Below are 49,874 nucleotides of genomic sequence, written 5' to 3'. Positions count from 1 at the left end.
CCCGCCGCACGCCCGCCTCCAGTCGCCGTGTGGTGCAGACGTACCGCCGCTCCCCCCGGTACATGACGCTGACCCGGCGCTCCTGGCACTGCTCGGTGAACAGGAGCTCGGCCCACCGCTCGGGCGTCGCCGTCCCCTCGTGCAGGACCACCCGCGTCGCCGTCCCGGGCAGGACCGAGCCCAGCGAACGCTCGTAGCCGATCACCGCGTCGAGGGCGGCCTGCCCGACGGCGTCGTGGAAGTGTCCCGCGACCAGGAGGTCGGTCACCTCCAGCGCGGAGGCGGCCAGGGCGCGCACCAGCGGAGCCAGGTCCGCGAGCACGCGGAGCACGGTGTCGCCGCCGTACTCCAGGGGCCACAGGTAGTGGATCGCACCGACGGCACCGTGCTCCTCGGCGACCGCGTCGAGTGTCCGACGCAGGCCCGCCTCGTCACGGGAGCCCACGCGGTACACGCCGTCGGAGGGGGTGGCCGACGTCTCCGCGTCCCCCCGCCCGGCCCTCTCGACGAACACCAGACGCGCGTTCCCGGCGTGCTCGGGCACCGACCGTCGGAAGGCGTCGCGTTCCTCCTCTCCGGTGAGGAAGCACACCACCACTCCCCGTGCCTCAGCGACCCCGGCGGCCGGCTCCGGTGACCAGTACTCCTCGAAGTACCGGAGTTCCACCTCGTCGGAGCCGCGCCCGTCACCGCCGGGAGCGTCGGCGACCCGCCGTGCCGGGCGTTCGGGCAACCAGTGGTACTCCTCGCTGAAGGGGTAGGTCGGGAGGGGCACGCGTCGGGGGCGGTGCGCCCCGACGCGGAGATCCCGCCAGTCCACGTGTCCGCCCTCGACCCACAGCCGGGCCACCTCGTCCAGCCGCTCCTCGGCCATCCACCGGCGTGCCAGGTCGCGTTGGTCGTCCCCGTTCGACGGGGAGGGGAGATCGGCCGATCCGGGCCGGAAGCACCGCTCCCCTCCCCCGCCGTCGGCGAAGTCGTCCAAGGCGTGCACGAGTTCGTCCACGCCGTCCACCACGAAGGCCACCCGCTCGGCCATCGGAGTCCGCCCCACCCGCAGGGTGTGGGCGACGTCGGCGATCCGGAGCGCCCGGCCGCGCGACCGGTCCTCCCCGGAGATCCGGCGGGCGAGGTCGCGTGCGTAGCGCCTCAGGTTCGGCAGTCCCCGGGCCGACAGCGGCACCAGGTGCGGACCGGACGGCTCCCCGTCGTCCGCCCCCTCGGGTGCCGGCGGCTCCTCCAGGAGGGCGTGAACGTTGGTTCCTCCGATACCGAAGGAGCTCACCCCCGCTCGCAGCGGCCCCGACGATGGCGCCAACTCGGTCAGCTCGGTCACCACGTAGAACGGCGAACCCTCGAAGTCGATCTGCGGGTTCGGCTCCCGGTGGTTGATGGTCGGGGGGACACGGCGCTCACCCAGGGCCAGGGCCGCCTTGAGGCACCCGGCGAGACCCGCTGCGGCGTCCAGGTGGCCCAGGTTGGACTTCACCGACCCGATCCCGCAGAACCCGCGTGCGTCCGTGTACCGGCGGAACGCCGCGGACAGCGCGCCCACCTCGATCGGGTCACCGATCCTGGTGCCGGTACCGTGGGCCTCCACGTACCGGATCGTCTCGGGGTCCACGCCGGTGCGTTCCAGGACCGAGGAGATGACCTCCGTCTGGCCCGTGGCGCCGGGCGCGTAGTAGCCCGCTTTCTCCGCGCCGTCGTTGTTCATGCCGACTCCGCGGATCACCGCGTAGACGTGGTCGCCGTCGCGTACGGCCGCCCGGGCGTCCTTGAGGAGGAACACGACGACGCCCTCTCCCCCGACCATGCCGGTGGCGTCGTCGGAGAAGGGGCCGCAGTGTCCGTCCGAGGACAGCGTCATGCCCTCCTCGTACACGTAGCCCACGGGCCGTTCGCCGTACATGCCCGCCCCGCCGACCAGGGCGTGGGTCGTCTGGCCGGACCGGATGGCCTGGAAGGCCAGCGCCAGACCCGCGAGGGAGGACGAGCAGTTGCTGTGCACGAAGAGGCTGGGGCCGTGCAGCCCGAGCTTGTGCGAGATCGTCGTCGGGATGGTCCCCGGCTGCGCGTGCAGGAAGCCCACCAGCGCCTCCGAGTCACGCGCGGCGCCGTCGGTCCGCAGCGGCGCCTGGTAGAGCATGTTGCTGGTCGACACGTACACCGCGGCGTCGGCGACGTCCTCGGGCAGGTACGCGGCGTCCTCCACCGCCTTCCACGAGTGCTGGAGCAGCAGGCGCGACTGCGGGTCCATCAGTTCGGCGTCGCGCGCCGAGATCCGGAAGAAGTCGGCGTCGAAGTCGCCCTTGCCGCGCATGCTGGCCCTGACCGGGACGAAGGCCGGGTCCTCGGCCAGGCGCCCGTCGACTCCCGCCCGACGGAGTTCGTCGCGGGAGAGGACCTCCACGCTCTCCTCGCCGGTGAGCAGGCGGGCCCAGAACTCCTGGTGGTCCTCGGCTCCCGGCAGTCGGCAGGACACGCCGACGATGGCGACGCCGTCGACCGAGGACCCGGGGAGGCCCCCGGCGGTGTCGTCCCCGCTCCCCTCGTGATCCCGCCCGGACCCGTCCACCCGCGCGCGTTCCGCGCGCAGGCGCTCCGCCATGCCCCGGGCGTTGACCCCGGTGAAGACCTCCGCCGACGTGAACGGCGTGCCGTACCTTTCACTGACCCGTTCGGCGAGGACGGCGGCCAGGACCGAGCTTCCCCCCGCGTCCAGGAACGCGTCCGTGGGCGTGAGGTCGTCCGCGCCCAGGACCTCGCGCCACAGCGCGAGCACGTCCCCCTCCTCCGGTGCGGCGTCCTCCCGCTCAGGAGCGGGCTCCGGCCGCCGGGTGCGCTCCGGCGTTCCCGCGTGCCGGATCACGCCGAGTTCGGCCAGCGCCTCCCTGTCCACCTTCCCGTTCGGGGTGCGGGGCATCCGCTCCACCGGGACGAGGAAGGCGGGGACCATGTAGTCCGGCAGCCGACCGGCCAGGTACCGGCGCAGTTCACCGGTGTCGGCGCCGTGCCCGTCCACGGGCGCGTAGTGGACGACGAGCTGTTGGGTGCCCGACTGCCCCCGTGCCTGGGCCACGCACTCCGCCACCGCCGGGTGCGTGGCCAGGACGTGCTCGATCTCGCCGAGCTCGACACGGAACCCGCGGATCTTGACCTGGGAGTCGATGCGGCCCAGGCACTCGATCGACCCGTCACCGCGCCACCGCGCCAGGTCGCCCGTCCGGTACAGCTTGCCGCCGGGCGGGAAGGGGTTGTCGCGGAACCGCTCCGCCGTGAGCTCCGGCTTGTTGAGGTAGCCCAGTGCGACCCCCTCACCGGCGATGCACAGTTCACCCGGAGCGCCCGTGGGCACCAGTTCGCCCCGCTCGTCGAGGATGTGGACCTGGGTGTTGTCGATGGGCCGGCCGATGGTGACCCCCCTGTGGGCCTCGACCCGTTCGACGGTGGACCACACGGTCGTCTCCGTCGGTCCGAACATGTTCCAGACCTCGGCCCCCGAGGCGACCAGGCGGTCCTTCAGGGTCTCGGGCATCGGTTCCCCGCCGCACAGGACCGTCATCCGTTCGTCGTTGGTCCAGCCCGCGTGGAGCAGCATCGTCCACGTGGAGGGGGTCGCCTGCATCAGGGAGGGCCGGACCGCGCCGATCATCCGCCGGAGGCGGTCCGGGTCACGCGCGGTGTCGCCGTCGCACAGGTGGCACAGGGCCCCGGTGACGAGCGGCAGGTAGATCTCCAGGGCGGCGATGTCGAAGCTGTGCGTGGTCACCGCAAGCACGCGGTCGCTCGGCCGCAGCCCCGGGCGCCTGGCCATCGAGCACAGGAAGTTCGTGAGCGCCCGGTGGGGCACCACCACGCCCTTGGGCGCGCCCGTGCTCCCCGACGTGTAGATGACGTAGGCGGGGTCGTTGCCGGTGACGCGGTCGGTCACGTCCCGGTGCGCGCCCGCCGTGTCCGCGATCTCGGACCAGTCCTCGTCCACGAGGACCACGCGGGGTGTCCCTGAGGCGGTGCCCCCCGGTGTCAGGGCGGCCACCCGGTCCCGCAGGTCGGCCTGGCTCAGCACCACCCCGGCCGCGGCGTCGTCCAGGATGTGGGCGATTCGCGACCTCGGATGGGAGGGGTCCAGCGGAACGTACGCGCAGCCGGCCCTCATCGTCGCCAGCAGCGCCACCACCAGGTCGAACGACCGTTCCATGTACACCGCGACCCGTGCTCCCGGGCGCACGCCCAGGGTCTCCAGGTACACGGCGAGCCGCCTGGCCCGGTCGTCCAGCTCGCGGTAGGTGAGGGAGTCGCCGCCGAACACGAGGGCGGTCGCCTCCGGGACCCGCGCGGCCTGTTCGGAGACCAGTTCGTGCACGTGGAGCGAGGGATGGGACGCGGCGGTGTCGTTCCACTCCACCGTCAGGGTCCGCCGCTCCTCGTCGGAGATCAGCGGGGCCTCGCCGACGGCCAGGCGAGGCCGCGCCAGGACCTCCTCCAGGAGGCGGAGGTACTGGCGTCCCAGGTTCCTGACCGTCTCCCCGTCGAACAGGTCCGGCCGGTACTTCCACCTGACCGAGTACGTGGTGAGGTCGTCGGCGGGCTCGACGACCTCCAACACGAGTTCGTACTCGCCCTCCTGGTGGATGCCCTCGACGTACTCGAACTCCCGGGTTCCCCCGGTCACGTCCTCGTACCAGTCCTGGTACATGAAGGCGTTGCCGAACACCGGCGATCCGCCGTCGGCCGTGGAGAGCCCCAGTTCACGCACCAGCGCCGTGAACGGGTAGGCGCGGGCCACGCCGCTGGTCAGGGCCGCCTGGACCTCCCGGCACAGTTCGAGGAACGGAGCCTCCCGCCGCACACGGCTGCGGACCGGGACCATGTCGACGAAGTGGCCGACCGTCCCGTCGAACCGCCGGTCGGGCCGGGTGTTCACGGCCGTTCCGACGATGACGTCGTCCTGCTGCGTGTGCCGGTGGAGCAGGGTCTTGAACGCCGCGAGGAACACCGCCGACGCGTAGACGCCGTGGTCGTGGGTGAACCGGTCGATCCGCACGCCCAGTTCCTCCGTGAGCCGCCACGTCTCGGTGGCGCCGCGCGCGTCACGGTCGGCGAGGGACCGGGGCCGGTCCGTGGGGAGGGCCAGGGCCGGGAGCGGGGAGGACAGCCGGTTCCGCCAGTACTCCAGCCTGGCGGTTCCCTCCTCACCCCGCATGCCGGACTCCTCGGCGGTGACGAATTCCGCGTACGTCGCCTCGGGAGCGGCCGCGTCGGGGACCCCGCCGCCGGTGAGGGCACGGTAGTGCGCCAGGAGCTCCTTGAGGAGCACCATCGCGGACACGCCGTCGAGGACGAGGTGGTGTGCGTTCACCAGCACCCAGGCCGTGCCGTCCGACAGGTGGAACACGCTGATCCGGCACAGCGGCCCGTGTTCCGGGTCGAAGGGTTCCTTGGCGTGCTCGCGGACGAGCCCGAACACCTCGTCGCGCGTCATCGGGGGCAGGTGTCGCTCCTCCAGCGCCGGTTCCGCCCCCGGCGAGTGCCGGAGCACGGGCGCGCCCCGCTCCACGCGGACGACTCCGGAGAGGACGCCGTGCCTGGCCCGCACCGCCGTGAACGCCTCGGACAGCGCGCGGACGTCCAGGTCGGTCGCCCTGAAGCACAGGGGCACGTTGTAGGCACTACTGCCCGGGGCCTCGCGTTGCAGTGCCCACAACCCCTGCTGTGCCTGGGACAGCGTGTGGGAGGCCGGTTCCGCGCCCCGGCGTTCCCCGGCGGCGTCCGCCCGCTCCCCGCGGTCGGCGACCACGGCACCGCGTTCCGCCAGGTGGTCCGCGAGGAGGTCGACGGTGTCGTACTCGAACAGCGACGCGGCGTCGAAGTCGGGATCGGGGCCGCTCTGGATCTCCCTGGCCACCCGGACCAGGGACCGGGAGGACAGTCCCAGCGCGGGGAGGCTCTCGGTGGTGTCCAGGTCCCGCGGATCGGCGGCCAACTCGGCGGCGAGAACGTCCCGAAGCCAGTCGCGCAGACGCGTCTCCGGGACCGCCTCCCCCCGGTGGGAGGGAGCCTGGACCCCACGCGTGCGCGGTTCGGGGTCCGGGGCGACGGCGGCGGCCTCCCCCGAGCGGTACCAGTGCTCCGTCCGCGTGAAGGGGTAGGTCGGAAGGCTGGTCCGCCGGGGCCGCGAGGTGCGCCAGAGCTCCTGCCAGTCGACGCTCCCGCCGTCCAGCCACCGCAGGGCGGGGTCGCGCACCTCCCCGTCGGGCTCCGTCCGCGCGTCGGCCTCACCCGAGGCGGCGAACCTCCGCAGCTCCGAGGCGAGCTGACCCGTGGAGGACACGGTGAGGAGCATCCGGTGGGGCAGGGCGTCCCGCCCCACCTGCAGGGTGTAGGCCACGTCCCGGAGCGGCGCCTCGTGCGGCGTACCCGCCACGCGGTCGAGGTGGTCCGCCAGGAGCAGCGCCGACTCCCTCAGCTGTTCCGGCGTCCTCGCCGACAGCGGTACCAGGTGCGGACCCCCGTGCCGTTCCTCCTCGGAGCCCGGTGTCCCCGTGTACTCCTCGACGACCAGGTGCGCGTTCGAACCCCCCGCGCCGAAACAGGAGACCCCGGCACGTCTGGGCACCGGTCGGCCCCGGTCGTCCACCGGTTCCCACCGTACGAGCTCCCGCCGCACCGAGAACGGCGTCCTCCGGAACACGATGCCGCTGTTGAGCTCCTCGGCGTTGATGGACGGGGCGATCCGGCCGTACCGGAACTGCATGAGAACCTTCGTGAGCCCCACGACGCCGGAGGCGCTCTCGCAGTGGCCCAGGTTGGACTTGACCGAGCCGACGGAGCAGTTCCCCCCGGTGCGCGGCCCCTCCTCCCCGAAAGCCTGGGCGAGCGCCGAGATCTCGATCGAGTCGCCGAGCTGGGTCGCCGTGCCGTGCGTCTCCACGTAGCTGATCGTGCTGGGTGGGGTGCCCGCCTTCTCCAGCGCGCGTGCGACGACGTCCCGCTGCGCCCGCAGGCTGGGTGTGCCGTACCTGCCGCTCCTGCCGCCGGCGTTGACCGCGCTCCCCCTGATCACGGCGTGGACATGGTCGCCGGAGGCCAGCGCGTCCTCCAGGGGACGCAGGACGACGGCGCCGACGGCCTCCGCGGCGAGGAAACCGTCCGCGTGCTCGGAGAAGGGACGGCACCTCCCGCTCCGCGACAGGAGTCCGTGCTCCTCCAGGACGCGGAAGTGGTCCTGGTCGAGCAGCAGGTTGACGCCTCCCGCGACCACGCAGTCGTTGTCACCGCTGTAGAGACTCTCCAGGGCCATGTGCACGGCGGTCAGGGAGGACGAGCAGGCGGTGTCGACCGCGACGCTGCTCCCCTGGAAGTCGAAGAGGTGGGAGGTGCGGTTGGCGATCGAGGAGTGGGCGGTGCGCCCGTTGTACGTCGAGTTCATGACGCCCACGAACACCCCGACGCGCCCCTGTTCGTTGAGGCCGGCGGTCGTGTGGCCGCTGTCCTGGACGGCGCTGTGCACCGTCTCGACGAACAGGCGCTCCTGCGGGTCCATGGCCGCCGCCTCGTCCCCCGTGAGGCCGAAGTACTCGGCGTCGAAGCACGCGGCGTCGCGGACGAACCCTCCCGTCGGGCGCGTGTCCTCGTCCCACCGGCACCACCAGCGGTCCTCCGGGTAGGGCGCGGTGGAGTCCGTGCCCCGGCACAGGTTGTCCCACAGCTCCCGGGGGTTCTCCGCCCCCGGGTACCGGCCCGCCACGCCCACGACGGCGATNCCGCCGTGGCCGGTCCGCCGGAGGGGGCGGGTTCGGGTTCCGGCCGAGGCCGTACCTCCGGCCTCCGCTCCGGGGCCGGTGGCGGCGTCCGCTCCGCGGCGGAGCGGTCCCGGGGAGACCCCCCGCCGAGGACCTCCTCCAGCCGTTCCCGGCGCGTCGCCACGAAGTGGTCGACGAGCTCCCCCACGGTCGGGTGGTCGAAGAACAGGGAGTTGTCGAGGTCGTCGAAGACCCGGCCCAGCTCGTTGTTCATCTGGACGACGAGGATCGAGTCCAGGCCCTGGTCGAACAGGTTGGTGTCCGGCGCGAGTCCGTCGGGAGCCAGCCGCAGCGTGGCGGCGGCCAGGTCCGTGAAATAGGCGGTGGCGCGGGCGCGGAGGGTGGGCCGGTCCGTCCGGGGCCCGTCGAGCCCGAACAGGCGCGCCAGTTCGGGGCGCCGCGTCCGCACGAAGTGGTCGACGAGCTCCCCGAGGGAGCGGAGCTCGAAGAAGAGCGTGCTGCCGACCTCGTCGAAGTCGGCGGCGAGGGCGTTGTTCATCCCCGAGACCAGGATGGAGTCGAGCCCGCGGTCGTGCAGGTCCTCGTCCAGGTCGATCAGGTCCGCGTCCAGCCGCAGGGTGCGGCCCACGAGGTCCCTGAAGTACGCCTCGGTCCGTTCCCTCAACTCCGTGTCGGTCCCCGTTCCACCGTCCCGCTCCTCCTCCGGCGCGGTTCCGTGTCCTCCTCGTCCCACGGGAGCCCCGGAGCGCTCGTTCCGGACGCGTTCCCCGGTCGGGGCACCGGTGTCCAGCGGGGTGCGGACGGCACCGTCGCTCTCGGCGATGACGAGCTGCTGGCCCAGGTCGTGCGCTTCGACGCCGGGCTGACGGACACGGCCGAAGCCCTCGTCGGACAGGACCTCCCTCCATCCGTCCGGCCCGAGGACGGGGCTGCCCTCGATCCGCAGGGCGTCGTCCTCGTGGGCCCACCAGCCGTCGAGGAGCCCGACCGTCAGGTGGGCCAGGACCGTGTTCCCGCTCATCTCGTTCACGAACAGCAGACCGTTGGCGCGCATCGCCGCCTTGACGTTGCGCAGCGTCCGGGACACGTCGCTGGTGGCGTGGAGCACGTTGGTGGCCACGACGACGTCGAAGGCGCCGGGATCCACCCCCTGCGGCCCCGGCGGGTGCTCGACGTCGAACAGGCGTGTGGTCAGGTACGGGTGCCGATCGCCCAGCCGTTCCTCGGCACGGAACAGGAACGCCTTGGACACGTCGGTGTAGCAGTACTCCTCGACGGGGGACCCCAGGGCGTCGAGCGCCGCCAGGACCTTGGTGGTGGTCGCCCCGGTCCCGGCCCCGACCTCGAGGACGCGGACGCGTCTCGTCGGATCGTCCCGGAGCCACGCGCGGACGGCGGAACCCACCAGGGCGGCCAGCTGGTCGTTGAAGTGCTCCGCGACGGGGTCGTCCCGGTAGACCCCCTCCACCAGGGACGTCGAGGAGTCCGGGAACAGGACCTCGGTCGCCTGCCGGCCTCCGGTCAGGACGTCGGGCAGGGCGAGCAGGCACGACTCGACCAGGTCGACCCGCGCCGCCTGGCTCGTGCTCGTCCGCCACCGCTCGCGTTCGGCGTGCCACCGCCGCCACAGTTCCTCGTGCGGGGCGCCCCGCTCCAGGAGCACCCTTCGGCCGTCGACCACCTCCACGAGCCCGGACCGGGCGAGCAGGCGGTCGCTCTCCTCCAGCCACCGGTGGAGTCGGGCGGGCACACGCCGCTCCAGGTCGTCCGGGCCGAGGTCACGCAAAGTCGCGAACAGGAGCTGGACGGCCAGGTCGCACATGCGCTCGTCCGGAAGGTGCCGCCGGAGGCGCTCCAGGTCGCCGGGGGAGGCACCGTACCCGCGTTCGGCCTCGTCGATGACGGAGGGGAGGCGGGCCGGTTCCCGGTGCAGCCGCTCGTCCAGAGCGAGGCCGCGCAGCGCCCGGTCGCCGAAGGTCCGCATGAGCACGGCCTGGTCGTGGTCGTCGGAGAGGAAGGCGGCGAGGTGGCGGAAAGCCTCCTCGGGATCGAGCGAGTCGACACCGGCCTCGGCCAGACGCTCACGGTAGAAGGAGTCACTGACCACACCGGCCGCACCCCAGTAGCCCCAGTTGATCGTCTTGACCACGGGCGGGGTCCGCTCCGGACCGGCGGACGCGTCCCGCCACCGCTGACGCAGCTCCCTCGCCAGGGCGTCCTTGAAGGTGCAGCCCGCCGCGTAGTTGGCCTGCCCCGCCTCCCTGGCGAAGCTCTCCACCGACGAGAAGAACAGGACGAGGTCCGGGTCGTCGGCACCGAACACCTCGGCGAGGTTGACGCCGACGTCGGTCTTGGAGGTGAGCGCCGCACGGAACTCGTCCTCGTCCATGTTCCCCAGGACACGGTCGGCGAGGACGATCGCGGAGTGCACCACACCGTCGATCCGGGGGTGGTGTTCCCTGATCCGCCGACGGGCGGCACGCAGGCTCCCGAGGTCGCTCGCGTCCGCGGAGAGGTAGAGCGGCGGTCGTGCGCCGCGGCTCTCGGCCAGCTCGGCGAGCCCGGCCAGTCGCCGTTCGACCGCTCCCGCGAGGGGGCGGCGGCCGATCCACACGATCGACGCCTGGTACCGCTCGACCATGTGCCGGCTCCACAGCTCCCCGATACCGCCGGCGCCGCCGACGACCACGTAGACGCCGCGGTGGCGGTAGGGCGCGGTGCCCGGCCGCGCGTGCGGCACGCGCAGGAGCTCCTGGGAGAACCACCGGCCGTTCCGCAGGGCCAGTGTGGCGCCCGGCCTCGGGGGCGTGGGCGGGGTCCCCGCCCCGGACGGTCCGGGCTCCCCGTCACGGGGCAGGTCGACGGCGCGCACCGTCCACCGGGTGTGCTCCTTGGCCAGGCTGCCCATCAGCCCGTGCACACTCGCGTGGGTGGCCGCCACGCGCTCCCCCTCGCGCACCCGCTGGGTACCGAAGGTCACGGCCGTCCACTCCAGGGCCCTGGTCCCGTACCCGAGCCCGAGCAGCGCCTTGACGATCCGGAAGACCTCGATGACGCCCCGTTCCTGACCGGACGACGCGCCCGTGGACCCCTCGGACGGCGGAGCCTCCTCCGGGGCCACCCAGATCACGTGTGCGAGCGGTTCGGTGTTCGAGGGCGCGCCGATCAGCTCGGCGATCTCCTCCACCGTGGCCCCCGGCCGCAGCCGGACCTCGCGGTACCCGGGGGGCGGATCACCGATCCCGCCGCGCAGGCGCTCGGCGGCGCCGAAGACGAGGACCCGGCCCTCGGCCGCGCGCGCGTCGGCGGCCGGGGCGAGCACACCCGCGCTCCGCCGTCGGCCGGTGTTCCTCGGCTCCCACACCGGTACCAGCGTGTGCAGTCGGGAGTCGCGGTCGGCCCCCTCGGCCGTCGGTCGCGTCCCGACCCTCCGGTAGGCGAGTCCGCGCATCGCGACGCGGACCCGTCCCCGCCCGTCGACGAGGTCGACGTTCAGCACCGTGCCGTCTCCCCCTCGGCCGGCCGCCGGACGCACCCATGAGTACATGACCTCCTCGACGGGCCCGTGGGCCGTGAGCTCGTCCAGGGCGAACGGCACCGCCGTGGCCGCCTCCCCGTCGGCGGACGCGGCGGAGGTGTCCAGCGACGGGTCCAGGCCGAGTGACGCGTGGATCGCGGCGTCCAGGACGCTCGGGTGCAGCGTGTGCTCCTCCAGGGAGCCGCGGAGGTCCTCGGGCAGCCGCAACTCGGCGAGCACCTCCCGACGCCCCTCGCGCACCCCGCGGAGGAGCGTGTGGACCAGGCGGAAGCCCGGACCGTAGCGCACCCCCATGCGGGCGATGCGTCCGTAGCACTCCTCCCCGGTCACCGGACGTGCTCCCAGTACCGAGCGCAACCGCTCCAGGTCGACGTCCGGTGCGGCGGGGGCGGGCCCGGTCTCGACCCGTCCCTGGACGTGGACCCGGTCGCCGCCCTCCTCCCGGGAGGCCAGCGTGAAGGTCAGGGGTCCCGACGGGACGTCCGTGCCGTCCCCGGCCGCCGGGGCCAGGGTCAGCTCCACCTCCCGGCCGCCGGGACCGACCTCCAGCGGGCGCAGCCAGGCGACGTTCCTCAGGGTCACGCGCCCGTACGCCCCGGGCACGGTCCGGCTGACCCGGGTGTGGACCATGTCCAGACAGGCCGTGGCGGGGAGGATCGCGCGACCGTCGACGACGTGGTCGCGCAGCAGGTACTCGTCGCCCGTGAAACGCGTGCGGTGGACCCGCTCCCCGTTCCCCGGCAGGGACGCCCGGCCCGGTGGACGAGCGTGGGCGCCCACCGCGGCCTCCCTCGGATGGCCGGACCCGGGCCAGGGGTGGCGCACGTCGCTGAAGGGGTAGGACGGCAGGCTGGTCCGGCGGCACTCCTGGGTCCTCGGAAGTGCGCGCCAGACGACCTCGTCCCCCCGGACCCAGGCCCGGGCGAGCTCCTCGGCTCCACCGTCCTCCGTCCGGCGGACGGGCGGAGCGCTCCCCCCGCTCCGATCGGTCGCGGGGACCCGTCCGGCGTGCCGCCGCGCGGACGCGTCCCCCCGGACGAACAGCGAGAGTTCGGCCTCCAGTTCGTCGAGGTCGCGCACGACGAACGCCACCCGGTGCTCCATCGGCACCCTCCCCACCTGGAGTGTGTACGCCAGGTCGCGGAGTCGGAGGGGTGTGGGCGCGCTCCGGGTGTCCCGGTCGCCCAGGTGGTCGAGCAGATCACGCGCGTACTGCGTGAGGTTGTCCCGTCCCCGTGCCGACAGCGGCACCACGTGTTCGCAGCCGTCGTCCTCGACGTCCCGCACCGCGTCCCCCTCGTACTCCTCGAAGACGGCATGGGCGTTGCTTCCGCCCAGGCCGATGGAGCTCTGCGCCGCCCGTCGCGGCGTCCGCCCCGCGGACCAGTCGGTCAGGCGGTCGACCACGCGGAAGGGCGACCCGTCCAGACGCAGCTGGGGGTTGGGGGCGGTGTGGTTGATGGTCGGAGGCAGTTGACGGTGGTGGAGGCTGAGCACCACCTTGAGGCTGCCCGCCAGGCCCGCGGCCGTGTCGAGGTGCCCCAGGTTCGACTTGACCGACCCGATCCCGCAGTAGCCGACCTCCTCCGTGAAGGTCCGGTAGGCGTCGGTCAGGGCCGTCAGTTCGACGGGGTCCCCCAGCTTCGTACCGGTGCCGTGCGCCTCCACGTAGCCGATGGAGGCGGGGTCGACACCCGTGCGTTCCAGGGCCTCCCGGATCACGCGGCTCTGCCCCTCGACGCTCGGGGTGTAGAACCCGGTGGCCTGACCGCCGTCGTTGTTCGTGGCCGCGCCGCGCACCAGCGCGTAGACGTGGTCCCCGTCGGCCACGGCGTCGCGCGCACGGCGAACCAGGAACGCGACCACGCCCTCTCCGGCCACCATCCCGTCGGCGTCGGCGTCGAACGCCTTGAGGCGGCCGTCACCGGAGAAGTTGAGCCCCGGCTGGTACACGTACCCGAGGCCGTCGTGCCGAGACACCGAGGCGGCGGCGACCAGCGCCTGGTCGGTCTCGCCGGACCGGATCGCCCGAACCGCCAGGGACAGCGCGCTCAGCGACGACGAGCAGTTGGAGTGCACGGACATGCTCGGTCCACCGAACCCGAGCTGGTGGGAGATCATCGAGGCGATCGTGCCGCCCTGGCACATCACCCACGACAGGTACTGCTCCGGGTCCTCGATCACACCGCGGGGGGTTCCGTCGCCGTCCGAGGGCGCCCCGTAGAAGTGGTTCCCGCTGCTGACGTAGACACCGGTGCCGGGCAGGTCCCGGTGGTCGTACCCGGCGTCCTCCACCGCCTTCCAGGCGTGCACGAGCAGCTCACGGAACTGCGGGTCCATCAGGGCCACGTGCCGGGGCGACAGGCGGAAGAACTCACCGTCGAAGGAGTCCTTGCGGTCCAGACAGGACCGGAGCGGAACGAAGGACGGGTTCTCCAGCAACCGCTCGGGAACCCCGGCGCCGCGCAGCTCGTCCTCCGTCCACAGCCCCGTGGCCCGCTTGCCCCGCGTGAGGTTCCGCCAGAACTCCCGGTGGTCCTCGGCGTCCGGGAACCGGCAGGAGACACCCACGACCGCGATCGCGNNGGTCGGCCGCCGCGGCTCCCGCGGTGTCGCGGCCCCGCTCCCCGTGGCGGGCTCGGTGCCACCGGAGGGAGCGGGCCCCTCCGCCGCCCCCCGCGAACGCGCGTCGTGTGCGTACCGGGCGACGGCACGGGCGGTGGTGTACCTGAACAGGTCGGGGGCCGCGAACGGCACGTCCAGGCGCTGGCTGATCCGCTCGGCGAGCATGACCGCCGACAGCGAACTCCCCCCGAGGTCGAAGAACGACGCGGTGGGGCTGGCGCCGCTGACACCCAGCACGTCACGCCAGCACCCGAGGACCTCCGCCTCCACGTCCGCGAGGGTCCCGGTCCCGGGTGCCGCGCCGGTGTCCGCCACGACGATCTCCCGCCGTGTCAGCGCGCCGCGGTCCACCTTGCCGCTCCCGGTCAGCGGGATCGTGTCGATCGGAACGAAGTGGGCCGGAACCATGTACTCGGGCAGCTTGTCCCGCAGGAAGTCCCGGAACCAGCGCGCCCCCCGCCCGGCCCCTCCCGGGCGCTCCGGCGTGTAGTAGGCGACGAGCTGCCTGGCGGTGTCCTCCCCCCGGGCGACGACGACGCACGCGGCGACGTCCTCGTGCCGTCCCAGGTGGTACTCGATGTCGCCCAGTTCGACACGGTGGCCCCGGATCTTCACCTGGAAGTCCATCCGGCCCAGGTAGTCGATCTCCCCGTCCTCGTTCCAGCGGGCCAGGTCCCCGGTCCGGTACATCCTCCCCTCCGGCGCGAAGGGGTCCCGCACGAACCGCTCGGCCGTCAGCTCGGGCCGGTTCAGGTAGCCCGCCGCGACCCCGGGACCGGCGATGCAGAGTTCGCCCGTCTCGCCCGGGGGCACGGGACGCAGCCGCTCGTCGAGGATGTGGACTCGGGCGTCGGCGACCGGGGTGCCGATCGTGATCGGCGCGTCCCTCCGGACCAGCGTGCCGGTGGCGTAGACGGTCGCCTCCGTCGGCCCGTACAGGTTCCACACCTCGGTGCCGGAGTCGAGGAAGTGCTCCTTGAGCGTCCTGGAGAGCGCCTCCCCTCCGGTGAAGGCGCGCAGGCACTCGGCGTTGCGCCAACCCGAGTGGAACAGCATGCTCCACAGTGCCGGTGTGGCCTGCATGACGGTCGGGCGGACGGCGCTGATCCGGTCCTTGAGCAGCTCGACGTCCCTGATCGTGGCGCTGTCGCACACATGGCAGTGCGCCCCCGTCACCAGGGGGAGGAACAGCTCGACCTGCGCCATGTCGAAACTGGTGGTGGTGACGGCGAAGAGGGTGTCGTCCGCGCTCATTCCCGGGCGTTCGGCCATCGAGCGAAGCAGGTTGCCCAGCCCCCGGTGGGGAACCATCACGCCCTTGGGACGGCCGGTACTCCCCGAGGTGTAGATGACGTAGGCGAGGTCGTCGCCGGTCACCTCCACCTCCGGCGTCCCGGCCCCGTCCCCGACCGGATCCGTCCATCCCCCGTCGAGTACCACGACCTCGGCCCTGGGCGCGTCGGACGTGCCGTCGGGAAGGCGGTCGAGCAGCTCACGGGCGGACGCCTCCGACGGCCGCTGGGTGAGGACCAGGCGCGCACGGCTGTCCTCCAGGATGTCGGCCAGGCGCTCGGCGGGCAGTTCGGGGTCGAGCGGCAGGAAGGCCGCGCCCGCCCTGAGCACGCCCAGGAAGGTGACGACCACGTCGGAGGAACGCTCCATGAGCACGGCGACGAGGTCGCCCGGGCCGACGCCCCTCTCACTCAGGCGGGCCGCGAGCCCCCGGCTCCGGAGGTCGAGTTCGCGGTAGGTCAGGGATCCGCGCGCGTCGGACACGGCGACCGCCTCGGGGCGGCGCCGGGCCGTATCCCGGATCATCTCGTGGACGCGGGGGGCCTCCCCACCACCGCCGAAGCGCTGGCGCAGCTCGCCGACGGTGGTCTCCGGCCTGGTGGTCACGTGGTCGAGGAGTCGCAGGAACCGCTCGCCCAACCGGGTGACGAAGTCCCGGGAGAAGAGTTCCGGGTGGTACTTCCAGTGCAGTCGGAAGCCCGCGCCCCGCCTCCACACCTCGAGGGAGAGCTCGTACTCCCCCTCCTGGTGGGGTTCGTCGAGGTACTGGTACGGGCGGTCGGGTCCGCCGATCCCGTCGAGCACGTCCTGGTAGACGAACGCCGTCTGGAAGACGGGGGACCGGTGCTCCCTCCGCTCGGCGCCCAGCTCCCGGACCAGTGCCGGGAGCGGGTAGCCGTGGAGCATTCCGTCGAGGACCTCGCGCTGGGTACGGTCCACGAGGGCCTGGAACGGCGTGTCCTCGGCGAGGCCGATCAGGACCGGCATCATGGTGATCATGAGCCCCACGGCCCGGTCGGACTCCGCGCCGTCCCGCTCGTCCACCGGCATGCCCACGACGATCCCCGGCTCCCGGGAGTAGGTCGCCAGCGTCGCGGCGAAGGNAGCTGTAGCCGTGGCGGGCGTCCGCGAGACCGGCGACCCTCGCGGCCAGTTCCTCGGGCAGATCGTTGGAGTGGGTCGCTCCGGCGAACGGGTTCCGGACCCGCGAGTGCGGCCGCTCCGTGGGAAGGGCCAGGAACGGCAGCGGACCGTCGAGCCTGTCGCGCCAGTGGGCGAGCGCGGAGGAGCGCGTCTCCGCGAGCCTGCGCCGTTCCCGCCGCACGAAGTCGTGGAACGCCACCTCTGCGCGCTCCGGTCCGGGGGCGTCCCTTCCCTCCAGCAGAGCCTGGTAGGCGTCGAACAGCGAGTCCGCCAGGATCCGGGCCGAGCTGCCGTCGAAGACGATGTGGTGGACGACCACCAGGACGACGGCCTCGTCCCCGGCGCGTTCGAGGACACGCACCCGGAGAAGGGAGCCCCCCTCGATCTCGAAGGGCAGCTCCTTCTCCCGTCGGAGCGCGTCCCGCATCTCCTCGTCCCCGGCCAGGTACCGGTGGGAGAAGTCGAGCGGCCGCTCCGGGTCGACGGACTGGTACGGAACACCCTCGGAGCTGTGGATCACGGTGCTGAGCACCGGATGCTCCCGCACCACCGCCCGGCAGGCCTCGCGCAGGACGGCCGTGTCCAGACCGCTGACGCGGAAGCACATCGGAACGTTGTAGGCGGAGGTTCCCGGATAGGACCTCTGGAGCGCCCAGAGGCCACGCTGCCCCTCCGAGAGCTCCTGGGGCCGCTCCCCCCGCCTCGTCCGTTCCAGCAGGTCCCTGACCGTGTCGCCGCTGATCCTGCCGGCCTTGTAGTCGGCGATGAGGGCGCTGAACTCGTCCTGCAACTTCCTACCCTCTCTCAGCCAGAAGAGCGATGACCTCGTCCAGGTCGGTGCCGTCGTCACGCAGCCGTTCCAGCGCGTCCAGCACCGGGTCGTCGGGGGTGCTCCCCCCGCCGGGCGGCGGCGGTTCCGGGTCACCGTCGCGCCGTTCCCCCCTTCGCCGGGCGACCAGACGGGCCAGCTCCCCCGGACGCCGGGCCACGAGGTACGCCGACAGGTCGGCGACGGTGTCGTGTTCGAAGAGTGCGCTGGGCAGGAACCCGGGGTCGACCGTCCGCACGAGCTCCCGGGCCAGGCCGACGGCCGCGACCGACGTCAGGCCCAGGTCGAGCAGGGGTGTGTGGGGGGCGATCTCGGTGGCGGACCGTCCAAGCCGCACGGCCACGAGGTCGCGCAGGAACCCCCTGGCCCGCTCGTCGAGGTCGGCGCTGAGCGCGACGGCGTCGGGCGGTGCGGGTTCGCCCTCGGGAAGGACGTCCCAGAGGAGCCCGCCGGGGGACGCGGGGGTCGGCCCGGACTGGTGCGGCTCCGACCGCTCGGACCGTGCCTCCCCAGCCGTGTCGGGCGCGCCCGCTCCGGCGTCCGACCGGACCCAGTGCCGGTCTCCGGCGAAGGGGTAGGTCGGCAGGTGGAGGCGGCGCGGAGCGGAGTCGTGCAGCGCGGTCCAGTCGAGCTCGTACCCCTGGAGCCAGAGTTCGGCGACCTTGTTCCACGCGCCCTGACCGGACCACCGCCGCACCAGGTCCCGCCGGAGGTCGTCCTCGTCCAGCAGGGCGGGGCGCGTGCGCGGATCCCCGACCCGGCCCCTCCAGAGGTTCGGGACCGACCGGCCCTCGGCCAACGCGTCGAGGGCGTCCCTCGCGTCATCGACGCCGTGGGCCAGAAGGACGGCCCGCTCCTCCAGGGCGACGCGGCCCGTCTGGAGGGTGAAGGCCAGGGAGCGCAGGTCCACGCGCTCGCGTGCCTCCAGGAAACGCAGGAGCCGGCGGGCGTAGGCGCGCAGCCGGTCGTCGTTCCTGGCCGAGATCGGGACCAGGACCCCGTGGGGGACCGTGTCACTGACCGGATCCTCCCCCGTGGGGGCCTCCTCCAGGATGACGTGTGCGTTGGCCCCGGTGGCCCCGAAGGCGCTCACTCCGGCACGGCGGGGGCCGTCGACGGTCCACTCATCGAGCCGTGTCTGGAGGCGGAACGGTGAGTCCTCGAAGTCGACGTACGGGTTGGGTCGGCCCGTCTCGGGCTGCGGGGTCAGCGTGGCGTGGTGCAGTTGGAGGACGGTCTTGGTCAGGGCGCTGATCCCGGCCGCCGATTCGGCGTGCCCGATCCCCGCCTTGACCGACCCCAGGGCACAGAACCCCCGCTCCTCGGTGTGTCCGCCGAACACCCTGCTCAGTGCCTGGAACTCGATCAGGTCGCCCAGTTCCGTCCCCGTCGCGTGCGTCTCGACGTAGGAGACGGTCCTGGGGTCGACGCCCGCCCTGTCCAGGCACTCGGTGACGAGCGCCTCCTGGGCGGCCACCGACGGGACCCGGAACCCGGACGTCCGCCCGGAGTGGCTGACGGCGCTGCCCCTGATGACGGCGTAGACGCCGTCCCCGTCCGCGAGTGCCCTGTCCAGCGGCTTCAGCAGCACCGCGCCCACGCCCTCCGAGGAGACGAACCCGTCCCCGCCCGCTCCGAACGGCCGCCCCGGTTCCCCGCTGGCGTGGAGGTCCTGCAACCCGTAGGTCTGGTACTTACTGGGGTGCAGGGAGAGGTTGACCCCTCCGACGATGGCCACCCGGCACTCGCCGCGTCGGATGTCCTCCGCCGCCAGGTGCACCGCGCTCAGCGACGACGCGCACACCGTGTCGATCACCATGGACGGGCCGTGGAAGTCGCAGAGGTGGGACACGCGGTTGGCGATCGGTGCGTGGTTGAGGGCGAGGGGGATCGTGTGCCCCGCGGCGTCCCGCTGCACCAGGGCGTAGTCCTTGTGCATGACCCCGGCGTAGACGCCGACCGGGCGGCGACGGCTCACGCCCTCCGCCTCGACGAGGTTGTCCGGCGTGTACCCCGCGTCCTCCATCACCTCCCAGCACGTCTCCAGGAACAGGCGCTCCTGTGGGTCGAGAAGGGCCGCCTCCTCGTCCGGTATCCCGAAGAAACGGGCGTCGAACCGGGCGACGTCGTCCAGGAACCCGCCCCACCGGGACATCTCCCGTCCGGAGGGGGAGCGCACACCGGCGAGGTGGTCGCGGGACCACCGCTCCTCGGGGACCTCGGTGACGCAGTTCCGGCCCGCCTTCAGGTTCTCCCAGAACTCGGCGAGGTCGGCGGCCTTCGGGTACCTGCCCGCGATCCCGATGATCGCGATGTCCCGCCGTTCCGGTTCGGTCACGCCCGCGTGGGGCGCGGGACGGCCCTGGACGGCGGCGGCCTCCGTGACGACGGACCGGGGATCGTGCGCGGCCGAGGGGGCGGGGGCCGGGGAGTCCGGGGCCCCGGGAGCGAGGTCCGCGAGGTGTTCCGCGAGGGAGGAGACCGTCGGGTACTCGAAGAACAGGGTCGGGGGGAGCCTGGTTCCGAGGGCGCTCTCCAGCTCCCTCGTCAGCTGCAACAGCTGGACCGAGACCAGTCCCAGCTCGTAGTATCCGGCGGTCGTGCTGACCGAACCCTCCGGTACTCCCAGGTGGGAGGCGATGAGCGAGGCCAGGAGCGTTTCGTGCGCCCCCGGATCCACGGAGGTCCGCCGCGGCACCGTGCCGCCGTCCGGCCCCACCGGTTCGCGGCTGACCGTCCGGCCCCCCGTCCCGGTGTGCGGGCCGAGGAGTTCGGGGTCCCGCACGGCCTTGCACGTGAAGTCGGTCAGCTCGCCGATCCTGCGTCCACCGGCGTCGAAGAACTCCATCGTGAAGCTGAGCAGGTCCGCGCCCAGGACGACGGTGTCCCGCCGGACGCGCGTGTAGCACGTGGTCCGCAGGGGCGCGCTCGCGTGGAACGACCCGTGGAACAGGGGGAGGAAGAGGTGGCCGGCGCCGCCCGCGGCGCTCTCCACCGCCTCGATGGCCGCCACTGCGCTGGCGTCGATCAACGCCGGGTGGAACAGGTGCTCCCCGGCGCCGACCGGCGCCCGGTCGTCCACCGCCACGTGGACCCAGACGTCCCGTGGACCCGTGTAGGAGGCGCCGACGGCACGCATCGGCCCGTCGTGCACCAGCTCCCTGTCACGGAAACCGCCGTAGACGTCCCGGAGGTCCTTCACCCTGGAACCCTCCGCGTGGATCGTGTCCGGGCGCACCCGCACGTCATCGGCCCCGGTGGAGCGCTCACGCATCTCGGCCGTGACGTACGGCGGTTCCGCGGTCCCGTCGTCGGAACCCGCCTCCCGCACCTCGACGCGCCAACCGTCGGCACCGTCGGGATGCGCGGTGATCCTCAAACGCGCGTCCTCCCCCTCGGCCACGGCCAGCGGGCGGTGGATCGTGAGATCCCGCAAGGCGAACCCGGCGAAGTCCGCACCGGCCTCGGCGAACCACTGGTACAGCAGGTCGATCCAGGCGACGCCGGGCATGAGCCGTCGGCCGTGGACCCGGTGGTTGGCCAGGATGGGATGGGCCGCGTCCAGCCGCGCGGTCCACGTTCCGGACGGGTCGTGCGCGAGGACCCCGGCCGACGCGTCGGGAGCCGGTCGGGGATCGCGAGTCGCCGACGCTTCCCCGAACCGCACGTCGGACCGGTCGAGGACCGGGGGCTCCAGCGGTCGGCGCGGCACCCGCGTGGATTCCCGCTCGTGGTGCCGGAGGACGACGTGGCCGTTGGTTCCACCATCGGCGAAGCTGCTGACCGCCGCGTAGGGAATCCGCGTACCCGCCAGCTCTCGGGGGAGGACGAACCCGGCCGCGTCCATGTCGAAGTGTTCTGGGGGTTCCTGGCCGGACAGGAAGGGCACCAGGCTTTGGTGGCGCAACGTGAGTACGGCGCTGATGAACCCCGCGATGCCCTCAGCGCACAGCGGATGGCCGATGTTGGGTTTGACCGATCCCAGGTGGAGCGGGGCCGGGCGGGACCCTCCGTAGACGGCCTTCACGGCCTTGAGTTCGAGGAGGTCGGTCATCTCGGAGCCGGAACCGTTGACGTGGAGGTAACGGACCTGATCCGGCGTGCAACCCGCCTGTTCCAGGGCCTGGCGCATGACCCGCTCCTGGGCCCGCGGGTTGGGCGTGGCCGGGCCCGCCGTCCTTCCGTCGTTGTTGACGGCGACACCCTCGATGACCGCGTGGATCGTGTCCCCTTCGGCCTCCGCGCGCGCGAGTGGTTTGAGCAGGACCACGCCGACGCCCTCACCCAGCACGACGCCGGAGGCGCGCCGGTCGAAGACGTGGAACACCCCGTCCTCCTGGAGCAGACCGCGTCGGCGGAACAGTTCGTGGGACGAGGGGTCGGCCAGCAGGCTGACCCCCGCTACCAGTGCCTGGTCGACCGATCCGCTGGCCAGCGCGTCCGCAGCGACCCTCATCGCCGTCAGCGCGGAGGAGCAGGCGGTGTCCACGACCATGGCCGGGCCCTCCCAGTTGAACGTCTGGGAGACGTTGGCCGCCAGGTAGTTCTGTCCGACGGCCATGATCGGGTTGCGCGCCCGGCCCACCACGCCGGGGTCCGTGTTCGGCCGGCTCCTGGCGCCGACGTACACACCCGTCCCGGAGCCGTCGAGCTCGTCCGGGCGGTACCCGGCGTGGTGGACGGCCTTGAGGCTCTCCTCCAGCAGGACCAGGGCCTGGGGGTCCATCGCCCGCGCGTCCTCCGGTGACAGCGCGAACCGGGCGGCGTCGAACAGATGGGCGTCGTCGATGAGCCCGGCGTGGAGCCCGACCGGTTCCGCCCAGCGGCTCTCCGGGACCCGGCGGATACCGGAACGTCCGCGGGACAGCAGGTCCCAGTAGGAGTCGAGGTCGGGGGCGCCCGGCATACGGCACGCCATACCGATCACCGCGACGGACACGCCCCGTCCATGCGGCGCGGCGGCGCTCCGCCGGACGTTCGCGACCGGACGGGCGTCGTCGACCCGTGACGGTCCGGGGTTCCGCCCGTCCTCCCCCCGCTGTTCCTCCGGAGCGTTCCGACCGCCGAGGGCCGCGGCCACCTCCTCTCCGTGGGCGTCGAGCAGCCACTCCGACAGCTCCCGCACACTCGAGTACTCGAGCAGGGCCGAGGGCTCCAGGTCGGTTCCCAGGCGCCCGCGGAGCTTCTGGAGGACCTGGGCGAGCAGGATGGAGTCCGCCCCGTACTCCGCGTACGACGTCTCCTCGTCGAGCTGCCCCGGCCGGAGCCGCAGCTCCTCCTCGAACACCTCGGTCAGGTAGGCGGCCAGCGCTCGTGCGGTGTCGTCGCCCGGCGGCACCGGAGCCTCCGTGCTTTCCCTCCGGTCGCTCTCCCGGCGGCCTGTGACCGCCCCGCCCCGCGAGCCCGGCGATCCGGTCCCGGAGGTCCCCTCCCGGGGGAAGGCCAGGGCCTCCGCGTCGAAGCGGTCGGGATCCACCACCACGGGCATGACCACGGGCCCTCGGTCGGACCGGAGGACCTCGTCGAGCAGGGCGAGCCCCTCCTCGTCGGTGATACTCAGCAGCCCCGTGTCCGTGTACGCCCGGGCCGTCACCTCCCCGAACCCGGTCTCGCGCCAGCTCGGCCACTGAACGCTCGTCACGGGCGGGGACCCCGCGTGTGCCCGGGCGAGGTGGTCCATGAAGGCGTTGCCCATCGCGTAGTCGCTCTGCCCCGCGCCCAGGGCGGGAACCGCCGAGGAGACCGACGAGAAGAGGAGGACGAAACGGAGCGCACGGTGGTCGAGGCTCCGCAGGAGGTTCCGGCTCCCCTCCACCTTCGGCGAGACGACCCTGGCGATGCCCTCGGGCGTCTTGCGGACGAACGCCGGGTCCTCGGTGTCCACGAGCCCCGCCGCGTGGACGACGCCGGCGATCACGCCCATCTCCTCCTGGACCGACCGGACCATGGCGTCGACCTCGTCGGCCCGGTCCAGAGCCGTCGCCAGGACGCGGACCTCCACGCCCGCCGCCTCCAGGTCGAGGACGGCCCGGATCTTGTCGCGCACCGAGGACGGGTGTCCGTCGGCCGTGTCCCACAGACGGCGCGGTGGCAGCGCCTCCCGGCCGGTCAGTACCAGCCGTCTGACCCCGCACCGTTCGACGAGGTGTCTGGCGCACAGTAGGCCCAGGCCCCGGGTGCCACCGGTGACGAGCAGTACCTCGTCCTCGGCGAAGGCCGGGGCGCCGACGGGGGCTCCGGGCGCGGTCTCCTCCAGCACGGCGACGTACCGGCGGCCTCCCCGGAGGCACACCGCGGTCTCGGCCCCGGTGTCGGCGACCTCCTCCCGAACGGCGGCCGCGACCTCGTCGGGCCGTCCCGCTCCGGGATCCAGGTCGAGGTGGCGCGAGGTCAGGGCGGAGTACTCGCTGCCCAGCGTCCGGTAGAGCCCGACCCGGGACGCCCCGGCCAGGTCGACACGAGTGTTCTCCAGGTCCTCGAGCCCCCGGGTCACGAAGAGCAGGCGGAGTTCCCGCGAGGGCCGGGACGCCAGCGCCCGTTGCAGGAGGAGCACCGGTTCCGAGGCAGGCCCGTGCTCGCTCATGCCGGTGAGGTCGATCAGGGTCGAACAGTTCTCGATCCGGGATCCGAACCTCTCCCACGTGTCCGGGGCGACCCCGACCGCCGTCGCTCCGTCGAGGAGCGCGACGACCGCGTCCGCCAGCGGCCCGGTCGCGGGGTCGTGGAGGACGACGGCGTCCGCGGGTACCGCCGGCCCCCTCCTGACCGGGGTCTCACGCCACGACCTGCCCAGGAACCGTGTCGTACGACGCGCGGTCCCGGTCCGCTCGGTGTCCCCCGAGGTCACGGCGGCCTCGTCCCGGGGGACCCAGTGCCGCTCGCGGGCGAAGGGGTAGGTCGGCGCGCTGGTCCTCCTGGGCGTGCGGTCACCGTGGAGCCGGTACCAGTCGGGCACCGCGCCCTTCACCCAGAACCTCAGGACGTCGGTCAGCTCGCCCCGCTCCAGCAGACCGCCGACGATCCGGTCGAGGTCCTCCTCGGGGATGAGCGCCAAGGCCTCCCTGCCGTCCCGGACGTCTCCGCTGAGCACCCCTTCGGCGGAGGTGTCCCCCGCCAGGTACCGCTCCAATCCGTCCGCCAGGGAGTCCAGCGAGTCGGCGAGGACGCCGAGTCGCACGTCCATGGCCTCGCGTCCGACCTGGAGCGTGAACGCCAGGTCCTCCAGGGGTGTGCCGTCCGCACGGCCCCGCTCCTCCCGCACGAACCGCAGCAGGTCGTCGGCGTAGGCGCGCAGGCGCTCACCGTCCCTGGCGGACAGGGGGACGAGGACAGGCCGTCCCGGTTCCGCCTTCGGCCGCCTGTCGACGTGTTCCTCGACCACCAGGTGCGCGTTGGAACCGCCGGCCCCGAAGGACGAGACCCCCGCGACACGCGGCCAGGACCGTCCCCCGAAGACGGGACGCTCCCACTCGCACAACTCCTGGTTGACCTCGAACGGCGTGTTCGCGAAGTCGATGTCGGGATTCAGGGTGCGGGAGTGGAGGGAGGGAGCGATCTGGCCGTGCTTCAACTGTAGGAGCACCTTGCTCAGGCCCGCGATGCCCGCGGCGCTCTCACAGTGACCGATGTTGGACTTGGCCGAGCCGATCCGGCAGTACCCCGTGTCCTCGTGGTCGCCGAACGCCTGGCTCAGGCCGCCGATCTCGATGGGGTCGCCCAGCTTGGTTCCCGTGCCGTGCGCCTCCACGTAGCTGACCGCCCTGGGGGGCACCCCCGCCTCGTCCAGCGCGGCGCGGACGGCCGCTCCCTGTGCCCTCGGGTTGGGCACCGTGTAGCCGTTGGTCCGCCCTCCGTGCGTGACCGCGCTGCCCTTGATGACCCCGTAGACGTGGTCACCGTCGCGCTCGGCGTCGGCGAGCGGCTTCAACAGCACGACACCGACCCCCTCGCCCGGGACGTAGCCGTCCCCGCCCTCGCCGAAGCTCTCGCAGTGGCCCTGGCTCGAGATGAACCGACTGTTGCTCAGGCTCAGGTACTTGTTCGGGTGGACGGTCACGTTCACCCCTCCCGCGAAGGCCATTCCCGCGCGTCCCTGGCTGAGGTCCCGGCAGGCCAGCTCCACCGCCGTCAGGGAACTGGAGCACATGGTGTCCACGGTCATGCTGGGGCCGTGGAGGTTCATGACGAACGAAACGCGGTTGGCGACACTGGCGTAACTGGCGCCGATCGCGTTCGGGTTGCCCTGGACGCCGTTCCCGTTCCGGAACAGCAACTGGTACTGCCCCCACATCACACCCGCGTACACGCCGACGCGGCCCCCGAGGGGTTCTCCCCCGACGCGTCCGAGGGCCTCCCTCGTGTAGCCCGCGTCCTCCATCGCCGCCCAGGCGTGTTCCAGGAACAGGCGCTCCTGGGGGTCCAGGTAGTCGGCCTCACGGGGGGAGATGTTGAAGAACAGGGGGTCGAAGCGGTCCACCTCCGGGATGAAACCGCCCCACTTGCTGTGGTGGCGGTCCGGCACCGTACGGTCCTCGGTGTAGTGGTCGCGCCAGTCCCAGCGCCCGGCCGGAACCTCGACCACACAGTCGCGTCCGTCCCTCAGGTTGCGCCAGTACTCTCCGAGGTCACGGGCCTCCGGATAGCGTCCGGAGAGCCCGATCACCGCGATGTCCAGTGCCGACGACCCGCGGTGCGCGGGGGCGGACGGCCGGGTGCCGTCCCCGGCCGGCTCCGCCGCGGCCCGTCCCGCCTTGGTCGGGGCGTCGGGTGCCCGCCGGGTGTCCTCACTCCGCGGACCCTCCTGGGGGAGGAGCGCGAACAGCCTCGACCGGTGCCTGTCCACGAGATATCCGCCGAGTCCGGTCAGGGTGTGGTACTCGAAGAGGAGCGTCTTGGGCAGGGAACCGAACGTGGCCTCCAGCCCCGAGGTCACCTCGGTGGCCAGGATCGAGTCCATGCCGTAGGTGCCGAGGGGCTCGTCGGCGTCGATCTCCGCGGCCCGGTGTCCCGTCCGCGCGGCGATCTCCTCCCTGAGAAGTCGCACCGCCTCCCTGAGCAGGGTCCGGTCGTCACCAGCGGCCGGGGCGTCACGGTGTGCCGGGGCCGTCCGGGCAGGACCGTCCCCGGACCCGTCGGTCCCTGGAGGGAACGGGACCGCCCGGTCCCCCTCTCCCGCCATGACCAGTACGTGTACCTCGCCGCTCCCCATGGCGCGGTAGAACGCCCGGAACCCGTCCGGTGTCTCCAGCGGAACCAGCCCGGCACGGGAGCGCAGTGCGTCACGCGTGGCGTCGTCGGCCCCCATCCCGCCGTCCCGCCACAGGGGCCAGCCGACGGAGAGGGTGCGGCCCGTACGCCGCCCCGCGCGCACCAGGGCGTCGCGCTCGCGCGCGAATCCGTCCATGAACGCGTTGGCCACGGCGTAGTCCGCCTGTCCGACGTTTCCGGTCACGCCCATGACCGAGGAGAACAGGACGAAGAAGTCCAGTTCCTCGTCCCTGGTCGCCCGGTCGAGGTTGAGACATCCGTCGACCTTCGGGCTGAGCACGCTCTCGAACTCCGCCGCGGACTTCCTCACGACGAAGTCGTCATGGATCACCCCCGCCGCGTGGACGACACCGTGGAGTGCGCCGAAACGCCGTTTGACGTCCGCGACGAGTGCCTCGGTACCGTCCGCGTCGGAGACGTCGAGCCTGTGGTACTCGACGCGCGCGCCCCGGGCCTCCAAAGCGTCCAGCCGGTCCCGCCTCGCCGCGTCCAACGGGGATCGGCCGGTCAGGACGAGCACGGCCTCCTGTGCGTACCGCACGATCTCCTCGGCGAAGAGGACCCCCAGGCCGCCGGCGCCCCCCGTGATCACGTAGACGCCCTTCGACCGCCAGGGGACCTCCGCCGCGTCCTGGGACACGGGCAACGGCCGCCAGTCGAGGACGCGCCGCTCACCACCCTCGTGGCTGATCTGGTGGTCCTTCGGGGCGTGCGCCTCCTCCTCCAACCGCTCGACGAGGTACGACGCCGTCGCGTCCCCGGGAACGGTGATGACCTGCCCGACGATGTCGGGGTTCTCCTGGTGGGCGGACCTCGTGAGCCCGGCGAGGGCCCGAAGCGCCCAGGCGTCCTCACCGGAGCCGACCAGGACCTGGACCAGCGCGGGGGCTGAGGGCCCGGCGAGGAGGGCCTCCCTGACCGTTCCGAGCAGGTTGAGCGCGTGGTTCCTGAGGGTGTCCGCCACGGACGCACCGGGCTCGGTCACCTCCGTGAACTCGATGTGCGGTGCCAGTGCGCGCAGTTCGGCCAGCTGCCCGCCGAAGCCGCAGGCGAGAACCGACCGGGCCTGGTACGCCGGTTCCGTCGACCGTTCCGGCACGGGGCGGGGGGCCCATTCCGGCCGGAGGAGGGAGATCCGGGTGTCGGTCCCCCGCCCGGTGGCTCCTCCGGACTCGCCGCCCCTCATCGTGTAGCCGCGCAGGCTCACGAACACCTCACCGTGTTCGTCGCAGAGGTCGAGGTCCCAGCGCTCCGCCCTGTGCGCCCCGGGCCGTGCCTCACGGATCCACGCGTACGCGAGCGAGGGGGAACTCCCGTACACCTCGACGCCCTCGGCGGAGAAGGGAAGCGCGGGAGCCCCTCCGGACCGGCCGTGCCGTGTCTCGTGGGCGCGCGGAACGATCACCGCTTGGAGGGCTCCGTCGACGATGCTCGGGTGGAGGACGCCCCCTCCCGGGTGGGTGTCCGCGCCGTCCGGCAGGGCGATGGCGGCCAGGAGTTCCCCGTCACCCAGCCAGACCGTCCGCAGCGAGCGGTGCGAACCGCCGTAGTCGAACCCGGCGTCCCCCAACGCCGCGTAGCACTCCTCGTGACTGAGCGTCCCAGCGCTCATCCTCGACCTCAGGGAGTCGACGTCGAGGGCCGGAGGCGGGAACGCGGGACCGGGGGCGCCCGTCCCGCGGGAGTGGACGACGTCCCGCCCGTTCCCGCCGTCCGAACGGAGTTCGTAGGAAACCGTGCCGTCCGCTCCGTCGACCACGGACACGTACACCTCGCGCGGGCCGTCGTCGACGGTGAGGGGGCGTGTCCACACCACGCCGCCGAGGCGCACCGGGGCGTCGTCACCGCGGTGCAGTGTCCGGGCGACCGCTGCTCTGGCCATCTCCAGGTGCACGGCCGCCGGGAGGACCGGCGCGTTCCGAACCCGGTGGTCCGCGAGGAAGGGTTCGGCCCCGGTGAGGACGGCGCGGTGTCCCGTGGTGCCCGGCTCCGGCGCGCGCTCGCCGAGCGGCGGCCGCGGAGACGTGTGCCGCGGACGCGGTCCCGTCACGGGTTCCTCGATCCAGTAGTGCGTCTCCGCGAACGCGTGGGTGGGCAGGGGTACGCGCCTCGGCGGGGTGCCGTCCGCGTACAGCAGCTCCCAGTCGACCTCGGCCCCTCGGGTCCAGGCCTCCAGCAGCCCCGCGTGGTCCTGACTCGCCAGCCAGGCCCCGGTCGTCTCGGTGGCGGAGGCCGTGCCGCCGGCGGTCCTTCCCCGTCTCGGCGCGGCGGTTCCCCGGAAGACCCCGGGTGTGCCTTCCTCCCCCCGGACGAAGGCCGCGAGCAGGTCCTCCAGCGGGCTCCCGTCCACGGGCAGGAAGGCGACCCTCTCACGCATCTCCTCGCGTCCGACCTGGAGTGTGTAGGCCAGGTCGAGCAGGTCGTCGCCGTCCGGTTCCGCGCGCCGCAGATACGCCAGCAGGTGTTCGGCCTGGCGGACGAGCTGCGCCCCGGTCCCGGCCGAGAGCACCGGCAGCACCGCGTGGCCGTCTCCGCCCGCGGCCTCCCGGGTGTCCGCGTGCTCCTCGACGATCACGTGGGCGTTGCTGCCCCCGGAGCCGAAACTGCTCACTCCTGCCAGGAGGGCGGAACGCCGCCCGCGTTCCCACCGACTCCACCCGTCGACGACGTACAGCGGGGAGTCGTCGAGGGTGATCCTGGGGTTGAGCCTCGTGTAGTGGACGTTGGCGGGCAGCGCCCCGTTCCGGGTGCACAGGACGGCCTTGAGCAGTCCCGTGACGCCCGCGGCCGCCTCCAGGTGGCCGAGGTTGGTCTTGACCGACCCGAGTGCGCACGGCGACCGGGAGCCGGTGAACACCCGGGAGAGTCCCTGGACCTCGATCGGGTCACCCAGCGCGGTCCCCGTACCGTGTGCCTCCACGTAGCCGACGTCGGAGGGCTCGGCCCGGGCGTCGGCCAGGGCGGAGGCGACCAGTTCCGACTGCATGTCCGCGTTGGGCACGGTGAGCCCGCCCGACTGGCCTCCGTGGTTGGTCGCGCTGCCCCGGATGACCGCGTGCACGTGGTCGCGGTCCTCAAGCGCCTTGGCCAGGGGTTTCAGCAGGAGGACGACGCCGCCCTCCGAACGCACGTAGCCGTCGGCCGAGGCGTCGAAGGTCTTGCAGAGCCCGTCCGGGGAGAGCATCCCCGCCTGGTGGTAGGCGAGGGTGTTGGCCGGGTGGCACAGGGCGTTCACGCCCCCGACGACCGCGGTCTCGCACTCGCCCTCGCGCAGGGCCCGCACCGCCGCGTGCACAGCCACCAGGGAGCTCGAACACGCCGTGTCCGTCTGGACGCTGGGTCCGCGCAGGTCGTAGAAGTACGACACCCGGTTGGCGATGATGGCCATGGAGGTCGCCAGTCCGCTGTGTGCGCGTACCGGCACCCCCGCCGAGTCCATGAACCTCTGGTAGTCGGACCCGCTGGCACCGATGTACACGCCGGTCGAGGTGCCCCGGAGCGAGCTCGCCCGGTATCCCGCGTCCTCCAGGCAGGCCCAGGTGAGCTCCAGCATCCATCGCTGCTGCGGATCCATGAGCCGCGCCTCGTTGGGCGTGATCCGGAAGAGCTCGGCCTCGAAGCGGTCCGCGTCGGTGACGAAGCCACCGCGGTCGATCCCCGGGTACTGGGCCGGGTCGATCCCCTCAGGCCAGCGCCAACGCGACTCCGGCAGGTTTCCGACGGCTGACCCGCCTGCCTCCAACAGTCGCCAGAGGTCCGTGTAGTGCTCGATGCCGCCGGGGAGGCGACAGGCCATGCCGACGATCGCGATGTCGCGGGGCCCGCCTCCCCCGTGCTCCGCGACTGGTGACCGCCCTGCCGCGGCGTCCGGGTCCTGGTCTCCGTCACGGTCCAGCGCGGAGATGATCCGGGCTGGGGTGTCGTGGTCGAAGAGGAAGAGCGGATCGAGGCCCAACCCGTAGCGCTCCTCGATGGCGCCCTGGAGCTCCAGGAGGTCGGCGGAGTCGAGCCCGAGCTCGAACAGCGGGGTGTCGAGGAACCCCTCCTCCGTCTCCTCGGTGTCCGACAACCCGGCGACGGCCTCGACCACCTCGGCCGTCAGTCGTTCGGTGCCGGGGATCTCCGACGCTCCGTCGGCGCCACCGCGTGCGTACTCCCGGACACGCTCCTCCCTGCGCTCCAGGTCGTACTCGACCAGGACACCGTTCCCGCCGTTGGTCCGGTCACCGGGCCGGTAGCCGGGTACCAGTCCCCGTACCTCGGCACCGTGTGACTGGTGCATCCGCAGCACAGTGTCGAGGAGGCGCCCCTGCGGGGTGCGCTCCCGGATGTAGTCCTCCAGGTCGATGCCGGGATGACGTTCGATGTCCTTGCACCGGGTCACGCCCACGACCGACCGGACGGCTCCCTGCTCCCGACACAGGGTCAGCAGGTGTTCCAGCAACGTGTCGCCGTATCCCCTGCCCTGTCTTCCCGGGTCGATGTTGAGGGAGAGGACGTGGGCGACCTCCGCGTCGGGGCGGTGAAGGGAGTCCGCGGTGGCGAAGTCGACGGTGAAGAGCTCCTCCGCCGCGTTGATGCGCTGGGAGTAGATGACCCCCCAGACACACCCCTCCTCCTCGACGACGAAGTGGGAACCGGGGTTTTCGGACAACCGTCGGCGCAGGATCTCCTCTGGGAGGCGCAGCCGTTCGGGCCAGCAGAGCCGTTCCAACTCCATCAATCTGACGATGTCGCCCTGTGCCGCCCGGCGAACAAAGCCAAATCGAGCACCAAGCATACCAGATTTACCCATATTCCAGGCTTTGCCAATCCACATCGCCACAGGACTTCCCAGGAGCCGGAGAGACCATGGCTGCAAAGAACGTAGAAGTTGAATTTTCTACATAATCTGGACCGCCCCGACAGGGACAGAAGTAACATATAGGACATGCCCCTCACCTGCCAAGGGACCGCCCCCGGCCCGCCCTCCCAACCCACCACCCGCACCGGAGCCCACCGCCCCCACCGGCACGACGGGGGCGGCAAAACTCCTGCGCAAGGCAGTCATGCGAGAATCGGAACCCATCTCCTCACGTGCTCCTGACGCCACCAGAAAACCCGTGTCCGAACCCGGACACATCTTCCCAGCAAGCAAAATGCTGCGATATGCATTCACCAAGTCACGCCCCGTGAGAAAAAGTAGATGGAACTCTCCGCCCGCACCCAACGGCATCTCCACGCGCATGGGAACTCCGCCACAGGACCCCGCCACGAGAGGGGAGCACGCCTGGTCACCCGCCCCTGAACGCCGTGGCAGCAGCCCCACCGCCCACGCCGAGAGCCGGGCGCAGGCAGGCCCGAACGCGCCCGAAGATCACGGAAAAAATGCATGTGATCTGAATCACATAGCATGTCGGGCGAGGGCACCAAGCCAGAACCAAAGGCGATTACCACACGACCCCGACCCGAGGGAAGAGGCACCCGACATATTTCGGAAGTGGCCGAACCCGGCCATCACTCCGGCGAAGGTCAGGGAAAAAATTCCATGCCACCCGGAAACCAAAAAATCGCCGGACGCACCGAACGGCACCATCCTGAGGTCATTCCAAATGACAAGGAGGAGACGAACACCATGCCGCATGCACGCACGAACTCAGTGGCGCGGGTCGACACGTTCTCCGTCGTGACCAGTCATTCGGAAAACGGTTCCTGGGAAACCTTCGCACCTCTTTCGGAGCAGAGGAGTCCGCGTTCCGGTGGCAACGCCGGTTCATCTGACGCCCAACCAACGGAGAAGAACAGGGGAACACACCGGGAAAGCGTGGGAAACCCTCCACAGGGCCGTCGTGTGCGTTCGCTGCGGGGCAGGGACGAGACCCTGGAACGTATCGAATCCTTCCTGCGCGGGCTGCGGCGTTCCGAGGGAGGGATCCTCACGTTGGAGGGGCCCGAGGGCGTCGGGAGGACGTCCCTGATCGACTGGACCTGCCGGACGGCCGGGTCGATGGGGATCGGGGTCGCCCGCGCCTCGGCCGACGAGCTGCTCCGGATCGTCCCCCTCATGCCGTTGTACGCGGCCCTGGGAGAGTCCCCACCCCCCATGGAGGCCGTCACCGACGGTTCCCAGCGGCTCATGTCCTCGATCGGACACTTCCGTTCCAGGGTCGAGCAGCGGCTCCTGGAGCACCCCCTGGTCATCGCGGTCGATGACGTTCACTGGTCCGACCCCGGCTCGCTCCTCGCACTGCGAACACTGTCGGTCCAGCTCAGGCACCGACCCGTCGCCTGGGTCCTCGGCCGGTGCGTCGGCCGGGGAGGGGGTGCCGTGGACAGGTTGTTCGACAGCCTGCACGAGAACACGACGACGACCGCGGTCACGCTGTCCCCCCTGGACGACGGAGCGCTCCTGGAGCTTCTGGGGGACGTCCTGGAAGCGTCTCCGAGCCCGGAGGTGTCCTCCCTCGTGGGTCTCACGATGGGCAGTCCCCGCCTCCTGGTGGAACTCGTACGGGGCCTTCTGGAGGAGGGGCGGATCAGGGTGCGCGGCGGCCGGGCCGAACTGGACACCGCCCCCACCGCGAGCGTTCTGTTCCATGATCCGCGGGCCGCCGTCCCGCCTTTCCCCCTTCCCCGGCGGTTCCGCTCGGAGCTGGAACGGCGCCTGTCGTACCTGTCCCCCGGCGCCCACCAACTACTACAGGTGGGGGCCGTCCTCGGGAGCTCGTTCAGCCCCCAGGTGTGCGCCGAGATGATCGGCGAGTCCGTCGCGGGGATCCTGCCGTACCTCCGCGAGGCCGTGGACGCCCATGTCATCGCCTGCGGCGACGACGAGGCACTCGAATTCCGACACGAGCTTCACCGTCGGGCCGTACTCGACGCGATTCCCAGGGCGGTACGCGGGGCGCTCCACAGAGAGGCCGCCGAGATCATGCTCCGGCATCCGCACAGCACTTTCCACGGGGTCCAACACATGGCCCTGGGCGCTCGCCACGGCGACGGTGACGCCGTCACCGTCCTCGGACAGGCCGCCCGGGACCACGTCCGGAGCGCCCCCGAGATCTCGGCCGAACTCGCCCTGCGTGCTCTGGAGTTGGTCGATCCCGGTTCCGAGCAGGCGGCCGACCTCACCAACACCGCGCTCCAGGCCCTCCTCCGGCACGGTCCACTGGACAGGGCCATCGACATCGGAAACCAGGCCCTGGAGAGAACCGCCAGCGGTCCGCGACGGTCGCGCATCCAGTGCGCGCTCGCCCAGGCGATGCTGCTCGCCGAACGTTGCGAGGAGGCACGCGACCACGTGGACTCGCTGCTGATCGACCCCGCGCCACCCGAGGACGTCCGGTTGGACGCCCACCTTCTCCGTGTGCAGTCCTCCCTCGCCGCGACGGGAGCGGACCGCCTCGATCCCGCCGAAGCCCTGCGCGGGGCCGAGCACGCGCGTACGGGCTCGGCCGCGTGGTCGACCGCCATGTCGATGGCCAGGTGGAAGGTCGGCGATGTCGAAGAGGCGCTCACCGTCCTCTCCGAGACGGCGGGGGACGGTGAGGGACTCCTCCCCGACGCCACTCCCCTCCGACCGTTGCTCCACGCCGAACTCCTTCTCGCGGCACGGCAGACGGACCGGACCGTCGACCTGCTGCGGTCCGTCGCGGAGGCGGCGGACTCATACGGATGGCGCGTGCCGCTGACGTGCGCCCAAGCCCTGTGGGCCGAGGCCGATCTCGTCGCCGGCCGACTCGACCACGCCGCAGAACGGGCCGCTGAGGTCGTCAGAGCGGCACAGGAGGTCGGTCTGCCCTCGTGCGCGCGCCGGGGCCACGGTGTGCTCGCGGCGGTGGCCACCCACCGCGGAGACGTCGGGGAGTCCCTCGCCCACGTGGCCCGCCTACGGCCTGGGAACACGGGGGCGCGGTTCCGGGGATTGATGGGTCGGCGCGGCGGTCCCGAGTTCCTGTGGCACTCCATACGAGCCCTCGACGCCGACGGTGAACAGGAACGCGCACGTGAGCTGGTACGGACCGTGGTGGAGGAGGACGGCGCCCAGCGCCTCATGCTGGTCGGAGGGCCCACCGTCGGACCGTGGAGCGTCCGCCTGGCTCTGCACGGTGGTGACCGGGCGACCGCGCGGAGGATCACGACGGAGGCCGGGAGACTGGCGGACCGCAACCCGAACGTCCGGATTCTCCGCGTCGCCCACGACCACACGCGTGGCGTGCTCGACCAGGACGTCGGCCTCACCCTCCGCGCGACCGAAGCCGCCGACCCCTGGAGTGCCGCCTTGGCTCAGGAGGACCTGGCCGAGGTGGTGGGAGATCGGTCGGCCGCGGTCACGTGTCTGGAGACGGCCATGGCGGCATACACCTCGTTCGGAGCCGGACAGGACGCGGCCCGTGTACGCCGACGCCTGCGCGAACTCGGCGTACGGCGTCGGCACTGGTCGAGCTCGGCCCGACCGAGCCACGGATGGGAGAGCCTCACGGACACCGAGCGGGCCGTGGCCCGGCAGGTCGCGGAAGGGCTGACCAACCGCCAGGTGGCCGGACGGATGTTCCTCTCCCCGCACACGATCGGATTCCATCTCAGACGGATCTACCGCAAGCTCGACATCCACTCACGTGTCGATCTGGCACGCCATGTCCACGTCAACAGCGCCGCGCACGAAGACTCCGTCCGGTGAGCAAGGAGCCCCGCATGTCCGTTCCCCGCCCCTCAGACCCCGCCGTCCGCGGCACGGTGGACGCGTCCGACCTCGAGGACGGTCAGCGCGTCATGATGAGCCACTTCCCCACGGGGGTCTCCGTCGTCACCTCCCTTGACGCCGCGGGCCGTCCGCATGGGATGACGTGCACCTCGCTGACCAGCGTCTCCCTGGCTCCGCCCACACTGCTGGTCTGCCTGGGCACGGACAGCAGGACCATGCGGGCCGTGCGTGAACACGGCCACTTCGGCGTGAACCTGCTGCACCACCGCGCCAAGGAGACGGCCCTCCTGTTCTCCGGATCCGTCCACGACCGCTTCTCGCGGGCCAGGTGGGAGGGCTCCCCGGGAGCGCACGTCCCCTGGCTGGTCGATGACGCGTTCGCCACGGCCGAGTGCGCGGTACGGAACGTCTGGACCACCGGTGACCACGGGATCGTCGTGGGGGAGGTGGGGGATGTCAGGTTCACCGAGGACACCCCCCTCATGTACGGGATGAGGCGGTTCCTCGAGTTGCCGTCCCCGTCCACCGACGCGGGGCCGTCCGGGGACGGTCCGGTCAGCGCCCGTGCTGGTGCCTGAGGAACTCGTGGCAGCTGGGCAGCTCGTCCAGCAGCCGACGCCGCTCCTCCGCGATCCTCTCGTAGACCGCGCCGACGCCCTCCACCGCCTGGGGGAGGTGGCTGAGCCGGGGCAGGGGAGAGTCGGGAACCTTGCCGAGACCGGCGAGCACACAGTAGTAGTTGCTGTTGTTCCAGAAGTTCCGGAACTCCTCCTCGAAGTCCCCGTAGTAGACGCCCGCGTCATCACTGGACGGCTGGTTGATCGCGAGCCCCGCCGAGTACATCTCCACCTTACGCCGGATGTCCTCGCTGAGGTTGAGCTCCTTGTTGGCCCGCCAGAAGGGGGTGTCCTCGCGCGGCGAGTAGTAGTAGTGCGCCTGGATGAAGTCCCTCGTGTCGTCGAACATGGTGGCGATCTCCCGGTTGAAGGAGTCGAGGAGGGCACCGTCGAACCGCTTGTCCGGGAAGTGCTTCACCAGTTGGTAGAGGGCCGCGTAGGCGAAGTAGATGCCCGTCGACTCCAGGGGCTCGACGAAACACGACGCGGCGCCGATGCTGACGCAGTTCTTCACCCAGGCACGGCGGTTCCTGCCGACGCGGAACCGGATCCTGTTCAGGTCCGTTGCCTGAGGGTCCAGCCCCCAGAGGGAGCAGAACTCATCCACCGCTTCGTCCTCCGAACAGAAGCGGCTGGAGTAGACGTAGCCGGTGCCGAACCGGCCCGGCATGGGGATCTTCCACGTCCACCCCGAGCTCATGGCGATGGATGAGGTGTAGGGTTCCACACCCTCGGCCTCGTCGTCATGCGGTACCTGTGTCGCCACAGCACTGTCGCACAGGAGGTGGTCGCTCATGTCGAGGAAGGGCTCTTCCAGCGTCTTGTTGATGAGCAGGCCACGGAAACCCGAGCAGTCGACGAACAGATCGCCCTCGACACGGTCCCCCGAATCCGTGACCAGGGCCTGGATGAACCCGTCGGCGTCCTGGTCCGCCCGCACCATGCGGCCCTGGACATGGCGGACGCCGAGTCCGTCCGTCGCCACACGTGTCAGGTAACGCGCGACGAGCTGGGCGTCGAAGTGCCAGGCGTAGTTCGTCACCCGGGTTCCGTCCATGAGACGCGGAGACTTCTTGGCGTCCATGAGGGCCGGTTCCTTGTAACAGGAGTAGTCGAACGGCTCCTTGGTCTCCCCGTTCAGATAGCTTCGGGCCCAGTAGTGGGACAGGGGAATGCCCTCGTGATGCGGGAGCAGTCCGAAGATGTGGTAGAAGTGGTCGACTCCGGAATCCATTTGCCGCGGCCCGGACTCCCCTGACCCACCGGTTCTCCAGTTGATGAAGCGGATCGCCGTCTTATAGCTCGCGTTGCATTCACGCATCCAGTCGTCTTCGTCGATTCCCAGGAAGTCAAAGAAAGCAGTTTGCAGGTTGGGAATCGTCGCTTCACCGACTCCGAGGGTCGGGATCTGCGGAGCTTCGAGAACGGTGACCCTGGCTGTACCGTTCATTGCCTTGGCAAGGTAGCAGGCGGACATCCACCCGGCCGTACCTCCGCCGAGGACAACGATATCCTTGATCGCATCAGTCATGTTCTTCATCCCATCAGAAGCCACCTAGAAGGCAAACGACACAAATACGCTGGCTCCACTTTGTGAGGATATCCGGAGTCGCTGAAATTTCCCATCGTCCGTCACATCCGCCAACCACCAACTACTCAACCGTGTGGGTTGGGGACCCGCTTCCACACCAGGACCGCACGGAGCGAGCACACATCCAGCGTGACCACGCGGTGCACACCGACCTCCCGTGCGGGGTATCCGGTGATGTCGGTGACGCGCTCCGGACCAGAAGGCCGGGAGCCCGGGTCCTCCCGAGCGCACCCCCATCACCGCTGAGGCCTCCGACGGTGCCGCCTGGCCACCAGAACCGGGTGGCGCCATACCCTCGTAGCGACCTCGCAGGCCACAGGGGCCACTCATGAGAACACGACGGATTCCCACCCTCGGCGAACGCGGGGAGATCGGCGCACCCACACACGGGGAGAAGGCGTACGCGCCATCGCCCGCCTGGTCGTCCGGGACCGGTCGGTTGTCAGCCGTGGGCCACGCCGTAACGCCTCCAAACGCGGATACCGGTCCGCCGCCCGCCCACCAACGCGCCCGTAGGAGCCGCGCACGCCCCAGCGGCGCTCGATGTCCACCGGTCCCCTCATTCGCCGACGGGTCCCAGCTGACCTTGAACATGGCTGCGGTCAATTCCGGCCCATGGCGCGCCGGACACCGAACGACACGCATACCTGCTGTTCAGTGTCACGGAAAGCGACGGGCGCGGCGGGGCGGGATAAACCAAAGACCCCGGAAACGGACATTCACCCCTGCACCCCCGTTGGGCACCCCGCGGAAAGCAAGAACCCGGACGAAGGGAAAATTGTTTTCGAACAGCAGCGGACCAGGCACCCCCGTATCCAATGGTGAGAATACTTGCCGACTCTCCACCCTGGGGACTCGTTTCATCCCCAGGGGCTCCTTTCCGAACTTCGCGGATTACACCCACGAGTTCATGAGGGCGTACTCGGAAACATCCTCGGTCGTGTCGTCGGCCCCGGTCGACGTCCTGGTCGATCAGGAGCCGGGGCACGCCGCCGAGGGCGGACGCACCCGGGCCGCTGTGGGTGTCCATGCGAGCAGGCACCCGCATCGGTCGTTCGCCGCGGACGTGCTCGCCGAGGAACCCGTGCCCCAGCTCGTGATCGACATGGTGCGCTCGGGTGGGATGCTCTCCTCAGTGCTTGCCGGGGGAAACCCGGCAACGGCTGACAGGGAGGGAACGCGAGCGTGAGAGCGCGGCAGAAGTTCGACGGCCTGTCCGATGACTACGACCTTTACCGCCCCCGGTACCCCGACGAATTCTTCGCGACCATCGCGGCGGAGCTCACGTCCTTCGCGGAGGTGACGGCGGTCGACACCGGCGCGGGCACCGGGATCGCCCTTGAGGGGCTGGTGCCGGCACTGGACGCGTCCACCCGCTATCTCGCGGTGGACGTGTCCCAGGACATGGTGGACAGGGGGCGGAAGAAGTTCCCGGAAGTCGAGTGGACGGTCGGCGGCGCGGAGGAGTTCCTGGAGGGACTCCCCCAGCGGGTACAGCTCGTGGTCGCCGCACAGGCTTACCAGTGGATGGACCGGAAGCGTTATGTGTCCGCCTGTCTCACGGCTCTGGCACCAGGGGGTCTGTTGGCGGTCATGCAGAACAACCGGGACCACGCGTCCAGCGCGTTCCTCGACGCATACGAGTCCCTGTTGGAGGAACACAGCCCGGGTTACGCCCGCGGGTACCGCGACTTCGACATCGGGTCGGAGATCGCGGCTGGCTTCGAGCCCTCCGGCGGCCGGGTGGACACGCGCATGGTGCGCTGGACCCGTTCGGTGCGGGTGGACGACTTCGTCCGCATGTCCTCTTCCTCGACCCAGGTCCAGAGGGCCATCTTCGAGGAGGGCGAGGGTTTCCTCGACCTCGTGCGCGACCTGTGCGCGGAGCACGCACGAGGCGGAGCGCTGAACGTCGCCTACACCTCGGAACTGTTCCTCGGAGTCCGCGGCTGAGACCAGGACACCGGGTGCCGTTCCACAGTCCCGACAACCCGACGAGGGGAACGCCTCATGCAGATCGATCTCTCCGGCCGTACGGCCCTGGTCACCGGCTCCACCCAGGGCATCGGACACGCCATCGCCCTCGGCCTGGCCCGAGCCGGAGCCCGGGTCGTCGTCAACGGCCGGAACGAGAAGCGCGTCACGGAGGCCGTCCGTACCGTGCGCGCCGCCTCCGGCCGTGACGACGTCACCGGTGCCGTGGGCGACCTGGCGACGGAGGAGGGCGCCGCCGCCGTACTGGAGGCCGCGCCCGCGGTCGACGTCCTCGTCAACAACCTCGGGATCTTCGGCTCCGCGGACCCGCTGGAGATCGACGACGCCGAGTGGCGCCGCTACTTCGAGGTCAACGTCCTCTCCGCCGTCCGGCTCATCCGCGCCTACCTGCCCGGCATGAAGGAACGGGGCTGGGGCCGCGTCCTCAACATCACCAGCGACTCCGCGGTGGTCATCCCCGCCGAGATGATCCACTACGGCATGTCGAAGACCTCGCTGCTGGCCGTCAGCCGCGGCTTCGCCAAGGACGCCGCGGGCACCGGTGTCACCGTCAACTCCGTCATCGCCGGACCGACCCACACCGGCGGCGTCGAGGGATTCGTCCGCGAACTCGTGGGCGACGAGCTGCCCTGGGACGAGGCACAGCGCGCGTTCATGGTCGAGCACCGGCCCCAGTCCCTGCTACAGCGCCTCATCGAACCCGAGGAGATCGCCAACCTGGTCGTCTACCTCGCCTCGCCCCTCGCCTCCGCGACCACCGGCGGCGCGGTGCGCGTCGACGGCGGCTACGTCGACTCGATCCTTCCCTGAGTCCGGCGACCGCCGGCCCTCCCCGTCCGCGGCGGAGAGGGCGAGCCGGTCGTCGAACAGACCGGTCGATTCGCGGATGACGACCCGCGTCATGTCCGTCGGTCCCGGACCGTCGTGGGACTCGTGCCTGTGCGCGGGCATGCGCCCGCACGCTCGCGCGGAGGGCGGGAGGCCGTGGACCGGGGGTCCCGTGCCCGTTGGCCGTCAGCCTCCCGGCTATCCTCCGGTGTGCCGTCTGCCGTGGCGGCTCCCGGGGAGACCGGGACCGCACGGCGCCCGCCCCACCCACGGAGGGCCCATGTCCGCACCCCGCTCGCAGATCACCAACTGGGCCGGCAACGTCACCTTCGGCAGTCCACGGGTCCACCGGCCCGGTTCCGTCGACGAACTGCGCCGCCTCGTGCGTGACAGCGCACGGATCCGCGCCCTCGGCAGCGGGCACTCCTTCAACCTCGTCGCCGACTCCGACCAGGACCTGGTGCGCCTGGACGGCCTGCCCGAGGAGACCGTGATCGACGCGGGGAACTCGACCGTCACCGTCACCGCGGGTACGCGCTACGCCGAGCTGGTCACCGCCCTGGACGCCGAGGGGTTCGCGCTGGCCAACCTGGCGTCACTGCCGCACATCTCGGTCGCGGGGTCCTGCGCGACCGGCACGCACGGATCCGGTGACGGCCAGCGCTGCCTGTCGGCCGCCGTCCGCGCGGTGCAGCTCGTCGGCCCCGACGGCGGCCTGTCCTGGCTGAGCCGTGACGCGGATCCCGGGGTCTTCCCCGGCGTGGTGGTCGCGCTCGGCGCGCTCGGCATCGTCACCCGGCTCTCTCTGGAGGTCGAGCCCGCGTTCGAGATGTTCCAGGAAGTCCGTGTCGGTGTCCCGCTGGAGGAGGCGGCCGACCACGTCGACGACGTGTTCGGGGCGGCCTACAGCGTCAGTCTGTTCACCGACTGGCGCGACGAGGGCGTCGTGTGGTTCAAGCAGCGCGCCGACCGGCCCGGGGCCGGGTGGGACGGCGGTCGACCGGCGCAGCGGCCGATGCACCCCGTTCCGGGGATGTCCACGGAGTCCAGCACGGAGCAGATGGGCGTCGTCGGCCCCTGGCACGAGCGCCTCCCCCACTTCCGGCCCGGGTTGGAGCCGAGCGGCGCGGGTGAGGAGTTGCAGTCCGAGTTGTACGTGCCCCGGGAGTACGCGAGGGACGCCTTCACCGCCCTCCGCGGGATCGGGCGCCTGGTGGCCCCGGTGCTGCACACCGCGGAGGTGCGGACGGTCCGCGCGGACGACCTGTGGCTGAGCCCCGCCCACGGCCGGGACTGCGTCGCCTTCCACTTCACCTGGGTCAAGGACCTGGCGGCCGTGACACCGGTCCTGGCCGCGGTGGAGGAACGCCTGCTGCCGCTGGGCGCGCGCCCGCACTGGGGCAAGCTCACCACGACGGCCGCGCCGGACATCGCCGCCATGTACGAGCGCGCCGCGGACTTCGCTCGTCTGATGCGGGACCTCGACCCGACAGGGAAGTTCCGCAACGCCTTCGTCGACGGCCTCTTCCCCCTCGGGTGACGGGGGTCGGGAGGGCGAACGCGGGAGCGGCGACGCCGATGGCCGCGATACGACGGACGTTCATGGGTGTTTCCCCTCGGCCGCCTCCGCCGTGAACGGAGGGGTCCTTCCTTCCGGGCACCCGCCGCGCTCGCTGCGGACTCGCCACCACCCTGGCCGGAGGGCGAGCCGAGACAAATCGTCGGAAGTGTGCCATAACGCGTGCGATCCGGCGGACAAACCACTACGAACAAGGTGCGAGTGGCACTGAGGAAGGAAAAGGACACAACACCAGGCCAGCGGATATGGGTCCGTCACCTCACGGGTTGGTGCGCCGCGGTGGGGCGTCCGTGGATCCTCCGGGGAGTGAATCAGTACCCGGCCGACCGGAGCCTGCGCCAGGCGGTCGTCCAGCGCTGGAGTTCGCCCGCGTCCTCACCGGCGCACGCGGTCACGAAGGCCATCAGGAACACGTACCTGGGCAGCTGGGTGCCCTCCAGGACGTCACGGAAGGTGGATCCCCGCACCGCTCCCCCACACAGGTACTCCAGCTCCAGGTAGGACCAGTCGCCCGCCCAGACGAGGTAGCGGCGCATGGTCAGCAGGAAATCGGCGGGTGTCTCGGCGTTCAGGGGGTTGGGGCGGCGCTCGTAGCCGTCGAGGGCCCGGACGGTGGAGTGGCGCTCGACGACGGCACTGGGGGTCGCCAGTACCCGGTCCAACCAACTGGTGCGGCCAAGGGCGCGGTTGGGTCCGGTGGGTTCGAGGACGCCCGTGGTGGTCACACCTTCTCCTTTTCACCAGTCGAAATCGACGTCACAGGGTTCTTTCGTACGCGATGCGCCTGTTCGGCGCACACGGGAACACGGGGGTGGAGAGAACACCGGAGGTCGGAGACCGGCTGTCGCGGGAAGAACTCCGACTGTTCGGTTACGGATAAATCTACCGGACCGACACGACACACGAAAGCGCCCCGGGCCCCGGTTTCGGAGAGGTCTTGGTCTCCCTCTCATGCGACGCCTCCGCCCTTGCCGTCACAGAGGAGAACTTTTGCCGCAGAATCCGCCAAAGGCCATCTGACGCCTCCGCGAAAACGTCCTCGGTGGAGACAATGCCCGCGAGCGTCACCACCTGGGAAGGCACGGGAAACGGTCACAGGGGTTTCAAAATAAGATGGACCCAATACGCCATTTAATGCTGTCCGAAACTAGTCCTCCGGTGTCCACGCCAGCACGGTGGCGTCGTCGCTCCCCTTGCCGCGCGGATGCTTCCGTTGCTCCGGATCAGCGGCCTCCAGCGCGCGGACCCGGTCCAGCAGTGCGTGCGGGCCCTTGTCCGAAACCAGGGCGAACGCCTGACCCCAATCCAGGTCACCGAAGACGTCGACCACCCGGCTCGCTCCGTCGGTCATGGCGGTGAAGCGGCCCGCGGGCATGGTTCCGGACAGCGCCTCACCGGCTGCCCGAGGGTCCGCCCCCGCCGTCCAGAAACCGCCGGGCACGTTGCGTAGGGCGCGAATGGCGTCTCTCGGCCGCAACCGACGGGCCAGTTCGTCCCTGAGGTCGTCCAGACGGGTGTCCGTGAGCACCCGCACCCCGTCCGCCTCCTCCACCAGCAGCACGGAGTCGGACAGCACCAGGTACTCCAGTCCGTCCGCGCCCGCGCGCACCGCCACGACCGTGGCCGACGGGCTCTCCTGGTTGCCGAGGTCGCAAGTGTCCGCGTGCAGGGATGAGGCGGTCGCGATCGCCTCGGCCAGGGCCTCACGCAGGGGAAGCCCCGCGTCGGCCCCGGCCAGCAGGAACGCGCCGAGTCTGCGGGTGTACCAGGCCACCCCGTGCGCGCAGCCCGTCTCCACCCCCGGAGGCGCGCTCGCCCCGTCCAGGAGTACCGCGCTGGTGGCCGTCGCCGCGGCGAAGTCCTCGTTGGGACGGGCCGGGTCCCCCGGCTCCGTGGCGATACGGAAGGACATACCCCTGACCTCCTCGGTCCGATGGCAGGTTCCGGACGGCACACCGGTTCCTCGGGCGGCGCACCGGCCCCAGGGGCACCGCATGGCGAAAATCCGCGCCGCCCGGCGGGCACCACTGGTCCGATCCCCCGCACACGTGGAGGCGAATCCCGGAGCTCACCGGCAGCGGAATCCGCACCGGGGAACCGGGAGAGGAAAACCCTCCTTTCATGGTGGAGAACATCCCTCAGGGGATTTCCCGTGCCGTTCTCCGGAATGCGGACGCGCATTCAACCGCGAGTGCGTCCGTTTTTTCGGAATTTCCTCCCCTCCGTCCGCGGACGGTGGTGCGGGCCCCGGGACCGGGCCGCACGGATCAGCGCACCAGGACGGTGGTGTGCACGTCGATGTTGCCGCTCTCCCAGAGCCAGTCCATCGCGGCCAGGCTCACCCGGGCGCAACCGTGGGAGGCGGGCTGGGGCGGAACGACCGGGTACCCGTGCACGGCGATGCCGCCGTTGAAGTACATGGGTCTGTACAGCGCCCCGTAGGGGCCCGGGTCCCAGGCGTCGACCTCGCGGAAGACGGTGTAGCTGCCCGTCGGGGTGGTGGCGATGCGTTCGCCGCCGTCCGCGGCCTCGTAGGGCTGGCCGGATCCGGTGGAGGTGTTGAGCGCGCGTTCCACCTCGCCGTCGGACACCACCAGCAGCAGCTGCCGGTCCAGGTCGATCTCCAGCAGGTCACCGGAGGTGCTCGTGGCCTCCGGACGCACGCCCCCGGCGAGCGCGGAACGGGTGTCGGGGCCCACGACGCCGTCGCGGGCGATCCCGGCGGCCTTCTGGAGCGCGACCACGGCCTGCTCGGTGTGGAAGCCGAACAGCCCGTCCACGCCGTCGATCCAGTAGCCCAGCTCGGAGAGGCGCTCCTGGACGGCGGCCACCTCGGGCCCGGAGCCGCCCCGGCGCAGTTCCGGGCCGCTGTCGACCCGGGTCGGTGCGGCGGCGTGCGCGGCCGGGGCGGTCAGGGTGACGCCCAGGACGAGCGCGAACGCCGCGGCCAGGGCGAGGAGGAGGGTTCGTGTCGTGTGTGACGCGGGGAGTGATCGGGGGGTTGCCATACGTCCATCCTTACCCACACATCCGAGGATTCTCCCGGATCCGCGTCGCCTGTGGACAACTCCCGGAGCGGGCGGCTCATCCCCGGTGCGGGCACACATGCAGGGACGAAGCGACGTGGGCCAGGGCCCGGCAGCGCGCGAACTCCACGGCGGTGAAGGGGACCCCCTCCCTGCGGACGGTCAGAACGCCGCCGTCGGGCGAGGGAAGCGTCATGACCGTGCCGGACAGGTCCTCCCGGGGGCTTCCGGGGAGAGGAGCGGCGGTGTACTCGACCTCCCGGGCCGAGGCCAGGGACAGCAAGGAGCGCTCCAGAGTGGTCGCCCCCGTGACCAGTGCGCCGACCATGGCAAGGGTGCGACTGGTGGTGTCGCTGAGTTCGTGCACGTCGGCCCGGCGAACGGCGGCGTCACGTCCTCCCGACTCCCGTACGGCGGTGTACAGCTCGCCCTCGTCCACGCGCGCGGGGGCGCTGACGAAGAACTCGTCTATGGCGTCGGTCCCCGCCGGATGCACCTGCATGAGCCGGATGTCGATCCCGAGGGCGGCGAACCGCGCGGTGAGCGCGGCCAAGCCTCCGGGCACGTCGGCGACCGTCACGCGGACGCTCCACAGCAGGTCCTCGGAGGGGGCGCCCTCCGCGTTCTCCGTGGCAGGCGCCCCGTCCGGGGCCACCGGCTCGTCCTCGGCCGGGGAACCGCCCGCACGCGCGTTCCGGGACGTCCGCGTGGTGAACGCGGCTTTGTGGCGGCGCCACCGGTGGATCGCCGAGACCACGAGGAGGAGCAGTCCCACGGCGATCAGTACGCGGACACCCGCGTCGCTGTGCCCGAGGGAGAGCACCACGAGGTGCGCCGCGCCAGCGGCGAGGAGCAGGATGCCCAGGTCGAGTGCCTCGCGGCCGAGGAAGCCGTGGCGGTGGTCGTCGGTTCCGTGCCGGCCTTCGGAAACGTCCATGCTCCGAAGGTCCCAGGGAGACGTTGCGCCCGCTCACCTCCGTGTGAAGGCCCGGTAACGGATGGGGGTGACACCGGCCACCCCACACGGGACGCACCCCCGGCTCCGCACCCGGCCGGGGTGAGGGGGAGGCGACGCGCCACGACGAGGTGGCGACCGGGTGTGGCACAAGCCACACGCGCGGGCTCCAGGCGACTCCGAGTGGGGCGTTCCCCACCGAATCCCCATGGGCACCGCCGCTCCACCACCTCCGCGACGGTGGCGCACCCCGGGAGCGTTCCGGCCATGAGCAACGTCTTCGCAGGTCGGTGCCCATACGCGGAATGAGTTGCACCCAACCTGCCTTTTAACATGCGATGGAACGGCACTGGTGTGCCTTGCCCATGACCACACCCTCTGTTGGACAGACTTCGCCCATACGAGCGCATGGAGCACACGGAGAACATGAAGCGCGATGTGACCAGGACCGGTCTCCGGGCCGGAACCCGCACACCGGACGCACGGACCCACGACAACACGGCAGCACCAGTGCGCACGCTCCATGCACGGCATCCCACGCCCCTCCTGGTCACCGGAGCCATCGCCGCCGTGGTCACTCTCGTCTCCTCCGCCGAGATCGTCACCACCCTGGTGGGGCGTCCCCTGCACGAGATGGTGCCCCTCTGGGCCCACCTTCCCGAGGCCGCCGAATGCTGGGCGGCTCCCGAGATGATGCTCGCCTCCTCCCTGCTCGCCGCGGTGGGGCTGACCCTGGTCGTGCTCTCACTCGTCCCCGCGCGCGGTGACTGGCTGGCGCTGTGCGACGACCGCGTCCGCCCCGCCGACGGCGTGCCCCGGCCCTGGCGGGACGAGGAGCGGGGAGACGGGCGGTGACCCGGCGCGTCCCGTCCCTCTCCTGACACGGCGGCCGGGTCCGTTCACGGGTAGGGGCTCACCGGCCCCGGTCGGGATCGTCCAGGTCGACGACGTCGATGTCCAGCCGGACCACGGGCAGGCCCAACCGCTGCTCCGCCAGGGAACGCATGGCGCGGCGGGCGGCGTCGGCGGCGTCGGGGATGGGGAAGCCCACGGCGATCCGCGCCGTGGCCCGGACGGAGAGGCCCTCACGCGTCTGCTCGACCCGGCAGCGCCCGACGACGACCCCGGGAACGGACGCGGCGGAGGTCCGCAGCATGGCCGCCACGGCTGACTCCCTGACCTCGGTACCACCGGGTCCGGGCCCGGTCAGGACGATGGTTCCCTCGGAGCGCCGCTCCGCGCGCACCACGCGCATGACGTCCGTGAGCAGTCCGGGAGGAGCGGTGGCCTCCTCCTCACCGTCCCGGCGCACCGCGTCGACGAGCGGACGCAGCTCGTCCGCCTGCGCCCGGCAGTACTCGCAGGCGGACTCGTGCTCGGTGAGCCCACCGGACAGCATGTCGCCCAGGAGCGCGTCGACCGAGTTTCCGCAGGACAGTCGGTCGTGGTCGTCGGACGGATCTACCGCCATGGCTCAAGCGCCTCCACGAGATGGGTACGCGCGCGGTGAATACGTCCACGCACAGCGGTCGGGGTCGTGTCGACGATCTCCGCTATCTCTTCATAACCCAATCCTTCCATTTCGCGTAGAACCCAGCAGATCCGCTGCGGAGGCGGCAGTCCCGACAGCGCGTGGAGCAGCGCCCCGCGCAGGTCGCCGGCGAGCGTCTCCCCCACCGGCCCGGGTTCCCGGGACTCCAGCCGCTCCCCGTCCTCGACCGTCTCCACGGGTCCGCGGTCGCGCAGCACGTTCAGGGCGCGCCGTCCCACGATGCGGTTCAGCCATGCGGGGAAACTCCGGGGGTCGGCCAACTCGGGAAGCCTGCGCCACGCGGTGATGAGCGCCTCCTGGGCCGCGTCACGGGCGTCGGCGGGATCGCGCAGCATCCGCAGGGCGATCCGGTAGACGGTGTCCTGGTGCCGGCGGACGAGGGTCTCGAACGCCCTGTCGTCACCGTCCTGGGCGCGCTCCACGAGCACGCTCTCCGGAAGTGCGGTTTCCCAGTGCATCGGTGGTGTGCCCGCCCCTCCTCGTACGCACGCACAGCGAAACTACCGCAGGTTTCCGTCCGAACACGGAGAACCACGCTCCCGCCTCCCGCACACTGGTAGTGACACAGGTCACCATGAGGGGACCGTGAGCCCACGCCCCCTTCCGGTGTCCTCCCCGTGACGGCGCCACGACGGGTGGCCGCCGCAGTGAACGAGGAGAGCAGACCATGGCCGCGAGGATCACCGGTAGGGCCGCCCGTGGGGTCCGGGGCGTGCGCCACGTGGGAGGCGGGGCCGCGCGCCTCCGGCGCCGCACGTGAGCGCGTCCCCGGTTCCGCGTCCACCAGCGCCGCGGCGCGCGGCGTGTCCGTGGAGATCGTCGAACTCGCACCCGCGCCGCGGGTGCGCTGACCCATCGGAGGCAGCGGACATGACCTTCCTCCAGGAGGCGGAAGCCGACGGGGCGTCCCCGACCGCCGCTCCGGACGCCCTCCGTCCGGGGAGCCGGAAGGAGGAGCGGGACGCGCGGCGGACCGCGGTGCGGGTCTTCCGGCCCCGCCGGTCCCTTCCCGCCGTCGTCGTCGCCGTCTCGGTGGCGGTGGTCGCCGGACTGGCCCTCGCGGTGATCACCACGAGCCTGAGCGGCCGCCCCGCGCCGCTCCCCGTGGTGGACAGGGTGACCGCCCGGGCCGCCACGGCCCCGTGGGAGGCCCCCGAAGCCATGCTGGCCTCCGCCATCGCCGCCGTGCTGGGCCTGATGCTGCTGGTCGCGGCGTCGCTTCCCGGATTCGGCGGCCGCATGGTCCTGCGGACCGACGACCGCGACATGGTCGTGGGGCCGTCCAGGCGGGCCCTGCGCGACCTCCTCGCCGACTCGGCGCACGGGGTCGACGGCGTCCGCGGGCACGGGTGAGGGTGGGCCGCCGCACGGTGCGCGTGGAGGCCCGCACCCACATGCGCGGCGCCGGTTGGCTGCGGGACGAGGTGGACGCGGCGGTGCGCCGGAGGCTGGAGGAGCTCCTCCCGATCAGCGCTCCGAGGGTCCGCACGCGCGTACGGGAGGAGGCGTGAGCATGGCCGGCGCCGCGTCCGCCCCGGACGCACCGGCCCCGTCCACGATCCGCGGCTTTCCCCGCCGTGAGGCCCGAAGGGCGGCGCGGGGCAACCGGATCGGCCTCTTCCTCACGGGGCTGGTGCTCCTGGCCTGCGGAGCGGCCGGTCTCGGACCGCGGCGGAGGCGAAGGACTCGCCTGACCCCTGTGGCCCCGCTGAGGGGAGGGGCCGGGTCGGGTGGGACGACGGGGGCGGTGCGCGTCCACCGGTGACCGGGGAGACACCGGTGTGACCCCGCCCCCGTCAGCACGGACGGCCCCGGACTGGCCGACACCAGCCAACGCACACCGAAGGCGGGCACGGCTGTGCTATGTTCGCCACTCGCGGCGACCCGGACCTGAGCCTCCAGAGCGTCAGGGACGTGCCGGACCCCCGTGTCTCCCCGGCTCCCCCCGGTGTCGAGACCGGTAGTTCACCACCTGCACGTCTCGACCCACCGAGGAGCCCACGCCCGTGCGCGTCTACCTCGCGGTGTACGCCCGAGGGCTGCACCGCTACTCCACCTACCGTGCGGCCACGCTCGCCGGAATCTTCACCAACTCCGTCTTCGGGGTCATCAACGCGACCGTCATGCTCGCCCTGTTCTCCGCGCGTCCCCGGATCAACGGCTACGACGTCGGGGACGCCGTCACCCAGGTGTTCGTCGGTCAGGCCCTCCTCGGCATGGTCGCCGTCATGGGCCCGCCCCTGGAACTGGGCGAGCGGATCCGCTCCGGCGCCGTGGGCACCGACCTGCTGCGACCCGTATCCCTCCAGGGCTGGTGGCTGGCGGAGGACCTGGGCCGGGCCACGTTCAACCTCGTCCTTCGCGGAGTGCCCACCTTCGCCGTCGGCATGCTGCTGTTCGACCTGGTCCTGCCCGACGATCCGCTCCGCTGGGCCGCCGTGCTGGCGTCGGCCTTCCTGGCCACGCTCGTCTCGTTCTCGCTGCGCTACCTGTACGAACTGGCCGGGTTCTGGCTCATGGACTCCCGGGGCGTCTGGGCGGTGGCCGGGCTGCTCGGCCCGGTGGCCGCCGGGATGCTGCTGCCGCT

Annotated in this window: 19 protein-coding genes and 2 pseudogenes; 10 read left to right on the top strand and 11 right to left on the bottom strand. The window is 71.6% G+C overall.

Going from position 1 to position 49,874, the window contains the following annotated elements:
• The 4 genes and pseudogenes from D455_RS32715 to D455_RS33710 all read right to left on the bottom strand — a co-directional run.
• Window positions 1-7,750, bottom strand: a 7,750-nt coding sequence (locus tag D455_RS32715; protein ID WP_160167835.1) for a non-ribosomal peptide synthetase, incomplete at its 3' end; no start/stop codon positions are given.
• 194 nt (window positions 7,751-7,944) lie between these two features.
• Window positions 7,945-16,389: pseudogene (locus D455_RS35215) on the bottom strand (amino acid adenylation domain-containing protein); the annotation flags it as partial.
• Between the two features lie 13 nt (window positions 16,390-16,402).
• Window positions 16,403-17,215: pseudogene (locus D455_RS36120) on the bottom strand (condensation domain-containing protein); the annotation flags it as partial.
• Window positions 17,160-31,181 (bottom strand): SDR family NAD(P)-dependent oxidoreductase, encoded by a 14,022-nt coding sequence (locus D455_RS33710; protein ID WP_017570356.1) that lies wholly within the window; start codon window positions 31,179-31,181, stop codon window positions 17,160-17,162. The gene D455_RS33710 and the pseudogene D455_RS36120, both read right to left, overlap by 56 nt.
• A gap of 1,083 nt (window positions 31,182-32,264) precedes the next feature.
• On the opposite strand from D455_RS33710, the gene D455_RS0108700 reads away from it, so the two are divergent.
• Together D455_RS0108700 and D455_RS29725 are read left to right on the top strand one after the other, a co-directional pair.
• Complete coding sequence (locus D455_RS0108700; RefSeq protein WP_160167834.1) at window positions 32,265-35,120, top strand: helix-turn-helix transcriptional regulator; 2,856 nt, start codon at window positions 32,265-32,267, stop codon at window positions 35,118-35,120.
• A 14-nt stretch (window positions 35,121-35,134) separates the two neighbouring features.
• Window positions 35,135-35,722, top strand: coding sequence for a flavin reductase family protein (locus D455_RS29725; RefSeq protein ID WP_051064604.1), 588 nt, complete (start codon window positions 35,135-35,137; stop codon window positions 35,720-35,722).
• On the opposite strand, the gene D455_RS0108690 is transcribed toward D455_RS29725, so the two are convergent.
• Window positions 35,700-37,292 (bottom strand): tryptophan halogenase family protein, encoded by a 1,593-nt coding sequence (locus tag D455_RS0108690; RefSeq protein WP_026122449.1) that lies wholly within the window; start codon window positions 37,290-37,292, stop codon window positions 35,700-35,702. The two genes, D455_RS29725 and D455_RS0108690, sit on opposite strands and share 23 nt — an antisense overlap.
• A gap of 970 nt (window positions 37,293-38,262) precedes the next feature.
• Here D455_RS0108690 and D455_RS0108685 point away from each other — a divergent pair.
• The 4 genes from D455_RS0108685 (at window position 38,263) to D455_RS0108670 (ending at window position 41,715) form a co-directional block, all read left to right on the top strand.
• A complete protein-coding gene (locus D455_RS0108685; RefSeq protein ID WP_026122448.1) occupies window positions 38,263-38,541 on the top strand; it encodes a hypothetical protein in 279 nt (92 codons plus the stop codon).
• Window positions 38,538-39,305, top strand: a complete 768-nt coding sequence (locus tag D455_RS0108680; RefSeq protein ID WP_017570351.1) for a class I SAM-dependent methyltransferase — start codon at window positions 38,538-38,540, stop codon at window positions 39,303-39,305. The genes D455_RS0108685 and D455_RS0108680 overlap by 4 nt, the downstream gene beginning before the upstream one ends.
• A 57-nt stretch (window positions 39,306-39,362) precedes the next feature.
• Window positions 39,363-40,157, top strand: a complete 795-nt coding sequence (locus D455_RS0108675) for an SDR family NAD(P)-dependent oxidoreductase (protein ID WP_017570350.1) — start codon at window positions 39,363-39,365, stop codon at window positions 40,155-40,157.
• Window positions 40,158-40,455: 298 nt separating this feature from the next.
• Window positions 40,456-41,715, top strand: a complete 1,260-nt coding sequence (locus D455_RS0108670) for a D-arabinono-1,4-lactone oxidase (protein WP_017570349.1) — start codon at window positions 40,456-40,458, stop codon at window positions 41,713-41,715.
• Window positions 41,716-42,065: 350 nt separating this feature from the next.
• Here D455_RS0108670 and D455_RS0108665 read toward each other — a convergent pair whose 3' ends face one another.
• From D455_RS0108665 to D455_RS0108650, 4 genes are all read right to left on the bottom strand, one after another.
• On the bottom strand, window positions 42,066-42,479 hold the full coding sequence (locus tag D455_RS0108665) for a hypothetical protein (protein ID WP_017570348.1): 414 nt from the start codon (window positions 42,477-42,479) through the stop codon (window positions 42,066-42,068).
• 422 nt (window positions 42,480-42,901) lie between these two features.
• A complete protein-coding gene (locus D455_RS0108660) occupies window positions 42,902-43,666 on the bottom strand; it encodes a protein phosphatase 2C domain-containing protein (protein ID WP_017570347.1) in 765 nt (254 codons plus the stop codon).
• Between the two features lie 355 nt (window positions 43,667-44,021).
• On the bottom strand, window positions 44,022-44,762 hold the full coding sequence (locus D455_RS0108655) for a L,D-transpeptidase family protein (protein WP_017570346.1): 741 nt from the start codon (window positions 44,760-44,762) through the stop codon (window positions 44,022-44,024).
• A 76-nt stretch (window positions 44,763-44,838) separates the two neighbouring features.
• Window positions 44,839-45,717 carry an ACT domain-containing protein gene (locus tag D455_RS0108650; RefSeq protein ID WP_017570345.1) on the bottom strand — a complete coding sequence of 293 codons (879 nt, stop codon included), beginning with the start codon at window positions 45,715-45,717 and terminating at the stop codon, window positions 44,839-44,841.
• A 444-nt stretch (window positions 45,718-46,161) separates the two neighbouring features.
• On the opposite strand from D455_RS0108650, the gene D455_RS0108645 reads away from it, so the two are divergent.
• Window positions 46,162-46,590: a hypothetical protein gene (locus D455_RS0108645; protein WP_026122447.1), complete on the top strand. Its 429-nt coding sequence runs from the start codon at window positions 46,162-46,164 to the stop codon at window positions 46,588-46,590.
• A gap of 58 nt (window positions 46,591-46,648) precedes the next feature.
• Here D455_RS0108645 and D455_RS0108640 read toward each other — a convergent pair whose 3' ends face one another.
• Both D455_RS0108640 and D455_RS0108635 read right to left on the bottom strand, forming a co-directional pair.
• Window positions 46,649-47,206, bottom strand: coding sequence for an anti-sigma factor (locus D455_RS0108640; RefSeq protein WP_017570343.1), 558 nt, complete (start codon window positions 47,204-47,206; stop codon window positions 46,649-46,651).
• Window positions 47,197-47,745: an RNA polymerase sigma factor gene (locus D455_RS0108635; protein ID WP_017570342.1), complete on the bottom strand. Its 549-nt coding sequence runs from the start codon at window positions 47,743-47,745 to the stop codon at window positions 47,197-47,199. Before D455_RS0108635 ends, D455_RS0108640 begins: the two co-directional genes overlap by 10 nt.
• 412 nt (window positions 47,746-48,157) lie before the next feature.
• On the opposite strand from D455_RS0108635, the gene D455_RS29715 reads away from it, so the two are divergent.
• The 3 genes from D455_RS29715 to D455_RS0108620 all read left to right on the top strand — a co-directional run.
• Entirely contained in the window at window positions 48,158-48,640 is a 483-nt protein-coding gene (locus D455_RS29715; protein ID WP_017570340.1) for an Asp23/Gls24 family envelope stress response protein, read from the top strand.
• A 2-nt stretch (window positions 48,641-48,642) separates the two neighbouring features.
• Window positions 48,643-48,798, top strand: a complete 156-nt coding sequence (locus D455_RS35210; RefSeq protein WP_241480208.1) for a DUF6286 domain-containing protein — start codon at window positions 48,643-48,645, stop codon at window positions 48,796-48,798.
• 495 nt (window positions 48,799-49,293) lie between these two features.
• On the top strand, window positions 49,294-49,874 hold a 581-nt coding region (locus tag D455_RS0108620; RefSeq protein WP_017570338.1), incomplete at its 3' end, for an ABC transporter permease.

The organism is Nocardiopsis halotolerans DSM 44410, from assembly GCF_000341065.1.
GTDB classification, from domain to species: domain Bacteria; phylum Actinomycetota; class Actinomycetes; order Streptosporangiales; family Streptosporangiaceae; genus Nocardiopsis; species Nocardiopsis halotolerans.
Note: the sequence above shows the minus strand (reverse complement) of the source record. Positions and strands in the feature narration are given on the sequence as shown.

Bases quoted from the DNA above. Each gene is read 5' to 3' on its own strand.
- D455_RS0108640 (WP_017570343.1), bottom strand. From the start codon at position 47,206: ATGGCGGTAGATCCGTCCGACGACCACGACCGACTGTCCTGCGGAAAC.
- D455_RS0108655 (WP_017570346.1), bottom strand. From the start codon at position 44,762: ATGGCAACCCCCCGATCACTCCCCGCGTCACACACGACACGAACCCTC.
- D455_RS0108650 (WP_017570345.1), bottom strand. From the start codon at position 45,717: ATGGACGTTTCCGAAGGCCGGCACGGAACCGACGACCACCGCCACGGC.
- D455_RS0108675 (WP_017570350.1), top strand. From the start codon at position 39,363: ATGCAGATCGATCTCTCCGGCCGTACGGCCCTGGTCACCGGCTCCACC.
- D455_RS0108635 (WP_017570342.1), bottom strand. From the start codon at position 47,745: ATGCACTGGGAAACCGCACTTCCGGAGAGCGTGCTCGTGGAGCGCGCC.
- D455_RS29725 (WP_051064604.1), top strand. From the start codon at position 35,135: ATGTCCGTTCCCCGCCCCTCAGACCCCGCCGTCCGCGGCACGGTGGAC.
- D455_RS0108690 (WP_026122449.1), bottom strand. From the start codon at position 37,292: ATGACTGATGCGATCAAGGATATCGTTGTCCTCGGCGGAGGTACGGCC.
- D455_RS29715 (WP_017570340.1), top strand. From the start codon at position 48,158: ATGACCTTCCTCCAGGAGGCGGAAGCCGACGGGGCGTCCCCGACCGCC.
- D455_RS33710 (WP_017570356.1), bottom strand. From the start codon at position 31,181: ATGGAGTTGGAACGGCTCTGCTGGCCCGAACGGCTGCGCCTCCCAGAG.
- D455_RS0108645 (WP_026122447.1), top strand. From the start codon at position 46,162: ATGAAGCGCGATGTGACCAGGACCGGTCTCCGGGCCGGAACCCGCACA.
- D455_RS0108660 (WP_017570347.1), bottom strand. From the start codon at position 43,666: ATGTCCTTCCGTATCGCCACGGAGCCGGGGGACCCGGCCCGTCCCAAC.
- D455_RS0108670 (WP_017570349.1), top strand. From the start codon at position 40,456: ATGTCCGCACCCCGCTCGCAGATCACCAACTGGGCCGGCAACGTCACC.
- D455_RS0108685 (WP_026122448.1), top strand. From the start codon at position 38,263: ATGAGGGCGTACTCGGAAACATCCTCGGTCGTGTCGTCGGCCCCGGTC.